Source organism: Paenibacillus camelliae, assembly GCF_023715345.1.
In the GTDB taxonomy this organism is placed as follows: Bacteria; Bacillota; Bacilli; order Paenibacillales; family Paenibacillaceae; genus Pristimantibacillus; species Pristimantibacillus camelliae.
This window is the reverse complement of the sequence record NZ_JAMBNY010000005.1, coordinates 173,015-230,685: the sequence shown is the minus strand read 5'-3', so window position 1 is coordinate 230,685 and position 57,671 is coordinate 173,015. Positions and strand designations below refer to the sequence as shown.

Below are 57,671 nucleotides of genomic sequence, written 5' to 3'. Positions count from 1 at the left end.
GGAAGGTGCAAAAGCACAATGAAGCTACCTCAGTATCCGCAATCCTATTGGCTTAATTCAACCAAGCTCCCTCAGTTTCCATCTTTAAAGGAGGATCTAAAAACCGATGTTGTCATTGTCGGTGGAGGAATAAGCGGTGTTACTTTAGCTTATCTGCTGTCGAAAAAGGGTAAATCAGTCGTCCTGCTCGAAGCTGGGGAAGTATTAAGCGGAACGACTGGACATACGACAGCGAAAATCACCTGCCAGCATGATGTAATCTATGATGAGTTTTTGTCTCATTTTGGAGAGAAGTATGCGAAGCAATATTATCAGGCTAATAATGAAGCTCTCTCTTGGATTAAGCAGACTGTAACCGAGCAGTCCATCGATTGTGACTTTAAGGAGCAGGATGCTTGGCTTTATACAACGAGTGTAGATCTCGTCCCTGATCTTAAGAAGGAGCTGCAAGCCTATCAGGCATTAGGAATTGAGGGTGAACTAACGGATTCTACCCCACTACCATTTAAGACTCGTGCTGGTCTTCGGATGCCTAAGCAGGCTCAATTTAATCCAGTCAAGTACTTAAACAAGCTATTGGAACTAGCCGTGCAGCAAGGAGTGCAGGTTTTCGAGCATACGACGGCTACCGCTGTCGACAAGCCTTCCTATGTCATTACGAAGGAAGGGCACAAAATCGAAAGCAAGCAAATCGTAAGCTGCTCCCACTTTCCATTCTACGATGACCAACAGTTTTTCTTCGCGAGAATGTATGCTGAACGCTCCTACGCGCTATGCTTTAAGCCAAAGCAGGAGTATCCAGAAGGGATGTTTCTTAGCATCGACCAGTCGAAGCGATCACTACGCTCCGTAATGATCGATGGAGAACAGCATATTATTGTAGGTGGTGAGAATCATCCTACGGGGCAAGGCATATGCACGATTAGGCATTATGAGACTTTGGAGCAATTTGCTGAGGAAACCTTCGGCATAGAAAAGCTGCTGTATCGTTGGTCCGCGCAGGATTTAACGACGCTGGACAAGCTCCCGTTCATCGGGGCGACTGATAATAAGCCAGAGCTATATGTTGCCGCTGGCTATAAAAAGTGGGGGATGACGACAGGAACAGCTGCAGCGCTTCTATTAGAAAAGGTCATTACTGGTGAACGCTCCCCTTATGTCGATCTGTTCGCACCTAAACGCTTCTATGCTGATCCGACGATCAAAACCTTCCTAACCTATGCAGGCAATATGGCTAAGCATATGGTGAAGGGTAAGCTGTTTGCAAGCAATCGACATGCTGAGGATCTCGAAAACGGGGAGGGCTCTGTCGTCTCGCTGCATGGCAAACGAGCAGGTGCATATCGTGATCAAGAAGGAAAGCTATTTATTGTCGATACGACATGTACTCATATGGGCTGTGAGGTAGAATGGAATAGCGGAGATCTATCATGGGATTGCCCGTGCCATGGCTCCCGCTTCTCCTATCAAGGCGAGGTGCTCGATGGTCCGGCAGATAAGCCGCTGCATCGCATCCAATAGCGCTTAGCTGTCCCATCTCATTAACATACGTCTTCGTGAACAAAAATAGCAGCAGCGATGGATTGAGTTTGCTCGATCCGTCGCTGCTGCTTTTTGATACAACTGTCTATTGTACTATTGCTCTATCGTTACTGTAGCCCAATAGTTACTGTTGCTCTAGCGTTATAACTACTGTTTAGTTGACGCTGTTTAGTTGAACGCTGTTTAGCTGAACGCTGTTTAGTTGAACGCTCTTAGCTGAACGCTCTTTAGCCGAACACTCTTTAACCGAACGCTGTTTAGCCGGACGATCTTTCGCTGAAGCTCTTTAACCGAACGTCTTTAGCTAGATGCTCATTCAGAAGATTAATTAGTAGATTAAAAAGAAGGCAATCCCTCGGTAAGTTTATACTTGTTCTTCCTTCTATTCTTCCTTCTATTGCACCAGCTTCAAGCCCACAGGTTCTTCAAGCTATCAGACTATCAGAGCACATCTATTGTGCAACAGCTTCAAGCTATAGATCACATCTATTGTGCAACAGCCCTTTCTTTACTTCTCAGCCGCAGACGTTTCTAGTGACGACTGATCCTGTTCCTGTTCAGGGTTTTCAAAGATTAGCGGCTTATTCGGTAAGTAATGTGAAGTTTTGATGTAGCGAATTGTTTTGGTCTTTGCACGCATCACAATGGAATCTGTCTCAGCGCGTTGATCGCTCAAGTAGCGAACCCCGCCTAAAAACTCCCCAGGTGTTACACCCGTTGCTGCAAAGATGACATCCTTCGTTCCAACCATGTCATCCATCGTTAGTACACGATAAGGATCGGATATACCCATTGCAATACAGCGCGTATATTCTGTCGCATCTGCTGGCATTAAACGTCCTTGAATTTCGCCGCCTAGACATTTGAGAGCGGCCGCTGCAAGCACGCCCTCTGGAGCACCGCCCGAGCCGACATAAAGGTCTATCCCTGTTTCCGGGAAGGCTGGTGCCATCGCGCCAACAACGTCACCATCCGGTAGAAACTTAATACGCACGCCTGTTTTACGAAGAATTTTATTCAAGGATTCATGTCGCGCACGATCGAGAATCATGACCGTAAGATCTGACACCTTTTTGTTCAAAGCTGCCGCTGCTTTGTGCAGCGTTACCTCCATTGGATCTGTAATGCTAACCTTACCAACGAGCTGCGGTCCATAGGCTAGCTTCTCCATGTACATATCAGGTGCGTGAAGCAGCTGACCACGATCGGCTACCGCAATAACCGATAAGGCGTTGTTCAGCCCTTTGGCAACAATCTCAGTACCTTCAAGCGGATCTACCGCAACATCAACTTCAGGACCTTGGAAGCTTCCGACCTCCTCGCCAATGAACAGCATAGGTGCCTCATCCATTTCCCCTTCACCTATTACGACTGTACCGTGTATTGATACTGAGTCGAACATTTTCCGCATCGCAGAAGTTGCAGCACCATCCGCGTTGTTTTTATCACCGCGCCCCATCCATGGAGCAGAAGCCAGTGCAGCCATTTCTGTTACACGAACAATTTCCAAAGCGAGTTCTCTTTCCATCCATAGCCCCCCGATCATTTCAGTAGATTTCTATCTCCTACATATGTACCATAGATTGGAAATGAACCGCAATATACAAGGGGCTATAAACACCATAAAGATATTAGATGTTAGTACTAAAAACATTTTATAAATCATATATTTTGTCATTTTCGGCTTGACAACTCATAAATTTTGCGTTTTTTCAATGATTTCTAGCCAGCTACTTGCGATATGGCTCCATTGTATAGGCATGAAGCAAAGCAGCGGTACCAACAATTGCTTGGACATGTGTCCGCTCCATGCCATGGGAAGCATGTACGCCTGGACCGATAAGCGCAGCTCGAATGTTGCTGCCCCCTCGCAGTGCTGCAGATGCGTCTGAGCCATAATGCGGATAAATATCTACCGCATAAGGAATTTTCAAGCGCTTAGCTAGCTCGATCAGCGTCGAGGTCATCTCATAATCGTACGGCCCAGAGGAGTCTTTAGCACAGATCGATACATCCTTCTCCGTTGCCGATAGGTCATCACCGATGGCGCCCATATCAACAGCAATCATTTCAACGATATCTGACGGAATATATGCTGTTCCATGTCCTACCTCTTCATAGGTAGAGATGATCATCTTAGTTGTCCGTTTTGGCTGAATCCCTTTATCCTTCCATGCTTTCAGCAGTCCCATCAATGCTGCTACACTAGCCTTGTCATCCAAATGTCTAGATTTCACCCAGCCATTAGATAAGATGCGCGTGCGTGCATCCCACGAGATAAAGTCGCCAACCGCAATACCCAGCGCTTCCGTTTCCTGTTTACTGCTCGCAATGTCATCGATGCGGATTTCCATATTCGCCTCTTCACGCTTCCACTCTTTGGCATCACTATATACGTGGACAGATGGCTTGGTCGACAACACGGTCCCCTCAAACTCCCGTCCATCTCTCGTATGAATGAGACAATATTCACCCTCGACTGTATGCATCGCATATCCGCCAATTGGTGTAAAACGTATCATACCATTAGCTTTAATGGAGCGTACCATTGCGCCTAATGTATCCACATGCGCCGACAAAGCAAGCACATGCTCCGTATCCTCGCCCGGAACAGTAATGATCGCGTTGCCCTTTGGTGTCAGCTCAACAGCATAGCCTAATCGCTCAACCTCTTCCTGCAGCATCGCCATGATTTGCCTGCAATAGCCGCTTGGACTCGGCGTCTTCAACAGTTTCTCAAGCCACTGTACAACGTACGACTCATCTAACTCTAGTATTGAATCATGATTCATCTTTGTATCCACGCTCGTCTACCTTCTTTCATGCTTACTTTTTGGCCTCTTTGCTAGCTTCATTTTCAGCGTATTTTCTTGCCTTCATTCTTGACTCTTTATCTTTCCTGCTTTGAGGCCTTCTCTTCTGGCCTTTTGATTTGTCCCCTCTATACATGAACAAATCACTCTATTACATTATTCAACGGTTAGCCCGCTTATATGCTTATATGCTTATATGCTGCACAGAATAGCAATCACAATCCATATGATAAGAGCAGGTATCGATAGTATATTCTGCGACAGCTTATAGCCGGCAAGCTGCTCCTTAATATAAAGTGATAAATAGTCTCTTTTTACCCATTCATCCCATTGCAGCTTGAGCGCGAAACGCTGCAAGTAGTATATACCTACAACGACTGCCCATCCCCCGGAGCCTCCAACAAGAAAGATGGCATAGCTGCCGACTGCGATGAGAATAATCCAGGCTTGAAGCAGCTGCTTAGAACGGAGCATTGCCTTTATCCGAAGCTCAGTCACGACGAAACGCTGATCCGTTGATTTGAACAATCGCTGTGAGGAGCGGAAGATCCACGGCTTTTTTAGTCGCTTCGTTGATTGAGTTTGTTCCTCCACTTGACTTAACAGCATCCCAGTAAATCTTGCACGTTTTTCTTGCTCCTGCTCTAGCTGCTGACCATAGTTAAAGGACTTTGTCATAAAGTGATATATTAGCACGATGAGTACAAAGAACAGTACACCAGTGGCAACAAGCATATAAGGCAAGGTTAAAAATCCAAGCATATATAAAGCAGCTGGGAGTACATAGATAATACCTACGATAAACGTGCGCTGCATCGTCCTTAACATCTTGCGCCACCATGCTCCAGATTTATTGAAATAATGATTGATTGTTAGCATCGTCATTCCAGCTATAACACTGTAGCCGAGCAGCAGCAACAGCTGCTCGTTCGATAGATCTGTCGTACCTTTAATAAATGGGAGCAGCAGCCCCATCACCAGCAGTAAACGCACGAGCAGCAGGATGACACTATAAGCATAACCATACCGCTTGAGCTTCATATGCCAATCTCGATGCTGAAGCAAGACAAGGCGGTCGGCTTCTTCTACCCCGATATGAACCTGAAAGTACAGCATCATACTGGATACTGCTACGATAATTAGCTCCCAGCGCATGACGTACGACCATTCTGGTAGCTTCGTCCATAGCTCAATATATAAGCCTGAGAATATAAACAGCGCAGGTACGATGATATATAGCCACACGGTCCAGTCTGCAATCGTATGTAATGACTTCCCCATATACCGATAATGCTGCTTCAATCGAATCCAAAAAAGCTTTGCAGGAGTCAGCATTCTATCACATCCGTAGCATCGCTCGTGAATGCATGGAAGCAATCGAATAATGTATGCTCATTCGTTAAGCCTGCCTGAGCTCGAAGCTGTTCCATATCCCCTTTAGCGACAATCTCGCCATGATGCAGACAGATGAAGGTATCACATAAACGCTCTGCACTATCCAGTACGTGCGTGCTCATCAACACAGCCGCCCCCTGCTGCCTTGCATCATTCAACAACGAGATAAAATCAAGCGTTGCCTGAGGATCAAGCCCAATGAATGGTTCATCAACAATATAAAGATCCGGCTCTAGCATAAATGCGATCATAAGCATCAGCTTTTGCTGCATTCCTTTCGAGAAGCTGCCCGGATAATGGTGCTTCTGCTCTGTAAGCTTAAACTTCTCCAGTAGTCGTTCTGCTCGCTGCTCGAATAGCTGCTTATCAATATTATTCACCGAGGCTGCGAGCCACAGATGCTCCCATAATGTAAAGTAATCATAATAGATCGGCTGCTCGGGCACATACGCATACGTTCCGCTGTTGCCATCACCAAGCTGAACATTTCCTTTGCGATATGGCGTAAGCGACATAATTGACTTAATCGTTGTACTTTTCCCTGCACCATTGGGCCCTATCAATCCTACTAGCTTTCCTTTTTCTACACTGAAAAATATGTTTCGTATGGAAGCTTCATTCTCTTTATAGCCCGCTTCCTCTATATGTACGTCAAGCTGCTTCCTTTGCTCCAGTTCCATTCCGTTCGCCTCCACTCTCTAGCTTTTTACAGTTTCTACGTAGCGTAAGGAAAAATGTTACATTCAAAAAGCAAAAACACGCCATGAGTTCATAGCGTGTTTTCATTATACTAAACTTTAGAGCTTATCCATTACTGGTGAAAATGGGAGTCGCTTAGCGGCGGTTTGTATGGTTTTTCATACAAACTGCGGATTTAGGCGCCGAGTGGCAGGGATTTGTATGGTTTTTCACACAAACTGCGCATTTGCTCGCCTATTGGCGTGCTTTTGTATGGTTTTTCACACAAATTGCCGATTTGCTCGCCGATTGGCAGGGATTTGTATGGTTTTTCACACAAATTGCGGATTTGCGCACCGATTGGCGACGTTTTGTATGGTTTTTCACACAAACTGCGTACTTATGCGCCGAATGGCTGGCACTGTTCGCGAATTAGGCGCTGCCAAGCTAATTCTAGCTCCGCAGCAAAGTCCCCCATTCCTGTATTATTAAAATGTTTTACCTCACACTTGCATAATGAACTAGGCTATGCTATTATTATGATAATGATTCTCAATATCATAGTTGAAGCCTTGAAGTGAAGCTATTCTAGCATATCAATTCTAGCTTATCATCAGCAATCATACGCTTACCGCTACCCACTTAGCGTTGTTGACAATAATGAGATGGTGCGCTGCTACTCTTATTGACTACAAATCATAGTAAGCCTATGAGACAAAAACACCTCTTGCAGTAGAGTTTTGCAGTAGCAAAGCTCACTCAAGAGGTGTTTTTGCATCCATTAGCTCATTAAGCACTTACTGGCGAGAACGCTCGATCATGTTGCATTATCTTGAGGCGTTCGTTAGACGTGCGCCCTCACTATCGAGGTCGCTTAATCATGTTGCATTCCCTTAACTCGTTTGCTCGTCGCAGAGTCTCTATCGAGTTGCTCTACCATGATGCGTTCCCTTAACTCGTTTGCTCGTCGCAGAGTCTCTATCGAGTTCGCTAGACCATGTAGCGTTCCCTTAACGTTCGCTCGTCGCACGGTCACTGTCGAGGTTGCATGACCATGATACATTCCCTTGTTACGTTCGTTCGTCATGCACTCAATACCGAGGTCGCTTACCTATTATATCGACGACCATGCAGCATGCCCATGAGTTGATCCATCACTAGTCCTCTTACAATCTAGCAACGCCAATAGCAACATCTACACTAAACCCGTGCTACTTTTCTGCCTCGATACCAACGCACTACACCATACACACTATATTGAATGACCCAGATCAGCATCGTAACGAGTACTAGTCCCCATATATAACCGTGCTTACCGAACGTATCATAAATGAGCATTAATGGTGAATTGGCTATCGGGCGATTGAGGAACATATAATTCGTCCCAACTGCTGCATTAAACTGATAAATGAGCGGGATAACAATGATGAGAAATATTCCAACCTTCCATAGCTGCTTCGCTTGCGGCTTTAGCTCACCCGAAGCTAGCAGCATGATCGGATACGCAGTGATGATGGCATGAAAGACAAAGGAATGAATATGCAGGAAGCCCATCGTTGTTTCATCAGTCCAGCCTGGAAACAAAAGCGCTATGATCGCGCCAGATAGCGTTAAGCTGAATAGTATCTCGTTAACGACCGCAAATGGACGATATACATGCAGCATAAGCAGCACAATCGCCATACCGCATAGATGAATCGGTATATAGAACAGCAACGGCTTGCCTAGCTGCCATACAACAATCAGCTTAACGAGCTCGCCAATTAATAACGAATATGCCAGCACACGCTTTATGACGGTTCTCCTATGTTCAGGGGAACGCACATATAGCCACGTAAGCATAATAATAGCTACGGCTATACCAGCAAGCCAGCTCCAATGCACTTGGTCAAAAGCAACAAAGCCCTGCTCCATCCCTCATCACCTCAATTTCATTATTATGCAGCTTAAGGTAGGCTACATGCACATGATGCGATACATGCGATCTGTTGTAGTACTTTCTGTCTTTCCGTATAGTTACTTCTGCCATAGTTACCTATAACAACACTTTATCTAACAATAGCTAATATTAGTCCTGTTCCATCGTTCTCGCCTTCATTGAGCATTCATTGAGTATTCATTGAGTATTCATTGAGCATTCATTGAGCATTGCGACCTCATCAGTCCCTCGATCATTGTGATCTCTGACAATTTTACTTTCAATATGTGCCCCACCATTATTTTCGCCGTCACTTAAACCTCAGTCTTAGTTTATCTATCATCAGTACCTCGAACTTCGTTTTCATCCTTGATGTCACATTGTTCCTAGATCATCATTTTCATCTTCTTTGCGACCTCATCAATAGTCCATTGACCATCGATTCCGCCCTCAATGTCACTTCATCATTGTCCCTCGACCATCGATTCCGCCCCCAATGTCACTTCATCATTGTCCCTCGACCATCGATTCCGCCCCCGGTGGCATTTCATCATAGTCCCTCGACCATCGATTTCTCCTCGATGTCACTTCATCCTTGTCCCTTGACCACTATTATTCATCAGTCATTGTGTTCACCGAAACTTTCGCTTTCAATGTGCCTCAAGCCAAGCTGCTTCATGCTTTGCTTTTATCACCGTCATTGCTTACCCTGCCAGTATTTGATCGCAAGCTGCGTCCGATCGCGCAGCTCTAATTTATCTAGAATAATGCTTAGCGTATTTCGCACCGTTCCATCGCCGATAAATAGCTGTTCTCCGATTTCTTTGTTAGACAAGCCCTGAGCAACGAGCTCAACAATATCCATCTCCCGCTTCGTCAGCCCTTGGTTGGACAGACTCGTCATCACATCATTAACCTGACTCGCCAGACCCTCATTAGCCCGACTCGTCATCACGTCATTCGTCCGACTCGCCAACTCTTCATTAGACTGACCTGCCAGACCTTCGTTAGTCTGACTCGTCATCACATCGTTACCCCGACTCGCCAGACCCACGTTACTTCGACTCACCATCCCTTTATCGGGCTCATTGGTTGGCTCGATGATGATTCTTAGAACATCTGGATCTAGAACAGTCGTGCCGGCTACTAGGGCTCTAATTTGCGCGGCCATTTTATCAATCGGGGAGGATTTTAGCAGATATCCCTCTGCCCCCGCCGTCAATGCTAGTCTAATGTTCTTCTCATCCTTAAAGGTCGTTAGCATCATAATATGAATCGAAGGGGCTTCTTGCTTAATGATCTTCGTACTCTCAATGCCATCCATGACAGGCATTTGAATATCCATCAGTATAACGTCCGGCTGCTCGCTTCTACTAAGCGCTACAGCCTCTTGTCCATTGGATGCTGTGCCGATTATTTGAAATCCCTCTTCCTTCCCGAGCAATAGCTGCAGGCTTTGGCATACAAGCGGATCATCATCGACGATTAGTAGCTTCATCTGCTCCTCCTACCTTCTCCAGCGGGATCACACATACAACGAGAAACCCATCCTGCCGATTAACGGATAGGCTGCCTCCTATTGAGCGCGCTCTTAGCTTAAGACCTCTTAGTCCGCTCCCCTCATGGCTGCCTGCTGTAACAGAGCCATTATCATGTATCGAAAGTCGTACAATGGATTCCGTTACCTGAAGATCTACCTTTACCTTCGTCGCATCGCTATGTCTAGCTACATTAGTCAATGCTTCCTTCAGACAGGCCTCCAGCAGCCCCCACATATAGGCGGACACGAGCAGCATATCGCCTGATTTGTAGAAGGCGATGTCTTTGTGCTGAAAGCTGCTGATGATATAGTCTAGTCTTTCTACTCCAATCATTGCTGTTGGTGTCACATTATGCACAGCCTCTCTCAAGCTTACGGTGCTGCGTTCCAAGCGCTGCCTTACTTCCGCAAGCAGCTTGTCACCTTCCTCTGAATCCTTCACATACTCATATGCTTGTGTCGCGAGCAATGCACCGGTCAGATCATGTCCCAAATGATCATGAAGCTGCCTAGATATCCGGTATCGTTCCATCAGCTCCGCATGATGAATAGCAGAATGATTCGCTTCGAGCAAATCCATTTTAATCCGTTCAAGCTCAGCTCGAGCTTTGCGCTGCTCATCTGCTTCTCGTTTATAGCTTTGCTGAGACTTGATCGTCAGCCATGAGAAGCACCCAAACAAGAAAGCATGAAGATGATACCAGAATATCAGATCTATCGTTGAGTCAATCACATGTAATGCATGCAGCAGCGAGAATCCAGCAACGAGCAGCAAGGACAGCATCCATTTCCCCCTTAACGCAAGCTCGAACATCGGAATCGCTAAAGCAACATAGTGAATGTCTGTATAAGGAAATAACAATAAACAAAGCAGTACATCTAGCAGCACCGACCAGACCGGCAGACGAAAACGCCATCGCAGGCTGGTCAAGATAAGCAAGAGCAGAATAAGGATAAAAGCACGAAAGCCTAGATCACCAACGATCCATACATGCATAAGCAGTCCTATTTGCAGAAATCGCCATCCATGGATATATAACGTTGGTTCCTTGATTGCCTTCATCCTTCCTCCTCCCCGCTTCGAGCTTAATGAATTTTCCGAGTACTACCTAATATCATAAATATGATCGTATACAGCCACAAGACCCCATTAATGAGTATAAAATCACCAACTGACCCCTCAGAGGCAATCCAGCTCATCCCTTGATTCAGCCAGTAGGTTGGAAACAGTACAGCAATTCGAATAAGAGCCTCCGGGAATATCTGCAGCGGCATAAGCAGCCCGCCTAATATCGCCAACAGCGTAACGAGCGACATATAGATGAGAAATGCAGACTCCTTGCTCCGAAATATCGAGATCCATGCGAGCGCAATAGCTAAGGAAGTAAAGCTGAAAGACACATATAACAGCATAAGCCAATGGGGCTGATACAGCTCAACGCCTAGCAGGACACCTCCATACACTACGATCGCACATTGCATAACAAGTATAACAGAAAATGCCAATAAATTTTGACATAGATACGACCCGTAGCTAATCGGTGCAACGGCCAAGCGCTTCACAACGCCTTTTGCTCGATCAACGAGGATGATGGTGGTGAGCCGGATACTGATAAACAGCAGCACAATTCCGAAATACTGATAGCCGTAAGGAAGGACAGGCCAGTATTCACCCTCCGGGAAAAATATAAATGCGATGGGGAATAAGGTGAGAAGAAGAAGGTTCGTTTTGTTGCTGAAGCTTCTCTTAAGTGAAAACTTAAACACGGTCACGCATGAATCTCCTCCTTCCCACAACCATCATAACGAGAAATAAGATGATCGTTGCTGCCAAGAGAATATTTGCCGCGAACCATGCTTTCGAAGTGTTATTCATGCTCATCTCGTGTATGGCGATGGTCGATAGCGTTAGCGGATTTCCGTAAGAACCCATGAATCTAAAAAATGCGTGATCCGGCATCGGGAAAAATAAGCCCGCCAATAAAATAAAGCCAATCCCGTATACTTCGCTTAAACGTTCAGCAGTTTTGTAGACTTTGACTGCAAACATGAAGACGAGATAAACGACGCTCGATAATATAGCCATTAGGGTGATGAGGTAGATCGTCCATAGCCAATGCTCCCAGATCAAGCCAAGAACAAATTGAGTGAAGGTCATCAAGATCACACCTAGCATCACCGAATACACTACTCCGCACAGCATAATGGAGAAAGCATACATCGTCAGGCTAATAGGCAGCATCTGCATTCTCGCTCGATGCTCGGTAAACAATTCAGAATGGATCATATACATCACGGTTGAACCGCCAAAAAGCTGAAAGCATAAAACTAGACTAACGGCAGGTTGCTTCAGATAAGGCTCCCCTGTATCCGTAACTGCCCCAGACAGTATGAGCGAAAACAAAGAGATTAAAACGATGGGGACGATAAGCAGCAGCAGTAAAACAATAAAGTTTCTTAGCATTCTTAGTAAAGTAAATTTTACCGTAGAAAGTACTCTCACTGCTCTTCCCCCTTATCTCTCAATTGTCTCCCCGTTAGCGTAAAGAACACATCCTCCAAATTAGGTCGCTCAGTCTGAATGCCGAGCACACCGGTATGCTCCTTTATAATAGAAAGCATTCGATCTAAATTACCAGACCCGGCATCGGAGATAACCGTAATATCGTTACCTGCTGTAAGGACTCTTCTAACGCCAGCGATTTTCTCCAGGCTGCCTTCAGGAATACGCTCTGGATCTGTCACCTCAAAGCTCACTTTTTCCTCGTGCTGGATCGTTTGAATGAGATCTGCTGGCGTGCCTTCCTTTATAATCTGACCCTGGTCCATAATGATCACGCGCGAGGCAATCGCTTCAATCTCTTCTATATAATGTGTCGTATACAAAATCGTCGTGCCGCGGTCCCTTAATCGCTTAACGCCCTCTAATATATAATTTCTTGATTGTGGATCAATCCCAACCGTTGGCTCATCCATAATAAGAAACGAAGGACTATGCGTCAGCGCACATGCGATGTTAAGCCTTCGCTTCATGCCACCTGAAAATTTAGTTGGCAGCTTGTTAGCCTGATCCGATAGACCGACAAATTCCAGCACCTCGCGTACTTTTTGCTTTCTCACTTCTCCCTTTAGACCATAAACCCCCGCGAAAAATTGTAGGTTTTCTTTAGCCGTCAGCTCTTCAAATATCGTAATCTCCTGAGTGACAAGCCCGATTTTCTCCTTGTTCTCATGGGAGAAAGGATGTTTGGACTGACCGAAAAGCTCTACGGTTCCATGATCAAAGGGCCTCATCCCCGTTAGCGTTCCAATAAGCGTTGTTTTCCCTGCTCCATTCGGACCAAGCAGACCGATGATCTCACCTGCATGGATGTCTAGATCAATGCTATCAAGCGCTACATATGAGCCGTAACGCTTAACGACACCTCGCATCGAAGCAATCGTCATGACATGCACCTCTCTCTTTTTTTGCTTTCATTATGGCAAGATCACTAATCTAATAGTAGTTACATTTGTCATTTTATATAGACCAGCAGTAGGCGTATAAAGAAAATAGCCTGGGATGAGGAGGCTTTACCCTCTCTAATCCCAGGCTATATGGCTGCTTGAACAGCTGTATGAAGACAGAGATGTACCACGTATGTAATACATGCACATAGCTTACTTGCTAACGGCTTACTTAGAGTACTTAATTAGGTGCTTACTTAGACTGCTTACTTAGACTGCTTACTTAGAATGCTCACTTAGGTGCTTACTTACGTGCTTAATTAAGTGCTTACTTAGATTGCTTACTTAGACTGCTCACTTACGTGCTTACTTAAGTGCTTACCTAGACTGCTTACTTAGACTGCTCACTTAGGTGCTTACTTACGTGCTTAATTAAGTGCTTACTTAGATTGCTTACTTAGACTGCTCACTTACGTGCTTACTTAAGTGCTTACCTAGACTACTTACTTAGACTGCTTACTTAGACTACTTACTTAGACTACTTACTTAGACTACTTACTTAGACTACTTACTTAAAGTGTTTGTTTGATCGCTTTGCGTCGCGTATGGATCAGGATCATCATTGAAGCTTCCTTGCTTGCTTCCAATATTACGTGCATACTGCGCATACTGCGTATTCTGATCACGCAGCAACTCGCTCATTTACTCATTACAGCTTCTTACGCATCAACACATGCTCGATACCTGCATCCATAAACAGATCAGAGCAAGTCTCATAGCCTAGCTTTTCATAAAAGCCTTTAGCTTGAAGCTGTGCTCCTAGCTTCGTCTCATGTAATCCTTGCTCACTTGCGATTGACTCAAGAGCCTGCATGATTACCGCTCCAGCGCCCTTTCCTCGAACCTCATGCAGCACGCAAATTCTTTCCAGCTTGCCGACTTCCTCATTTACCTTGCGAATTCTACCTGTACCAACCGCTTCATTGCCTTCATATAGTAGTATATGTGTACACTGCTCTGAGAGCTTATCATATTCATCATGCTCAAGCTCTTCACTCACGCCCTGCTCCATTACAAATACGCGATGACGAATCGCTTTAGCTTGCTGCAGCTGAGCTTCCGTTGTCACAATCTCCCATTTCATAATACTGCTCGTCCTCCTACAATCAATTCGTATCACTGCTCACCATAAAATTTGTTAAAAAGTACTAGGTTTATTATAGATCGAGCATATTAAAAGTGGTAATTATCTATTATTTTGCTTATTCCCTTATTATTATTCGATAATCCTCGACATTTTCCTCCATAGTTTGATATCATTTATCTGGTTGATTACAAAAAGTAAGTGGGTGATTTCTTGAGTATTAAACGAAAGCCGAGCACCATTGAGCGGAAAATGATTATATCGCCGTTAAAGGCATATCTTACGCGGAAATTTCGAATCGAGATCATTCGTAACGATACGATAGATTTGAAGCCTCCCTACATTATATTGTCGAACCATACAAATAATTGGGACCCTCTCATTATTAACTGCTTTGTTGAGGAGCCAATTTGCTTTGTTGCAGCAGCTCCTTTATTTCGACATCCGCTGCTTAAGAAAGTGTTGGACTACACCGGTGCGATTCCAAAAACGAAGGCAAGATTCGACACAAGCACCATTCGCAATATGCTTGCTGCCAAGAAGCATAACCGCGTCATCGGCATCTTCCCAGAGGGGAACCGCTGCTGGGATGGGCAAACGGAATCGATCGTACAATCTACAGCTAAGCTCGTGAAGCTGCTGAACATACCGGTTGTTATTGGAACGATACAAGGTGGATATCTCACCCATCCACGCTGGGCTGATTCTGATCGTACCGGAAAAATCTCACTATCATTAGAGAAAAAATGGGATGTTGATGAATTTAAGGATGCGGATATTGAGACGATCCATAACAAGCTAACCGAGGCGCTAAGCTTTGACGAGCTCGCATGGCAGCAGGAGCAAGGGATTGCCTATAAGGGTGAGCGTCTTGCAAACTATTTAGAACGTTTGCTATATGTATGTCCGTCCTGTAACACGATTGGCAGCCTTCATTCTGAGGATGACCTTTTCAGCTGCCGCTCCTGTGACTATAGCGTTAGATACAATGAATATGGCAGCTTTGAGCCGAAAAACAAGCCGCTTTTCTATCGCTATGTACACGAATGGAACGATTGGCAGCTGCAATATACGAAGAAGCATCTGTTCGCAGCGGGCCATGAGAGCGCTTGGCGAGATGTGCTGAAAACGGAGGTGAAGCTGTTCGTTTCAGAGCATGAACGTCCGCTTATGCTTCTATCGACTGGAAACCTAACTTGGCATAAGGACCACATCCTCTTTACACCGAGCAATAACAGCGACCCGATCCGTTTCTCCATCGACAAGCTCGATGGTGTTAATGTTCATATGAATAGCAAGCTGGATTTTCACTATGACGAGCGAATGATTCGTATGGACTTCTTTCATCCACGAACGTCTGCCTACATGTGGTATCAGATATTGAAGCTCTCCAGCGCGCAGGAGGAGGGATAGCATATGAATGACTCTTGGCAATATATGCTCGATTTTGTATTCATCTCTTTACTTATATTTGTCGCTGCCGTACTGAAATCACGGCTGTCATTTTTACGTAAATGGATCGTGCCGACAGCGATGCTGGCAGGCTTTCTCGGTATTCTGCTTGGTCCAGATCTGCTTGGCTTCCTGCCCTTCGATTATGATCGACTTGGCAACATCGTATACCATCTGATGGGCATAGGCTTTATCGCCTTGTCCTTGAAATCACGAGAGGTTACAAACAGCCCTGGCATTGTGAATTCCGGCCTAATTATCGTGTCGACCTATCTCATCCAAGGGATTGTCGGTCTTGGCCTCTTTATCGTATTAGTTGCCCTGTTCTATCCCGATATGTTTCAAGGGCTTGGACTATTGCTTCCACTTGGCTTTGGTCAAGGACCAGGACAAGCGTACTCGATTGGCTCTTCTTGGGAGGCGCTAGGTGTTAAGGAAGGCGGCAATCTTGGACTTGCTGTAGCTGGCATCGGCTTCTTATGGGCAACGATCATCGGTGTCGTGCTCATGAACGTACTAAGCCGCCGCAGGTCATACCAGCAGCGCAGCTATAACGAGCAAGACGAGGAGGAACAACGCAGTGCAGCTATTGCTCAGCATAAGGAAGCTCCGCTCGCAGACGCCATTGATCGGCTAACCTATCAGGTTGTGCTAATTGGCATCGTCTACCTCATGACGTACTTAACGCTCGTTGCAGCGGAAAGGCTGCTCACACCGCTCGGCTCGTTCGGTGAGACCTTTGCGCAGCTGCTTATTGGCTTTCACTTTATTATTGGCAGCCTGTATGCCATGCTTGTGCGCAGCATTCTTACGAAGCTGGAAAAACGCGGCTTTCGTACGGAGCATACGATTGATCATTACATGATGCAGCGAGTGTCAGGCTTCGCATTTGATTATATGATCACTGCATCTATTGCTGCGATATCGATCCATGCACTAAAGGAATACGCCATCCCGATCCTCCTGCTTACAACGCTGGGAGGAGCAGTGACCATCTGGTATATGCTCTGGATCGTACCACGGGCATTTCCGAAGGAAAAGCTGCCAAATGTGCTCGGATTCTATGGCATGCTGACTGGAACGATATCGACAGGGCTCGCGCTTGTGAAGGGTGTCGATCCGAAATTCCGTTCCAATACCGCAGATAATCTCGTCGTCGGAAGCGCGAGTGCGATACTGTTTGGCTTCCCGATGCTGCTCGTGCTCAACATTCCGGTAATCGGCTACCGTGAGAACAAGCCTGAGATGTATGTGTATACGCTGCTCATCCTGATCGCATACTTCGCGCTATTGTTCGGAGCACTGCTCCACCGCACGCGAAAGCAAGAGAAATAGTAACGACCGACCGCTAGAAAGAGTAAGGAGCGTGACAAATAGCAAGGAGTGAGAGCGCAGCCCAGCTGCTGCTATCCACCCCTTGCTATTTTTTGATTTATTATGGTTTTTAACGCTGCGAGGTCATCCATTTTATCGCCTATACCACCCTTAAGGCAAGTATCATACGCTTTACCTTGAAGCTAGAGACGCTATAAGACGATTTAAGGGGCTTATCTCCCAATTTACGAATCTCTCTCACATTCCCCTATAATAAACCGCCAGATTGGCGTATAACGTCTCTGGCCTTTTTCAATTAAAAAAGCAGCACCGCGCACTTTACAATACGCGATACTGCTAACTATAATCGACATCAATTATTTCGCAAAACGATGATTTCCAATCGTTGCAACAACGCTAAGACTGTCCCAGAACGACCCTTTGGAATATCTCGGATTGAAGAAGTACAATGCACCTTCAACATTGTTTTTGCCATTAAGCGCATCCTTCGTCGCTTTCAATACACTTGCATTCGGCTTACTGCGATCAAGCAAGCCATTGTGAGCAGGCGGGAATTGCTTACCCGAATAGATCACATCTTTAATCGTGCTAGGGAAGCTTGGATGCTCCACACGATTGAGAATAACATTGGCCACAGCAAGCTGGCCCTCATAGGATTCATAGCCCGATTCGACCTGAACGAGCTTTGCAAGCAGCTGATATTCCGATTCTGTAAAAGGCTTAGCCTTGTTCTCGAGCACGGATGGAATAATTACAGCTAGCTTCATCCCATTTTTAATGGATTCCTTCGATGAGAACCCGTTGCGTTTAACAACCTGCGCTTGGGACAATCCATGTCTTGCGCTAATGTCTGCTAACGTATTGTCATCACTTACTGTTTCTAGCGGTACGCTTGTAATCATCAGCGTCTGCTCTTCATCGTTCCAATGAATGTCTGCATGAAGAAACTCAGCGACATAGCGTACTGGAACATACAATCTACCATCAATCAGATAAGGTACAGCATCTAATACATATCGTTGATCGTTGAAATAAACGGTAGGCACTCCGTCCCCTAAAATTACTTCATCGTCGCTCTTTGTAATAAAAATCGCTTCTTGTGCATCTGCATCCCAAGTTACAGAAGCACTCAATGCTTTGGCCACTAAACCTGCAGGCATAAACATTCTGCCATTCACCATATGTAGGGGAGAGCCTAGCTCAATAGGGCTGCCATCTAAGATTACTCGCGTGTTCTCAACCTCTCGCGAGTCTTTTACTGCAGCAGATGCTGAAAATGGAACTACAGTAAGAAGAGAGATCACTAGCATCGCTAGCACACAAATTCTACTTACTTTCATTGTCAGTTTTAACATAAATCCTCCCGATTCTCTGTTTAGAATTGCTCGAGGTCCTGGTCTGTTAAGCATTATAGCATAGCAAAATCTCAATATTTCATTAGGTTTATCTCATAGATGAAGTTTTCATGAATTTTGCAATAGCGTTTCCAATTCATTTTCTGTCAATGGAAATTTGTTGAAGTTGCTCAAAATCCCTTGATAAATCTAGTCTTTTTAATCTTGTAATCTATAAAGTCCCCCCTCCCGACCAACTTGTCTCTCATCACGAAAAAAAGATGAAAAAAATCTGCATTTTCATAAAAAATCGACCAGCTAACATGCAATTATGAGAAAAAATGAGAAGTTTTCTGGATAATGCTGGGTGAGATGGACTTATTTTTTTTCCGTGGTAAGATAAAGAGAGACCCAGTCATTTGGCTTGGGTCTATTACCGTAAGGAGGTTTTTCGATGAAACTTAGCACTGAACACTTGATCTTACATGGATGGATCGGGGGTGATATCTACTATGAGCCATAGTGAATCTTGGAATGTGCAGAAGAATGTCATGCATGAGCAGCTGCTTCAGCTTGAGGAAATTCGCAGCCACCAGATGGAGCAATATGTATTGCAGCACAATGTGGAACACAAACGTCTCGAACAGCTGCTTGATCAATATATACAATACATTAAAAATCTATTGACACTTTCCGAGCCTCCCGCGCAGCAGCTCGTCCTGCTGCATCATGACATTGAGATAGAATATTTAGAGGACGGCTTTATTGATAAATATTGCATCGTACTTCCGCACGAAACGAATCCTGAGGAAGGGAAGATCTCTCTGCTATCACCTGTTGGACGCCAGCTTCTGCTCGCGCCAATACACAGCGAGCTAGAGCTAGAGACACCTGCAGGCATAATGAAAATCCGCATCGTTACGATCGAGCAAGCCGCAGCTTAAATTGTAGCCATACTAACGCCGGCACGGCAGCATTTTAGATGATTTTTCATACAAAATGCACGTTTGGACGCAACAGTGACGGCATTTTAGATGATTTTTCATACAAAACGCACGTTTGGACGCGACAGTGACGGCATTTTAGATGATTTTTCAAACAAAACACACGTTTGGACGCAACAGTAACGGCATTTAGATGATTTTTCACACAAAATGCACGTCCAATGTCCCTCCAATCACCTAGTAACGGCGTTGGGCGTTACAGGCATAGTAACATTACGACGGTAGCGTCATTACAGAGGTAGTCTTAATATGACCGCAGCGTCATTGCGACGGTAGCGACCTATTCGTCCTTGCGTACACTTGATCGAATCGCTTCTCGCAAGCGCTTACGAACCGTATAGAACAACAAAGCAGGTGGAGAAAATGTACGTCACATTTCTCCACCTGCTTTTTATGTTACTGCTTCATCAGGTCACAAGCCTGTCATCCTCTACTCGTCTACAGACTAGCGTTCCCCGCTCTACATCTGATTGATGCCTTTCCATTCCTGCTAAGCGATTATTCTTCCACCTTCAAGCGATATGCACAGCTTTGGAAATCACCATAGAATGGAGGAATGGTAAGTCCTGCATACATCAGGTGATCGCCACTATATACGCCTGAGTCTGGACTATCGAACACACGGTAGGTTTTGTTCGGGTCAAGTCCTTGAAGACGGAAGCGACCAATCGCAGCATTCGGCTCCTGAAGCACCTTCACATATACGACAAATGCTTCTGTTTTATCTTTAGACACAAACATCCAAGCCGTATCATTGCCTTCGAACGGACTACGCAAACGATAGAAATCACCGAATTGAACGATATGACGGATCTCCTTGTACAGCTCGATCTGATAGCGTACAAGCTCCTTCTCTTCCTCGGTGAACTTAGACAGATCAAGCTCGTAGCCAAAATTACCTGACAAAGCGACATACCCACGCGTAAGCAGTGAGGTCATACGATTCACTTGATGGTTGGGAACAGCAGACACATGCGCACCCATCGAGCTGATCGGATATACAATGCTTGTTCCGTATTGAATTTTAAGGCGAGAGATCGCATCGCTGTTATCGCTCGTCCATGTCTGCGGCATATAATACAGCATCCCAGCATCGAAGCGACCGCCGCCTCCAGAGCATGATTCGAATAGAATGTGCGGGAAGCTCGTCGTAATCTTCTCTAGTACATGATATAGCCCGAGCATATAGCGATGCGCCGTTTCACGCTGGCGATCAGCTGGCAGCAGAGCAGAGCCGATCTCCGTCATGTTGCGGTTCATATCCCATTTGACATACGTAATTGGTGCACTCGACAGCACATCTGAAATTGTCGAAATAATGTACTGCTGCACATCTTCGCGAGAAAGGTCGAGAATTAGCTGCTGTCTCGCTTGCGTGCGGCGACGTCCTTCGACATGCAGGCACCAATCTGGATGCTGGCGATATAGCTCACTGTCAGGAGAGATCATCTCCGGCTCGAACCATAGCCCGAACTGCATGCCTTGCTCACGTACCTTATCCACGAGTGCTTCAAGTCCATTAGGCAGCTTGTTGCGATCGACAAACCAATCGCCAAGTGATGTTGTGTCGTCATTACGCTTGCCGAACCAGCCATCATCTAGCACGAACAGCTCAATGCCAAGCTCCTTGCCTGCTTGGGCAATGCTCGTAATTTTCTCTTCATTAAAGTCAAAGTATGTTGCTTCCCAGTTGTTCACTAGAATCGGGCGCACCTTATTGCGGAACTGACCACGCGTTAGTCGATTGCGATATAGATCATGATAACGACGAGACATGCCGCCGATCCCTTCATAGGAATGGACAAGCACAACCTCTGGCGCTTGGAACACCTCTCCCGCTTCAAGCTTCCAGCTAAAGTCGAAAGGGTTAATACCGATAAACAAACGAGCATGCAGGTAAGGGTCTACCTCAACACCAGCGACAAAGTTTCCGCTGTACACTAGGTTAATGCCGTATACATCTCCATGCTGCTCCGTAGCACCTTCACTGATTAAAGCGAGGAATGGATTCTGTGCATGACTGCTCGCCCCGCGGCGGCTTTCAATGGACTGCATACCAGGCTCAAGCTTGCGGCGATGAACATAACGCTCACGCGCCCAGCTACCAGACAAATGCAGCATCTCATAATCATAGCCAGGCATATCTACACTCATGCTAAGCGCACGGTTCAGTGTAAGCACATCCGTACCTTCATTGCGATATTGCACCGAACGAGTAATGGCAGCATAATCACGGAATACACTATAGGACAGAACAATCGCAGCATTCGTCAGCTCATCACGCAACGTAATAAGCAGCGTCTCCGCTTCCGCATCCTCCTCGGCATATACCGCTGGCAGACCATCAAGCTGCGGCTTACCCGCTACAATCTCGTGAGATTCATAGAGGAAATTCGTCACTGTGCTACCATTAGGCAGCTGAAATTGATAAGCAGGTGAACGGAAATCCGAATCTCCATAGGCAGGAAGCTCCTGCTGCAGCGTATCTAAGGAATACTCCAAATGATCTAGATCCGTGCTCGGTGTAAACGACGGACGAACATAGTGCTGATGCAGCTTTCCTAAATTCACTCCTTGAATCGCACGTCCCCAATATAAATGCTCAAGATGGCCCTGCTCCGTAACCTTCAAAACATAGCTTGTATCGACGGATTTCAAATGAAAAATTCGTGTTTCTTCATTATAAGTAATCATTGCAATTCCTCCCGAATGATAAATTAATTTACTCCTTGCTTATAGCGTGACAGCTTTCTCTCTCAACGAAGGTTGTCCCGATCTTCACCTGCTTCGGTGCCTCTCGACCTTCGAGTCTCTCCACCAGCATGTCGACGGCGGTTTTGCCAAGCAGCTCGGTGTACGCGTGAATGGTCGTAAGCGGCGGCATAACGAAGGCAGCCAGCTCGATATCGTTAAAGCCAATGATCGACATCTGTGCAGGCACAGAGATGTCAGCTTCATGAAGCGCGCGTAATGCACCAACCGCCATATGATCGCTAGCAACGATGCAGGCTGTAGGCTGAATCGACCTTGCAAGCAAACGCTTCATTGCCTCATAGCCCCCTTGTGAGGACCAATCGTCGACCCACTCTACTCCCTCGAAGCTGTGACCGTGTTTACTTCGCATGCGTTCATAAGCGCGATAGCGATACTCCTCAATTTGACGCAGCTGCTGTGGCTGACGCAAGGAACGAATCCGATCAATACCGCCAATAAACGCAATTCTCTCATGTCCCAGCTGTACGAGATGCTCATAAGCAGACTGAATCGCACCTTCAAAATTCAAATGAACAGTGTCATAGTCATGCATATCCTCGCCGTTGTTAACAAAAACCACTCGATCGGGATGAGGGTACGCCTCTAACACATCAGATGCCTCAATCGAGCCAACGACAAGCAAACCATCCAGAGAAGCTGCCTCAGCAATCGCAGCAAAATGATCACCGCGAATGACTTTGCCAATCGTAAGTCCAAGTGCTTCACATTGCACTTCAATTCCTCGACGTACCGCCTTAAAGTAAGGATCATTGTTCTCTTCATCCGCTGTGGCCCAGAACAAAAGCCCGATATCAGCAGCTGCCCGCTGCATCTCCTGCTTCTGCCTTCTTAATCGTTGCGGCTTATAGCCTAGCTGCTCCGCAATGGCAAAAACTCGTTCCTTCGTCTCAGCACTTGTGCTTAAGGTTGGATCATTATTAAGCACTCGAGACACCGTTGCAGTAGATACTTGAGCCAGCTCAGCTATTTCACGAATCGTTGCCAACAGACATCCCTCCTTATCTTTAGTTGAACACGACATATGATCAGTCATGATGTTTGGTTACGTTTAGTTAACATTCGTCACTTATCATTGAATATTTAGTTAATAAATTTACTTAACAAGTACATCATACATTAGATTACACCATCTATGCAAGTGTCATGGCTACAAAAAAAAGAATGGAAGCTCAGGGTGCGGTGCACTCTGCTTCCATTCTTCCTATTCCTAAGCCTATAAGATTACATTTCGATTTCTTGTGCGTTAAGCGCCTCTTCTGGCAGCTCAATTGCTTCAATTCCGTTATGGTTTGAATAATCCGTTGTAACCGTAGATACGATTGCTAGATTTTGACCTTCAGCCTGGAATTTCATATCTGTGAACACATCCATGCTGATTAGCTTATTGCTGCTTTTTTCAACGACGATAACATATTCAGCCGCATTAACCTCGAAGTCTCCAAGCATTGCAGCCTGATCACCAAGCTGTTCAGCAAGCAAATTATTGAACTCCTCGCCCTTTGCATTCAGCGTGAAGATGTAATTACCATCCTTCTCTTCTACAGCAAAGCTTTCAGAGTAGTCTACAAGCTGTGCAAGCTGTGCAGAAGGATCAAGCGATTCTTGATTTACCCCTTGCAGTACTTGGTCCATCATCTCTGCAGGAAGCTTCATCCATACGCCAGCAGTTGGTTCTTTAACGAAGAAACCATCCTCTGTAAAGTATGAATCGATGACTTGCGTTTCACCTGCAGCTTCAACCGTAGTTAACTGTTTGAACGCTAACGCTGGCTTCATTGTTACGTCCATATCGCTAACTGTCTTTGTTTCCATAACCTCGCCATCCATATCGATCGTTTGGTCAGCAGTCATCTTAACCGTAAAGCTGTTCAGATTGTTAGCTTCACCTACGACAGCAACGAATAGTTCCTTATCTGCATCTGAATTAGCTTCCTCATTTACTTCAGCATCTGGAGTTTCCTCTGCAACTGGATCAGTTTCTTCTTCAGTAATTTGCTCAACTTGTGAACCTGTTGTTTGCGAATTACTGTTCGCTGGCTCCTTATTCCCCTCACCACATGCTGCAAGCAGCGTTAGTGCCATAACAAGCAGCATTGCTAATAACGTTTTTTTCATTTCGTGTTTCTCCCCTCACCTAGTCTCTATCTGCAAGCGTATATAAGTGTCATGATCATTGAGACGCTCACAGTGTTGCACTAGCTCAGTAAATAACTGGGCATTTTACAACAATACGGGAAATTATACCATATCTCACCCTCAGGTCAACACCCTCTTAGGTCCTAGTTCAAAAGTACATATCAGTGGAGAAGCTAGTGTTGGTGGGGGGAGGGGGGGAGAAGGAGATGGAAATAAAAAAGCCACAATCCTCTTTGGAATTGTGACCATAGAATTCTAACTCACTTATGACTTAATAATTGATCCGTTTTAACAAATCTTTAGCGTACCAATTGATCCCTTTGTGAGCAAGGGCTGAATTTGTAAAATCGACATTTTCTACTGCAAGGGTAGCTACTTTATTAGCTAAAACGGGAGAAAGCTTTTCTTGAGAAAATTTAATTAACGCATTACTCAACTCTTTTACTAGCAATGTCTGATTTTCTTTTGTTAAAGTAGTCATCAACTCTCAACTCCTCTCCGGTTTCAATAATATATGCATTTGTTGGTTCTATGATATCACAAAGAGACTGATTATGTATAGATAATTGTTTTCTACTTGTGCTAACCTTAAAACTCTCTTTAAGTTCACTTTCTCCAATATCATTATTTTTATACCTTGCAACATCGATGATTGGATTACTATCGCTCATCACGCCAAATATAAAGTCATAATTATGTTGATTTTCACCGTTAGCATTATTAATTCTATTGTGAAAAACAAATTCAGCGAAGTTATCATCATAATTGTTTAGGATTAAATACTTGTACCTGTCTGACATCATCCATTCCATTGGTGAGAATGTGAACTCAATGACAATTGCAATTCTACTCAATCTTTCATATGTAGTATCAGTAATTATTCCATCCAACTCAGACAAAAAACTCTCTTGCTTACGATACTCCAACATTGTACTTATAAAGTGCTCAGCTTGTTCTTTTATAGGTGTTAGATAAAATCCATAACCAAAATCAAGCTCATTTCCTTTATTATAATTAGATACTATACCTTGTTTGCATATATCATGCCATGCAGCTAAAGTAGTTCCGTGAAACCATTTGTTTTTTCTAAGATGTTTAAGATATGAATTTGACATATATTAACTCCTCCTATAGCGCTCTATTTCGACACCATAAGAGGAACTTCCTGCAATAACATCTTTTTATTTTCGACAAGTTATTACGAACTAGGTTTATCGTAATCTTCCCTTATAGAAAAAGCATTACGAGTATTCCCGTAATGCTCTTTCACACCGCTATATTTAAGAATGATCGTGGCGTTCTTCTAGCTCGTGCAGTTCATCGTGCAGCTGCTCCATCGTCTTGCCTTCCACATCAATTCCTTTTTGCTTTGCATACTCGCGGATTTTCTCGAGCTTCTTAGCGCGGAACTCCTGCTTGAACGCTTCCCACTTTTCAGGCTGATCACGCTTCGCTTGATCGACTTCCTTTTTTAGCTGTTCGAGGGATTTACCTTCTGTATCGATCTCAAAGTAAGTCGCAAGACGCTGAAGCTTTTTCATGCGCATCTTTTGAATCTCTTCGCTCGTCATCTTCTTGCCAGGGTGTGCGTGCGAGTGCTTATGCTTACCATGTTGCTCTTGCTCGGCCTGCTGTTCCTGCTTGGCAGCTGAGCTTTCCTCTTCTTGCTGCGCAGTAGCTCCGAACGCTACCGGTACGTAGAGACTATATGCGAGCATTGCGCTTGTTAGCCATAATCCAATCTTTTTCATCTTATTCCTCCACTATGCATGTACTTGTTGCTACACGTCTAGTATTACCCATGCAATGGGAGCGTATTCCAGTTATTGCTGTTCAAGCTTCTCTAGCTCTTGCTTTAGCCACTGCGCATCAAAATGCTCACCGATAAATACAGCTACATTATGAACCTCGCCTTGCGGCTCAATGCGCATGAAATCTGACTCTCGATAGGCATATTGGAAGAGGAATCTACTCGGAACATCGCGAAATGTGACAATGCCCTTCGCCCGATAAATGTTTTCTGGAAGCTGCTTCAGCCATGCCTCAAACTGCTCGCTATGTGGAGACTGCTTCCAATAATGTGTATAGGCCATAACGTGAGCATGATGCTCATGTGAAGCATGATCAGAATGAGCGTGAGTATGCTTAGCTACATCCGCTCCTCCGTGAGAGCCGTGCTTGTCTATATGTTCATCTGCATGCGCGATATCATCGTATGCCTCATTAACTGCATGAGCAAAGTCCTCCTGAGCATCGCTAGTGGCATGATCCACTTCGTAAGCTTCCTCATCAGTTGCATCATTAACGGCGTGGGCAAAGTCCTCTTGAGCATCTTCTACTACGTTAACAAGATGATCTGGCACGTTGCTCGTTGATGTCGGCTGCAGCATCCAGCTCCAATCATTCAGCTGACAATGTGCTGCAGTTACAAGCTTAGCATGCGCATTCCATTCCCGAACAAGCTGCTCAAGCTCGACAATCTGCTCTGGGAATAGTCGATCGCTTTTATTCAATATAAGCAGGGATGCACACCGGATCTGCTCCTGCATTAGACGAAACGTCTTATCTTTAGCGGACTTGGCACGAGCAAGCAGATGCTCACTATCAACAACCGTAACAACCTCCTGCAGCGTCGCATGCTTGTACATTGAGGTTTCCGTAATTGCATCAATGCTTTCCATCGGGTGTGCCGCGCCTGTTGATTCCACAATGACGAGATCAGGCTTGTACTTCTGCAGCAGCTGATTCAGCTCAAGAGATAGATCTCCTCGCATGCTGCAGCATATGCAGCCTCCCAGCACCTCTGCCATCGCAACCTCTCGGCTGACGAGCTGGCCATCCAAATTCACCTCGCCCAGCTCATTCATCAGTACCGCGGGTGTTAGCCCTGCAGCCTGAGCTTGTGCGATCATATGCTGAAGCAATGTTGTTTTACCGCTTCCTAAAAATCCTGATAACAAATAGATAGGTACCATCTTAAGTGACTAGCCTTCCTTCTTCTATGTATTGCTTCCATTATAACGTAGTCAAACAACGAAGAGAAAGTCCTTGGGCGCTCCTTCGCCCAAGGACTTCGTAAGTTCCCCTACTTACAGTACACAAGCAATGATAATAACTAACAAGATGAACAATACTAGAAACCAAGCAGCAGTTGTTCCGCCGTAGCCACCATTAAATTTTCCGTATGCTTGATTTCCAGCTCCAGATACTTTAGCTGCGTAATTCATACTGTCAACTCCTTTTCGATAAGGTACACCATATCATATGTTTTTTTGGACGAATGGTTTGGGCAACGGCCTAAATCAATAGGCATTATCCAACAATTCCACGCTTGCCTATCTTCATTAGCGCATAGACATCCGTCCATTCCACGAATGCCAGTGAGCATATACTATTGGTGTAGTCGCTTATTTGAGGAGGTGCATGTTGCTATGAAAGGTTTCGCTGGAGGTTACGGAAATCACTCTAACGCAGCTTTTATTCTGGTGTTGTTTGTTCTCTTAGTTATTTTGATTAGTTGCTTCAACTATTAATAAAATCCCAAAATACCAACAGAACGTAGACAACACGCAAAAAAAGGAAAGCGGTACTCAGACCGCTTTCCTTCTTGGTGTTTGTAAGACTATTATTCATCTTTAACTTCAGAATAAGATTTACCCTGGCTTAGCCCATGCTTTGCAGCAATAGAAATCAGCTCATTATATTGATCCTCAGATAACTTCTCAAGCATGATATCACGCGCTTGCTTTTTCTCTTCTTGACTCATACCGCCGCTTGCTAGCTTTTGAAGTGTAGAGATATCTGAAGCAGACAAGCTGCTCATTAGCGTTGTAACAACTTTCGCTTTCTCACTTACAGTAATATTCTCTTCTACTTCCTTGGCTTTGTCTGTAGAAATTTCTGCGCTATAGCCTGTATCAGACTTATCGCCTTCTGGCTTTTTAGTTGCCTCTGGTGATTTTGATGCTTCTGGTTTTGTAGTGGCATTTGGCTTCTCATTGCTATCAGAGGAAATAGGATCAGTATCCTGCTCACCCTCAATTGAGCTTCCTTGCGGCTCTGTACCATCCGGTTGATCTGTGGCACTACTATTTCCTTCAGACTGAACTACATTATCATCTGGTAATGTAGTCTCTACTTCATCAGGAGTCGTTGACACTTCAGTGTCCTCTTCAATCAAGTCATCTACACTCATTCCTACCATGGAATCAAGCACTTTATCAACTGCATAATTGGCTGCGAATAAGCCACCCGCGACAAGCACAATTAAAATACTTGCTACCCAGATCGTTACCTTTTGCCACTTTTTCATTATAACCATCTCCGTCCAACTAAATATACTGCGACAATTCCTAGCATTGCACCTGCACTATCAATCGCCACATCTCTAACACTAGCACCTCTTCCATCTACAAACCATTGATGGGTTTCGTCGATAATGGCATAGCTCATTGAAATAAAGAGAGAAACGAATAAAGATTTTCTCCAGCTCCAGCCATGAACGCGAGATAGTACCATGATGATAGAAGCGAGAAAGAAATATAGTGAGAAATGTGCAAGCTTACGCAATGTATGATTCCACTGAGTTATAGTCATCTCTTGGCCTGTCCACTTTTCAACATAGGGTAAGGAATGCGTCGCAATTGTCAAACTTAGCGCACCAGATTTACTAGCAGGCTGATTCGACAGAAGGAATATCCCTATGATGACAAGTAGTGTAATCACTACTAGCATTAGACGCAGTAATCTAGGCTTTTGTTGCATTAATTGTTGAATTCCTTTGTTATGTTGTTCAAATACTCTAGAAAAGGCCCGCGCAATTCATCGCGACGAAGGGCATACTCCACAGTAGCTTCTAGAAATCCAAGCTTGTCCCCTACATCATAGCGACGCCCACTAAACTCGTAGGCGTAGATCGCTTCTGAGCGAGATAGCTGATTCAATGCATCCGTCAATTGAATTTCTCCATTAGCGCCAGGGGGGGTGCTCTCGAGAATATTAAAGATCTCAGGTGTAATAATATAGCGTCCAAGAATCGCTATATTAGATGGAGCTTCCTCTGTAAGCGGCTTTTCCACTAGCTGATTGACACGAGATACAGTTGGTTCTACCTTTTGCCCATCAACAATTCCGTACTTGTGTACATCTTTTATTTCTACCTGCTGAACACCAAGTACAGAGCTATTATAATATTCATATACATCGATTAGTTGTTTTAAGCAAGGTTTGTCAGAGTGCACAATGTCGTCACCAAGTAATACCGCGAACGGTTCATTGCCGATAAAGCTTTTTGCGCAATAAATCGCATGTCCAAGACCTTTCGGCTCTTTCTGTCGAATATAATGAATATTAACCATATTTGAAATCATACGAACCTCTTTAAGAAGGTCGAATTTCCCTTTCGCTTCAAGTTCCAACTCTAACTCCACTGACTTATCAAAATGATCCTCAATAGACTTTTTATTACGACCCGTAATGATTAATATCTCTTCAATGCCCGATTCCACTGCTTCTTCGATAATGTGTTGTAGCGTAGGTTTATCAACGATCGGCAACATTTCCTTAGGTTGCGCTTTCGTTGCAGGCAAGAAACGCGTACCTAATCCAGCTGCTGGTATTATTGCTTTTCTTATAGACAACCTTACACCTCCCAAAAATCAATACCACAGTTATCTTTTGTAGAATATAAACACAACTAATTACAGTTTGTATACATGTTCATAATTACAAATATTTTTGGTATCCAGTATTAATTTATTTCTGATAGTCTCCATATTCTCTTTAATATGATTATGAGCTGTCATTATAACTACAATATCAATATCATCAATAAAGTTATAAAAATCAAAGTATTGATTTTCAACGATGTTTTCATTTATTAAAGGATCAAAAATCTTCACACCAAATGCCAAATGATCGGACATTTTTTTTAATAATTGCAGGGTTGGACTTTCTCTAGTATCATCAACATTTTCTTTATAGGCAAGTCCATAAAGACCGATTCTTGATATATCTTTTATATTATGTTCTTTCATAATATCTCTTATTCTAGTTAAAACATGTGATGGCATAGAATCATTTATTTTACGTGCTGTAAGTATGAGATTAGTTAAGTCAGGGTAATCTCCCACTAAAAACCATGGATCAACCGAAATACAATGCCCACCAACTCCAGGTCCTGGTTGTAATATGTTTACTCTAGGATGTTTATTAGCGATACGAATAATCTCATATACATCCATATTATCTTCTCTACATATCTTAGCAAGTTCATTTGCAAAAGCAATATTAATATCTCTGTACGTGTTTTCTACAACTTTAGACATTTCTGCTGATCGTATATCAGTAATAACAATTTCAGATTTACAAAATTCAGAATATAACTTTTTTATTTCTTCACCTATAGTAAAATCGTCAACCCCAATTGTTCTTGAATTATTCTCTAATTCAAATACCATATTACCAGGAATTATGCGTTCAGGGGCATGGGCAAGATGTATATCTTCTCCAATTTTCATTCCCCTCTTTTCAATTTCTGGTCTAACATATTTATCAATTGTCCCTGGTGAAATAGTTGACTCTATTATAATAATTGTTCCCTTTTTACACACATTTAAAACAGTATTTACTGCAGATAAAACATAAGTTGGATCTAATTTTTTATTAATATTTACATACGGGGTAGGCACTGCAATAATATATTTATCTGTCACCTGATATTCAGTAGAGAATGTTATTCCATTTTTTAATCCAATATTAAATAATTCACTAATCCCTTCCTCTTCAAAAGGTAACTTTCCATTAGATAAGGACTCTATTAAATCCTTATTATAGTCAGTACCTACAACTTCAACACCATTTTTTGCAAACATTAAAGCAGTTGGAAGACCAATGTAACCTAGTCCAATAACATTAATCATAAAATACACCTCTGTATAAAATATTATTTACTTAATCGATATATAATAACTAAAAATGATAAGTACACTAAAGAGTAAGTTGTAGAGATACAAATTAAAAAAAACTCAAAATTAAAATCTAACTGTTTGGTTATAAAGTAAGATAGTAATGAGAATAAAACAAATAGGCTTTGAAGTATTAATTCCAACTTTTGTTTGCCTGAAACAACCAATGCTGGTGATAATGCGGTAACAATAAATCTAATTCCAAACATCGGTGCTAGAATCCGAACGTACTCCCCAGAAACTTCCCAACCATCACCGAATATTATTCTAAAAACGTTAGGCGCGAATAATATAAACAATAGAACCATTGGAATAGCCATTATTGTTAATAGTATTATCATTTGATTGAATGATTTAGTGTAATTATCATATTTATTTTTTTCTTCTGATGCTTTTTGAAGGAATACTTTCGATATATTCATACTTACTAAACTAAGTGGTAATCCAAGAATTCTATATGCTATTGAGTAGTAACCAAAAACCGCTAAACCGTATAAACCACTAATAAATATATTCATTAGTGAGTAAGATGCTGAATTCAAGAAGTTTGCTGGCATAGAATACAGAAATTGATTTTTGTATTTAATTAATGTTGTTTTTATCCTCTTTAATTCAATATTACCAGTAAAGATATTTTCTTTCAAAAGATGCGTTCCTTGCTTTCTTATACCAAAAATCAGACTAATGAGTTGTGATATTAGTAGTCCTACTGCACCTAGTTTTAGAAAACCAAATATGACTAATCCAATATTTTGAATTACTGTTCTCAAGACATATAACTGAGAGATTAAACTGTATTGCTTCTTACGGTTATTATAACTTGTTAAAGTATTTACAAAACCTTGCAATATAAGTATTGGTATTAAAATATACGCCCATCCGCCAACTTCTTTAATTATTTCTGGTTGTTCTCTGAGATAAATTGAATATCCAAATGTAATCAAAATAGTAAATGCAATAGTAATTGCTATACTTCCAATTATCAAATCTACTGTTTCTTTTGAATCTTTAGCAGACACAATAGCCACATCATACTTTCCAGTAATAACAGGACCAAACATTGCAGAAAAAGTTAGAATTAATGTATATACTCCTAACTCTTCAGGTGTATAAAGTCGTGTAGAGAGTGGAGAAACGATAATTATTATTGCCTGTGCAAGAATAGATCCAGTCGTCAATTTCAAAATTGATCTAATATATTGTGTGGATAATATTTTTTTAATCATTGGGATACTCTTTTCAACTTAGTTTATGTTTCTATAGATTTTTGATCTTTTGAGCAGGCACACCTGCAATTACACAATTTCCATCAGGGAAACTTTTTGTTACTACTGCGCCTGCTCCAACAATAGTGTTATCCCCTAGTGTAGTGCCAGGCAATATAACTGAATTCATACCAATCCAACAGTTTTTTCCTACAATAATATCCTCTGATTTTTCATGTTTATTTAAATCATACATATTATGATTTTGTGTAATAAATCCAACATTAGGAGCAATATATGATCCATCGCCAATAATTATTTGCCCCTCACCCCATGTTTGAAAATAACATCCAAAATGTTGAAAGTTATTTAAATCATCCATATTGAAACTAATACGATTTGCTTTTCCAAAAACGCTTTGGTGAGAAACAGGGAAAGGTATATGGCGATTAGAGCCAAGTATTTTTTGATATAATAAGCTACGCCAACACCACTTCCACCCGGTCACGTTATTAGCAAACCATCTTCCTTGCAAGTATTTTTTCTCAAAGAACATGGGCATTATGAACCTAGAAAAATTTATAAATAAATTTCGTAGCATTTTAGTATCACACCTACTTTTTTATTAATATCTTTTTTCGTTTGTTAACTTGTTTGCTTATAATTATTGCAAATATTAGTACAAGGATCATATCATATCTATTTCTTATAAAGGAATCCAAATCAGCATAAGGCACAATAATGAACATTATGCTACTAATCCGTAAAGTCATAAAATAATATTCTTTTGAATGAATTTTTTCTATTACTTTGTCAAAGTATTTACATAGAATTCCTAATATAGCACTTTGAAGAACTAGACTCAATACACCAAACTGCCTTAGACCAAGTGTTAAAATATCAGTCGGTATTCCACCAGACGCACTATTACCTATAAAATAATCGGTGATAAAATGGTATCCAGTAGTTACTTTACTTAACCCAAATAAGCTTAAAATACTTGTTGGTACAATATTTATAATCCATGTAAAGTAATCAGTTCCCCATCTTAACCCATATATATCATTAATACTTTGAACATTAAGTAAGTTAACATATGGAAAAGCAAACTCGTTTACGATGGAGTAGATACTCGTTGAACTTTCTTTAACATAACCGTAGCTTAAATAAAAAAATAAATCATCTAACGTTCCCAATAAGAGAACAAATAATACCATACTAAAAAAAATAATGATAAATGGTCGTTTAAACTTTCTGAATGAAAAATCTATAAAAAATGTCATTAGGAATAATAAAATCCCCAGTCTCCCAGCATTAATAAATAAATAGAAAGTACTAGCTAATATTGAGATAATCAACAAGATACTTACAATAAAACCTTTTTTCAATCTGTAAGAATAAACAAAGAAATAAGTTGAAGCTAGGGAACTGACCATTAGAACAACGGAGAACAATCTGTTTTGAGGAATGTATGTACCCATATCAATTCCATAAGCCCTTAACTTCTCTCCCATTGCAATTGCACTGAATATTCCACCTAGACTAATACTAACTAATATCTCTGCAAACAATCCAAAAGATAGCGTTATTATTCCCCATTTTAGTGATTTTTTATATTTACTAATTTTATAGTATTCGTTTTCAACATCACCATTCTTTTCTGTTTTTTCACAATTATTCGTTTTATCATATAATGTATTTTTATTTACTTTTGATGATGTAATCTTGTAGAACAATGCAAAAGCAAAGTAAGAAATATATGTGTACAGACAAGCATAATAATATGAGATAGATTCAACTTGCGATGCCCTTAGTAAACTCCGATTTAAATTATCTGGCGTAAAACTAATGATTAAAATTGTAATTATGGGTATAATTACATAATACACAAGAAATGCTGATTGAAAGAAAACAAATGAATTTAAAATACCACTCTTCTTGTATGTTTTTATTAAACTTACAACAGCAACACACAACAATATAGAATATGCAATAAGCGTTATTGACTGTGTCATTATATTATTCCTTTCTTTCTGAAATAAGCAGGCAATCGAAGATGCGCTTATCTCTTCATCTGATCTTTCTATTTCTATTAGATCAGTATATTCTCCTTTACCTCCATAATATAGATTTATATATATATCTAACTATCTTTCTATTGATTTTCAATAATTTGTTTTGCAACGTTCTCTGCATTAAATTCACTTACTATATGATTGTAATCTTTATATACATCTTTATTTATCAATTGTATCGTATCAATAATAGACTCTTTATTATTATCGGAAAAAATATATCTTTTATATTTTTCAAATGTATCTTTAAGTAATTCTTTTTCACCATCTAGTAAAAATAATATTGGTTTATTAGTTCCAGAGTAATGATATATTTTGCCGGGTATTTGGGTTCCACTAATATTACTAAGATGTACAAGTACATCGCATTCCTTTTCAAACTGTTTTACTTTTTCATAGCTAACTCTAGGATGAACTTCTATGTTTTCATTCCCTTCTATCTTCAAGTCGCTGTTTCCACAAATGACTAATTTATGTTCAGTACCTTTAATAGCCTCATATAGTGGAATTATATTTCTTATTTTTGTTGAATAATCTCCACAATATAAAAATTTTAATGACTTTTTTTCTAGACTAATTTTTGGATACATTATTCTTTCAAAATAAGGTATAGGCACGTAAACCATTTTATTAGAGAATTCTGGATAAGTTTTTTTTTGTTCGAGTAAAGTCAACGGGGAGACATACACTACCTTAGTCGAATGTTCTATCAATTTATATTCTTCACTCTTTATCTTAGAATTCAAAACTTTACTAGAACGAGCAATATCAGACAAAAAAGGATCTCCCCATATTTGAATCCAAGGTATCTCATCTATTTGTTTTCTTTCGCGCAGTTTTTTTACAAATAAATGAGAAGATTTTGGATCAGATGATGAGATAATTAAATCATAGGCCTTTTCATCTATTTTAATTTTATCAACATGGTTAACAATATTCTTGAGATTGTCGTATATTTCAAACTTCGACAATAATGTATAAACTATTTTTTTAACTGGTTTTAAAAAACCATATTTCCTACCTATCCTTGCGACATTCTGTATCCCATTTAATTTTAGATATGTAGTTTTTAAGTTCTTGTTAGCTAAGCTCACATCATGATTGGAGTGTCTAGTATCAGGCTCAGTCGTTAATAACTCTACAATGTGCCCCTGCTCTAACAACCCCTCGATAGTTGCTCTGTTTCTTATTGAAGCTGACGTATTAATTTCTAATGGTCTCGAGACTACAAATAATATTCTCATTGATAATAACCTTCTTTGCTTAGATCTCATCGTAAATACTTATTAATCTGTTTTCCATTTCAGACCAACTATATTCACGATCATATAATTCATTCATTCTATTCCCTATATTTACCCACTCATTGGATTTTCTGACTAGATTCGCAATTCCTTTTTCAAAGCTTTGGATGTTATATTCTATAACTTCTCCGATATCATTTACCACAACAATATCATCCATACCTGTGTTTTTAGCCATTATTAATGGCTTTCCTAACATTAGAGCTTCATAAAATTTATTCGGTGCAGCATAATAATGATTAGGTACTTCAGGATTATATATTGCTGTAATAATATCACAGCTATTCTCCAATGTTAGAGTTTCATCATATCGAAGTTTACCGTAATAATATATATTCTCATAGTCTTCACTAAGTAATTTGAAATGCTCCTCTAATTGTCCAAAACCACCAATATGAAATTCATATTCTGAATTTCTTTTTACGAAGTCTGCAATTTCTCTCACAAATCTTCCATCTGCAAGGATACCTACATAAACTATTTTAATTTTTGATTTATTCAAATTTAACTTTACTTTCTTATCGATAATACACTTCGGAGTATTATGAATAACAATAAGTCTTTTAGGGTTAGATCCAGCTATTTGTTCTTTACGTTTCTCAGAACAAATAAGAGTGGCATCTGAATTATTTATTACTCTATGATCTAAAAATTCAATAAAGTTCTTGATTAACTTAGGGACTTTAAAAGAATGAACATAATAATCAAAAATATCATATACAAACTTCTTCTTATACTTTTTTGCAAGCATTTGAGCAGTAAAGGCTGTATCAAAATCACATGCATGTATGATATCGAATCTATGAATATTCTTTAAAAGCCAATTGTAAATGCAATATTGAAAATAAAGTAGTGGACGAAAGTTTTTTTTCATTCCGCCACCATAAGTTGCTGGAATCCCAAATCTATATATTTTTGCATTTCCATCCTCTAATTCAATAACTGACTCACTAATTTTATATTTATCATTTCTATCCCAAGCTAAAATTTCTACATGGTAGCCATATTTAATTAGTGAATTTGCTTCTTTTTCCAGCCTTGAATCTGGGTCTACTGGATTTGAACGAATAAACAGAACTTTCTTCACACTACACCAACTTTCTTAAACATCTACCGCAAATTATAAGAATATATTGATATAAATTTAGAGATTATTTATATAAACTAATAGTTTATTAATGACTGATTTTTCTCAAATCGCCAAGCATCACGACACATAGTTGTTAGATCGCATTTTGCAGTCCATCCAAGCTCAACTTGTGCTTTTGTAACATCAGCGTAGCATAATGCAATATCACCTGGTCTACGCCCTACAATTTCATATGGTATTTTTATTTTATTAGTTTCTTCAAAAGTTTTTACTAGTTCTAATACCGAGGTCCCTATCCCTGTACCTAAATTATAAATGTGATATCCTACTGGTGTATTATTTAGAGATGCAACATGTCCTTCCGCTAGGTCCATTACATGAATGTAATCTCTTATTCCTGTTCCATCTTTTGTAGGATAATCATTTCCAAAGATGTAGAGCTTCTCTCTTAATCTTTTTGCAACTTGCGTTATAAATGGCATAATATTATTTGGAATTGTATTTGGTGATTCCCCTATTAGACCACTCTCATGAGCTCCAATAGGATTGAAATAACGTAATATAGATACTGAAAGTCTTGGGTTTATCTTTACAACATCCAACAATATTCTTTCACATATGACCTTGGTCTCACCATATGGATTGGTTGTAGGTAACAACTTCATTGACTCTGTGAATGGCGAACTGTTATTGCCATAAACTGTTGCGGATGAACTAAAAACAATACGATTAACGTTATACATTTGACACATTTTAGCTATTAATATAGTACTTACAATGTTATTAAAGTAATAGCTTATTGGTTTTTCAATTGATTCACCTACTGCCTTTAATCCAGCGAAATGTATCACACCATCGATTTTATTCTCCCTAAATATATTATTGATTAATGTTTCATTTGTTACATCAACATTGTAAAATTTAATAGGTTTTTTTGTGATTTTAGTAATATTATTAATAACACTTTGATTACTGTTTACAAAATTATCAGCTATTATTACGGAGTGTCCTTCATTCAACAGTGCAACACAAGTATGAGAACCAATATACCCTGCTCCACCTGTAACTAATATATTCATAATGTTAACACCTCATTTCATATTGAATATTGGTGAATAATAAATAAAAATCAATTAACTCAACATAATGTAGGTAACTATATTAATTGCATCGTCTTAATATGGATTATCCGAATGCTACTTGTTTAGTGATAAATAAATTTTTTTTATTTCCTTCCTTATATTTTCAAAATCATACTTTTCGACCTCAAATAAATTATAGTTCCCCATATCACTTCTTAAAGTTGAATTATTACACAATTTCTCTATTGCAACTTTAAAATCTTGAACATTGTTAGGGTCACATAAAAATCCACCTTTACCGTCTCTTATTAAATCAACATTTCCCCTAATGTTAGATACAATACATGGTAATCCTGCACTCATAGCCTCCATAATTGCTCTAGATAAACCTTCTCTATAAGAAGGCATAACAAATATGTCACATGATTTCAATAGTTTTGCTATATCATCTCTGTATCCTAGAAAGTGCACATTTTTTTCTATATTATAATTTTTAGATAAATCAATAAGATGTTCTTTTTTATCACCAACTCCACATAAAATATAATGGATTTTTTGATTTTTAATTTCCCCAAGAGCACGTACAATGATTTCATTATTTTTATTTTTATTTAATTCTCCAACAGACATTAAGACGATGGAATCATCATCTGCTTTGATGGAATTCAATAAAGTATCCCTTTTTGTTATTTCATTTTTAATAGCTGAGGTATTGATTCCCACTCCGGGGACATGGTAAACTTCCCCTCCATCTTTTAACTTAAATTTACTAGCTGCCTTATAATCTTCTGTGTTTATTGTAATAAGGATATTTGTATATCTAGCCATAGCCATTTCAGCCCACTTGAACAAGGTAGAATTCAACAATGATGATCCCTTATAAAAATGAAAACCATGAGCTGTGTATATTATTTTCGGTGTTTTTGACAATCTTCCACAAATTCTCCCTAACATTCCACCTATAGGTGTATTACAATGTATAATATCAAATTTTTCTTTTTTGATAAGTTTCAAAAGTTGCTTGAAAGCGATTATATTTTGTTTTCTAAATGGATTTCTTTCAAGATCTAAATGATGAAGCTTTATATTATATTTCTGTACATCATCTTTAAACTCGCTTAAATTTGAAGCTAAGTGAAACTCATAACCTAATTCCTTGCAAGCTTCGATTGAAGGTAGTGTAAAGTTTGTTATTCTTTTTGTGATGTTACTTATAAACAACATTTTTTTCATGATTTTCCTCACACTTTATTTATTTATACCCTTTCTGGAGACATTAGTACTATTATCATTATTCGTATAAATTCCTTTTCTATTAAAAACAGTTCCAATTGTTTTAAGTATTATCCTGATATCTAACTTAAAACTAAGATTTTCAGAATAATATACATCATATTTTTTTTTCTCTTGGGAATCTATTGAATTCCTGTAGTATGCCTGTGAAAAACCAGTAATCCCTGGTTTAACATTAAATTTTAATTTATATTCATCATCATACGTGTGCTCATTACCTAATGGACTTGGTCTAGGACCTACTAATGACATATCACCTTTTATTACGTTAATTATTTGTGGGACTTCATCTAAACTTGTTTTCCGTAAAATTCTTCCTATCTTTGTTTGTCTAGGATCTTGAATACTATTAAAGGTACTACCATCTGTATTTCGAATATCTGGTGCATCGACAATCATTGATCTGAACTTATACATTTTGTATTCTTTTTGGTATTGTCCTAATCGCGTTCCTTTATAAAAAACTGGTCCTCTATCCTCAAGTTTAATTAAGATCCCCACAACTACCACTAATAAAAGTAATAAAGGAAATAATATCAAACTTATTATAATGTCAATTAACCTCTTAATATATTTTGCATACATTTTTCATCTCTCCATATATTTCATACATAGCTTTTTTCATGCTATATTGGGGGGTATATCCCAGTTCACTTTCTGCTTTTTCACAATTAAAATATGCTGAATATGATTTGGTATCTGCTCTTTTTTTACTAATAAATAAATTATTTGAATTGTTAAACACTTCATTTATCAGTTCTGCGATTTGTTTATTTGTAAATAGTTCATTACTCCCTATATTAAAAGCACCTTTTTTTTCATCGTGATTCAATGCAGTAACTATTGCATTTACAGCATCCTTAATGTATAAGAAATCTCTGTAATTATTCGTATCGGTGTTTAATATTAATTTTTCCTTTTTATAAGCTTGTTGAATGAATATATTTATCATTCTTCCTTTTAATTGATCAGTATCAGAAACAACACCATAGATAGGAGGGAATCTCAAGTTTTTAATTGACATATTATATTGTTTGTTATAAAAATCTCCAATATGTTCACAACATAATTTGCTAACACCATAAGCACTTATTGGAGATTTTTCATTTTCTTCGTCCCAAGGTAATTGTTTCTCATTCGAATATACAGCAATTGATGAACTATATATCACATTAAATATGTTATTCTCATAACATGCTTTATAAATGTTTTCAGTGATTCTTAAATTTTCAATATAATCAATTACGCTTTTGGAATTACCTCTTACTGAGGCTAAGTGGACAAATGCTTCCACATCAGATATACTTTTTATCAAATTATCTAGCGAATAATCTGTTTTTCTAGTTTCATATTCAATGGTATCTGATTCAATTCTACTGAGTATTATTGGAGTGAATTTCTTATTTTCCAAAAACTTTTTAACTAGTTCTTTTCCAAGAGACCCATTACCGCCGGAAATTGCTACTTTTATTTGAATCAACTCTTTTCAGTAATTTTATAGCCTACTTTTTCGAATTTCCCATTAATACTACGAATAATTTCGTTGTTATTGTAATAAAAGAAATACTCTTTACAGTTGCTTATATCAAAAGTATTTTTTATAAAACGGCTATCTGGCTTTTCACAAAAAAACTCCAATTCAACAGGAGTGGTAACATCTAATAATTTATCAAGTTCTTTAGTATCTTGATAAATTAAATGCTCAAAAGTTAATTTCAGAATATTTATACCAACATGGTGCTCAATTAACTTCCACATATGACAACCATCTAGTCTCGGAGTTATCTCTATTATACTTGGACTATTGTTTTCTATTTTAATTTGTAAATATACTGGACCATCCGATATCCCCAATCGTTCGCATGAACTAATAACCAGTCTATGAATATTATCTAATAGCTGTTTGTTTAAATATTGTGATGGCGCTATATGTTTATGTATTAGTCCAGTGTAACCTTCCCAAGTAATTCTGTCCGATGCTAAAAGAAACTTAACCTCACCATTAACTAGGTAAGCATTAACTGACAATTCTGGTCCATCAACAAACTTCTCAACAATTACTTCTTTTCTGCGAGAGTGACTAATTGCTTCATCAAATTTTTCTTGATATTCTTCGAGAGTTTCAATTAAAAATACTCCTCTTTGTCCTTGAGAATCAGATGGTTTTAATATAAATGGCAATGGAATGCTAGGCATTTGTGAAGAGTTATTTCTCACTTCAAAAGGCAGATTCCCGTAACATTCAGCACCTAATTTTTCTCTCATTAATGTTTTTGTATTACAGGTAATTGCACTCTCCGAAGGTATAAAATGTGGCAGTTTTAGTTTTTCACATATCCTCATAACAACAGGCATAGCAATGTCAGATCCTACAGAATAAACGTAATCGATAGAGTTATTTAGTATATACTTAATAATCTCTGTTTCATTTAGTATATTTATCTCCACAAAGTAATCAGCCACTTTAGCCCCTGGTCCATCTGCTGCCATTGCACAAGCGTGAACTTCTAGATCCATTTCTTTCAATAATAATATTGCATCCATCTGTACTGCAGATACACCTAAAATCAGTACTTTCTTTCTCATGATTTGTTCCTCCTATTATTCTTTAAATTTCAACTCTTCAAGTTGATTTAATGTCTCGCTTGTCGGCCTTTCAGCGAATAAATTACAATTTTCTTTGATGATAGAGTCATCCATTAACCACCACTGTAAATTCAATAGTCTTGATATTGTTTCTTCATCGAATCTATACTTAATGATTTTACCTGGATTGCCCACGACTACTGCATAGGGTGGTACATCTTTTGTAACTATAGTATTAGCACCTATTACTGCACCATCCCCAATAGTTACACCTCGTAATACAGTAGAATTACAACCTATCCAAACATCATTCCCTATTTTAGTCTCCTCTAAAAATCTATCGTAATATACTTTATCGTTGTTCAATCCGTCGTAAGTATTGTATAAAAAAGTATGTGAAGTAACTCTTGTAAAATCATGTTCTGCTGCTCCAACCGATACCCCCCAAGATATTGATGTAAACGATCCAATTTGAGTGTGCATAATAACAGTGTTTTGTCCTGTGTATGTGTGTTTGCCTAATTTCGCAAAATAAATATGGTTACTTTTTCCCACACGGGAATATATGTCTAGGAAAGAATTATCAACTTTACTATCATCACCACTAAAATTATAACCATTAAATTTAGAATCTTTAATAATATTTGACTTGTATACAGTTGACATTTTTCCTATTGAAGAATTCTCGATATTACTAAAAAAACCAATTTGGGATGATTCATGAATGAATGAATTATAAATATTAGCTTCCATTTGTGACACCTACTGTAAGATTGGAATTTTTCAACGCATTTATATACTCCTCACATATATAACTTACATCTTCAGATGTAAGAAATGTATGCAAAGGTAATGTTAATTCATTTTTAAATACAGAATAAGAGTTAGGAAAATTATTGATGTTGAACCCTAAATTTTTATATGCAGTTAACATTGGCAATGGCTTATAATGAACATTTGAAGAAATCCCCTTACTTGCCAATTTAGTAATAATCTCATTACGTCTTATCTCATCAATCATATTAATTCTTGTTAACAGTAAGTGACCGCTAGACTCATATTCATTAGTGTAATGTTTTAGCACGTCAATACCTGTACCTTCCAACATTGTTACGTATTGGTTTATAAGTTTTTTCCTTGCTCTCAGCAATTCTTCATATCTACTTAGCTGTATTATTCCTATAGATGCCATAATATCTGTCATATTGCACTTATAGTTAGGTGAAACGATATCGTATTCCCAAGCTCCCATTTGAGTTTTTGCAAGTGCATCTTTTGTTTGACCATGTAAAGTTAATAACATATATTGTTTATATATCTCTTCGTCTGAGATCCCTGAAATTTCTCTCCAAGTTACAGCACCACCTTCAGCGGTAGTCAGGTTTTTAACGGCATGAAAAGAAAATGAAGTGAAATCAGCAACTTCACCACTTTTTCTTCCTTTATAAGAAGCCCCAAACGAATGTGCGGCATCTGCCATAATAACGATTCTTCCAAATGCTTCTTGTAATTTATTCTTTCCCTTAAATAAATGTTTCTTACTTTCAACAATATCTAATATTTTGTCATAATCACACATTACTCCGGCTATATCTACTGGTATAATTACTTTAGTCTTATCAGTTATCGCTTTTTCAAGTTCTTCTAAACTCAGATGATAACTATCTGGTTCAGTGTCAACCAGCACAATAGTTGCCCCAACATGATGGATTACACTTGCAGAAGCAGTGTACGTATATGCAGATGTAATAACTTCATCACCAGGCCCAACACCAAGCATTCTTAGTGTCATTTCCATACAAGCAGTTGCTGAGTTTAAAGCTACTGCTTTATTCGTACCACAATAGTTTGCTATTTGTTGTTCGAACTTCTTTGTTTTTGGTCCAGTCGTAATCCATCCAGATCTTAATGTATCAATTACTTCAGCAATTTCTTCTTCTGTAATATCTGGTGGTGAAAAAGCAATTTGTTTCAAGTTGTATTCCCTCCAAAAATAAGAATAGGAGAAGCAGAGACTCGCTCCACTCCTCCTTAAGATAATTAGCTACTTGGTACAAGCACTTTATTCGTGTCGCGCTTTCCTCCACTATATGTAGGCACGATTCGAGACAATAGCTCTTGTATCATTTCCTTGTCTTGACCAAGTATACGTTCTAATCGGCGAAGCTCCAGCTCTATATTCTCTCGATCAAAATTCACAGGTCTCCCAATAAATATTCGATCATGCTTAGTATCTGTCATGCCTTCCTCATTAAGCAGAAGCTCTTCATACAGCTTCTCACCTGTACGGATACCCGTATATTCGATCATAATATCTACATTAGGCTCAAGGCCAGATAGTTTAATTAGATCACGAGCGAGATCAGCGATTTTCACTGGTTCACCCATATCCAGAATGAAAATCTCCCCGCCCATTGCATACGCTCCTGCTTGCAGAACGAGACGAGATGCTTCAGGTATTGTCATAAAGTAACGTATCATCTCAGGATGGGTTACCGTTACAGGCCCACCCTTCGCGATCTGCTCCTTGAACAATGGGATAACACTGCCGCGACTTCCGAGTACGTTACCGAAGCGTACTGCACTAAAGCTTGTCTTCGATTGCTTCGCAAGACACTGAATATACATCTCTGCGATGCGTTTTGTTGTTCCCATAATACTTGTCGGATTAACCGCTTTATCCGTAGAGACAAGTACAAACTTATGTGAACCGTATTGATCGGCAAGATCCGCTACATTACGTGTACCGAATACATTGTTTTTTATGGCTTCTGAGGGGTTTTCTTCCATTAGAGGGACGTGTTTATGCGCCGCAGCATGGAATACAACCTGTGGACGATGCTTACGGAACACATCCTCCATTCTTGCCCGATCCTGTACATCTGCGATGATTGGTATAAGCTTTATTCCTTTATATGATAGCTCGCGGTGAATCTGATAGATGCTATTCTCACCATGACCGAGCAGCAGCAGCTGACCTGGGTTGAAGCTTATGATCTGGCGACAAAGCTCTGAACCAATAGAACCTCCGGCTCCAGTCACGAGTACTACCTTCCCTTCGATATAATCCTTAATACCATCACTTTCAAGAATGACCGGATCACGTCCTAGCAGGTCCTCTACCTCGACATTGCGCAATGACTTCATCGATATCTTACCTTCTAGCAAGTCATTAATTCGAGGAATGATTTTCATATTGGCATTCGTCTGCTTACAGGTCGATATAACGTCTGAAATTTCTTTGCGTGTTGCTGAAGGCAGCGCAATAATAATTTCTGTTATCTCATGCTTTGCTACAACATCCTGTATATGCTCGCGATTCCCAAGTACAGGTAGTCCTACAACAGATTGATGCAGCTTGACCGGATCATCATCGATAAAGCCAACAGCTAATAAATTAGAGTTTACATTCGACATTAACTCCCGTGCGACAACAACACCACAGCTCCCAGCCCCAATAATTAGTGTTTTCTTAAATCCGCTAAGATCCTGCTTCACGTAACGATCCTTCAGCAAGCGAATAGCAAAGCGTGATGCACCGACACCAAGCATAACGAGCAGATAACTATTTATCGCTACAGACAACGGAACATATAAAACTTCTTTCATAATAAGCGTAACAACATACGCTAAGCCCATCCCGACAGTTGCTGATCTGAAGATAAGCATCATTTCCCCAATACTTGCGAACTGCCATACTCGCTTATACATCGATCCAAAGTAGAAGGAGATTACACTTAGTGCAATACTGAACAGGCCGAATAATATTGCGCTTGATGTTCCAATCTTACTAAGATCGCCGTTGGCATACAGCACGAACGACAACGCTGTACATGCAGCTATAATTATGCAGTCTACGACCATGAGCAATACCATATTTTTCCTTACTTTACTCATGCTAGTCCCCCACTATTGATAACTATTTTTCATCATGTCCGTAATAATAGTAATAGTAGTCATCCTTTATTTTGCGTTTTGCGTTGTTAAGAACGACGCCGACAATTTTAGCCTTAACTATTTGCAGACGTTCCTTCGCATCAAGCAGTGCACTCCGTTTCACCTTACCAGCCTCTGCAACAAGCACCACACCATCACAATGGGTAGATATAAGCTGTGCATCCGTAAGAGCAAGTACTGGCGGTGTATCAATAATAATCTGATCGAACTGCTCCTTCAGCTGCTCTAGTATAGAGCCAAGTGCCTTAGAGCCAACAAGCTCTGAAGGATTAGGCGGTATCAAGCCAGCTGTAATCGCACTTAGATTAGGAATTTTCGTATCTTGAATCACTTCTTCAAGTGATGCCTGCTTCGTTAATACATGACTAATGCCAAGTCGATTCGATAGCGTGAACGTCTTGTGCACAGTAGGCTTGCGCAGATCAAGCTCAATCAGCACCGTGCGCTTATCGCTTTGTGCATACGTTGCTGCTAGGTTAGCGACTGTTGTTGATTTTCCCTCTCCCGGTCCTGCAGAGGTTACCATAATAACTCTAAGATCTTCATCAACCGCAGAGAAGCTAATGTTCGTACGCAGTGTACGGTAGGCTTCACTAATCGGAGACTTCGGATTCGTTACGGAGATGAGATGTCTAGCTTGACTGTTACTTTGAGATTGTGACATTCGAACCCACCTCCGCTCTTACATTACTGGACTTTTGTTTACCGATCTCTAAATCCTCTTGTGTAACACGAGGAATACTCATCAGTACAGGAAGTTCTACGTATTGGAGTACATCATGTTCATCCTTAATGGAATCATCAAAGTATTCAAGCAGTAGAGCAAGTCCTACGCCTAGTAATAATGCTACGATAATACTTAATGCTATATTCAAAATTGGATTCGGCGCTACCGGCGATGGGTTGTCAACCAGCTTCGCCTCATTCAATATGCTTACATTGTTAACGGTCATGATCGTTGGAATTTGCTCCACGAACACATTTGCTACTTCATTCACTACGGTTACTGTTGTTGAATAATCATTGTGCTGTGCAGATATCGTCAGCACCTGTGTACCACTTACAGATGATACGGAGATCATCGCATTAATTTGCTCCCCAGTTAGGCCAAGCTCTGGATTACGTTCCGCTACTTTATCGGTAATTGCTGCTGTTTTAATAATTTGTTTATACGTATCTACTAATCTTAAATCTAGGTTTACACTATTAATGTCAATTACTCCTGACATGTCTTGAGAGTTATTTACGATTAGCTTTGTAGAAGATTGATACACTGGTTTCATAAATCCATAGCTGAATACAGCTGCTATTATTGCTAATACAACAACTAATCCTATTATTAGTTTAATTCTTTTTAATATGATCCTGACGTAGTCTCTTAATTCTAGCTCCATGGACTATAAGTACCCCCATATACATGATCTTCGGTCTCTTCAAGAAGTAAGAGTCTTTACCCCAACTGCTCACGGGGTAAAAACTCTCACACTTTACTCTAGCATGTTATGCATATTTAATTATCTACGGTCAAGGATTTTCGCAAGAATTACAGATGCTTCAGCTCTTGTTGCATCGCCTTTTGGATCGTAATTGTCTTTACCTTTACCTTGAATGATGCCTTCGTTCTTAACCAAAGCAACGTTTGCACGGTGAACAGCTACAACTTTATCACCATCTACGAATTGATCAAGAATTTCATCTTCTTTCGCAGCTGGTTGGTAGCCTAGAACTGCCTTCAATGCGTTAGCTGCAATTGAAGCCATTTCTTCACGTGAAATTTTAGCGTTTGGATCGAACGTAGATGCACTACGACCGTTAATGATGCCATATGCTCTAGCAGCAGATACTGCATCATAGTACCATGCATTTTCACTTACATCAGAGAATGTGATGTCAGCTGATGCATTCAGGTTGAATGCACGAACTAGCATTGCAGTGAACTCTGCACGAGTTACATCACCGTTTGGATCGAATTTGCCATTACCTTTACCAAGTAGAAGACCTTTGTTCGCAAGCTCTTGGATTTGATCCTTAGCCCATGCGATGTTCGCTGTATCGTTGAAGGAAGCATTGTTCTCAACAACAACGAAGTCACCTAGTTGGTTAGTATAGAATGTAATTGTTTTCGTTGCTGGATCGTATTGACCGCCTACTAGCGTTTGGCTGCCGCCAGTTACATGTGCAACTGTTACATTCGAACCGTTACCGTTCACTGGAAGTGTCACACGGTATTGTTTTTCGAAGGCTGTTAAAGCTTTGCCATCTGCATCTTTTACAGCAATGCTGTATAGATCAGATTTCGCGCCTGCAACTTTTGATTCCGATTTCTTGATGCTTACTGTGCTGGAAGATTCCAGTTGATCAAGTGCGATCTCAACAGCTGCATCACCAGTTTTAACACCTACAGTATCGATGCCTTTAGATGCTAGGGAATCTTTAAGCTCTTTGCTCACACTTACTAGTGCGTTAGAGGAGATACCGATATTGTAAGTCAACACTGTATTGATATCTAGCTTGATGCCTTTAGCTTCAAGAGCGGCTGTAACAGCGTCTAGAACAGTTTTAAGTTGTGTATTGTAGATGTTTTCCATAGAAGCAGGAGATACACCTAGTGTAGAAACACCGTTTTGTACAGTTACTGCACCAGCAGCTTGTACTAGCAATGCTTCACGAACAAACTTTTCAATTTGACGCTTCAAGTCAAATGTAAGCGTGTTGTTGTAAAGCTCAGGATTTTCAGCTAGGAATGCATCAACTGCACCAGCAATTGCTTTTGCTTTTGCTTCGTAGTCAGCAACTAGCTCTAGGTTACCTGAGAAGATTGGACCAGTAATACCACCGCCAATTGGGCTTACGTTAACTGTTTGGCTGAATAGTACAGTACCAACAAACTCCTGAGGCAATTTTGGATTAGCTTTTAGTTTTGCTGTTACAGTCGTTGCACCATAGTTCAATACGCTAAGCACTAGATCGCCTTCGTCGTTAACAGCAATTGTAGCATTATCGCTTGTTTCCCACGCTAGAGCAGACAATGGCAATGCACTAACACCGAATAGATCTGGGTTTAGTACGATGCTGCTGCCTGTGTAGTTAGGAAGCAACGGTTGTTGAACCTCTGATAGATAGTAGTTAGCATAGCTAATCGCTACTGCAGCCGCACCTTTTTTGTATACACTTGCATTGCCTTCTGCTTCAACATATTGTTTGAAGCTTTCTTTAGCAGCTTCAACGTCGCTTTCGAAGTCAGCGAAGTTAGCTGCGCCGTATACATCTTTCAGTACTGCAACAATATTGTTGTTGTCAGCTTTGTTCCACTCTGCTTCAACAGCAGCTTGAACGCTGTTGTACACTAGATCAGCATAATCAAGACCTGCTGTGTACTCGAATCCAGCGATTTCAGCTAGAGCTGCAGTTTGAATGCTTTCAAGAAGCTTAGCTAGGTCGTCGCGTGTAACTTCATCAGCAATCGGACCAAGAGCTGCTTTTAGTGCATCAAGTTTACCTTCAACTGTAGCAGATAGATCACCAAACTGAGCATTGTCAGTATTGTATTCTACTGCTAGTGTTGCTACTAGATCTACGAGCGCTGTTTGAACATCAGAGAATACAATTCCTTTGTCATTCAAACCAGCTTCAAGCTTAGTTCCATTAAGGTTAGCTAGTTGCGCTGCATCTGCTTCTACTTCAGCAAGCATTGCATCATATGCAGCTGCTAGTGCAGTGTTATCTTCGCTGTTCAATACAGCAAAGATTTTCGCTAGCTTGTTAGCTGCTTTTTCTACATCAGCTGTAGCTGCAGAAGCCTTATCAATCACCTTATACGATACCGGCGCGAAAGTCATTGCGCTTGCAGTTACTAGAGCAACTGCACTTGCTAATAATGCTTTTTTCTTCATTCTACTCTCTCCCTTTTAATTAAAGAATTTAAGAAAAAACTAATGCTAGAGCTACTTCTTTTTTAGCCTCATAAGCAGCTCTGAAATCAGCAGAGTCACTGCCAACCTCATAGTTGTATGTAGTCAAGTCCTTGTCTAATTGACTAAGGATTGCTTGAACTTCACCATCAGTTTTAGCTATTAATGCATAAAACTCATCCTTAATACTTTGTATCTCCTCTGGCGTTGTCGCATTAGAGTATTTCTCATACATCGTGTAGCCTATTGTAGTAACTCTTTGTTCCATGCGTCTCAGCTGAGAATCTACTGCACTTACCAGCTCTTCACGAGTTGGTGGTACAACTTCACCTGCGCCACTACCTGGGTTCTCGATATCTCCTGTACCAGGATCAGTAACTGTACCGCCTGTGTTGCCATTACCATTACCATTACCAGTGCCATTACCACCGTCGCCATTCTGGCTGCGTGTGTTCATCGTAATGGTATGTGTTGCAGAGCTATATGAGATATCATGTTGAATCAATTCTGCAAAGTAACGAAGTGGAACATATAGTGTTCCTTTATGCAAGAATGTCGTAACATCCTTCGGAATGGATTGCTCTTTCCCGAAGAAGTTGTAACCTGCAGCATCAACCAAAGTGTAGATGGTTTCTTTTTTCAAAGAAGAAGCTGGCTTTTTCACATCGACATTGGGCACCAAATATTGTTTCTTGTAGTTTTGCAACTGTTTCAGTTGACTCTCACTAGGTTGTTTCACAGAAACCGTCGATGTCATCTGATTCCACTCAACCGACTTTTCTAGCAAGTAACTAGCGAAGCGAATCGGCACATATGTACGATTGTTATACAGAAAGCCTTGCGTGTCTTTTGGCGCGTGATAAACTTGACCATTCACAACAAAGTGGAAATTTGCCTTGTACACAACGACATTCTTCTGCTTCGTCACGGCATTGACTGGTGTCGTTCCAATCGAGACCATAAGCACACATGCAATAGCTAAGAGAATCGCCCTGATGCCTAATTTGTTTGCTTTCACTGTACTCCTCCTTTTCTTGTATTCTACCAGAATATTAATCTCCGCTTTGCGGCAGGAGTTTCTCTACTAATCGATCCACTCCGTACAAGCCGCTGAGCATTGAGCTGATAGTAATCTACGAACGCTTGTCCCAATTGCTTGCCAACAGCATCATAGCCTTGAGCAAGATCAAATGGTCGTTTCACTGCATGATGGGCATCCGATGCAATAAAATGCACGAGTCCCTTCTTGCACATCTCAAGCGATAGCTTCTGCAGCTTGCGTCCCATATTCCCGGAAACCGAAGAACTGGTTAGCTGCGCTAATGCCCCCGCTTCAACTAGCTCTGAAAGCAGACGAAGATTGCCCGCCAGCTCGCGATTGCGTTCTGGATGAGCAATGATCGGGGTTATATCAAGCAGTCTGAGCTCATGAAACAGCTCATCTGCCCCTTTCGGCACATTTGAAGATGGGAATTCTATCAACATATATTGAGTAGATGCTAGTGTTGTAAGCAATCCACCCTCCAGATCTTGCAGCAGCTCATCATAGACGCGAACCTCTTGACCAACGAGAACCTCTAGTGCTATTCCTCGCTTGTCTAGCTCATCGTTCAGCTTTGCCGCTTCAAGCTCGATCTGTTCATAGCTTGTATAATATCCTCTAGCATGATGATGCGGTGTAGCAATAACGGTGTGAATACCGTTTTGTACTGCTTGTTCTGCCAAAGCAATCGACTCATCAAGTGAGCCAGCACCATCATCTAATCCAGGTAGTATATGCGTATGTATGTCGATCACTGGTCTTCCCTCTCATTTCCAAATATCTACAGCTTTTCAGGAGTCTGCCTAAATTATTCTACCATACTCAATAATAGATTTGTAGACAGTGGCTAAAAATTACAATTCCTAAAAAATAATTGTTACAATACTGTGTCAATTATTAAGTTATTTATTGCTAAAATTTATTATCATCTAATTTAACGCAAATTGATATAGTAAAGTTGCGCCATTTTTGTAAATAAAAAATCAATGGCATACAGAAGGGTTTCTGGGTATATTTTCCTCTTTCCAAATATACCTTGCAAACCCCATTCTTGTCTACCATCGATTCACAATTACATTATATCGTTCATTACATCATTACTTCTGCTCGGATCGCCTTCACACGCTCAGCAACTTCCTCTGCACTAACACCGTGACGCGCAACATACATATTGCGTGGGTGCTCGCTGCACTCCGGTGTACATCCGCCAAGATGCTTATGCTCGTTCTCCTCTGAGCTTAGAATTTGCTTATTGCATTCTGGGTTCGCACAGTTAATATATCGTTCACAAGGCTCACCTGTAAAATGATCCTTACCAACAACGGTTGGGCTCACTTGATTAATCGGCACGACAAGACGCTCGTCAAAAACATAGCATTGTCCGTTCCATAGCTGCCCCTTAGCCACAGGGTCCTTGCCATAGGTTACGATACCGCCATGCAGCTGACCTACATCCTCAAAGCCTTCACGAACTAACCAGCCAGAAAACTTCTCACAGCGAATTCCACCTGTGCAGTACGTCAAGATTCGTTTACCCTCAAGCATGTCGCGGTTTTCACGAATCCAATCTGGCAGCTCACGGAATGATTCAACATCAGGACGGATCGCACCTTCAAAATGACCAACATCATACTCGTACGTATTACGAGCATCAATGACAATCGTATCGTCCTGCTGCATCTGCTCATAAAACTCCGCAGGCTCAACATAGCGTCCTGTAATCTCAAGCGGGTTAATATCGTCCTCAAGACTCAAGTTAACAAGCTCCGGTCTAGGGCGCACATGCATTTTCTTAAATGCGTGGGACTCTGACTCATCGATTTTGAACACCATGCCTTCAAAACGCGGATCAGCCTTCATCGCTTCCATATAGGCGTTTGTTTGCTCGACTGTACCAGAAACTGTACCGTTGATGCCTTCATTAGCAACAAGTATACGTCCTTTTAGCTCAAGTGATTTGCAGAATGCTAGATGCTCCTTAGCAAATTCTGCGGGATCCTCAATGCTTGTGTAATGATAATACAATAAAATTCGATAATCCATTTCTTTACCACCTATCATGTATTTTTCCAGGAAATAACCTGATAGAGTGATTCTCATTAGGGCAAATGCACTATATGTTGCTGTTCAACTACCTCTAATTGTAGAATCTCATTCCATGATTATATCGAACTTTGTTCATAAATTGCAATGAGCAGTAATTGTTAATACAAGCAGCGGATGGTTTTTTGTTAGAAAAGGAGGAAAGATGTTCTAGTTATTGACATGAATATGACAGCGTCTCACACACATTAGGTTCATAGTCCTGAATAATGATGTACACATTAGGAACAGCACCCATAAAATTTTGGTCGGTAAGCCACATAGATATCATTTGGATATTTCTGTATACTAGTAGTAAATATATGGAAGGGCCGCCTAGAGGTAATAAGTTACGCTGTAACTGTCCTGCTTAACGAAGGCTAAATTTATCTCTTTAAGATACTTATACAAAGGGAGGCTATAATTAATATGTTAGGGAATATAAGAAGTTTTAAGTATTGGCTAGATTGCAAGCTTTTCAAAAAGCATCGTTACACCTACTATTCAAGTGAGTGTATTGGTTGTGGAAAAAAAATAAATCGTAATGTCATGATTTACAAGTAACGCTGTATATTATGAATGCCAATGACATAAGTTAATCATACTTTCTAAGATAAAATGAGCAAGATTGGGGATGAATGCATCATCCTTTCAATCTTGCTCATTTGTATAATCTATAGCACAACGGTCTAGTACTTATTGTTGTTTATCATGCTGACTTTGGCTAGCCGTTGATTCAAGTTAGGGCAATATTACTTTGCAGCAACAAGAGAAAGCTTTTCAGCAGCTGCTTTAACTTTTTCGATACCTTCAGCAATAATTGTCTCAGCTTGCGCTGGGTTAGCTGCATGGCCTTCGATTACAACTTCATCGATGATTTCCATACCGTAAACACCACCGATTACGTTACGCATGTAGTTCAGAGACATTTCCATTGGTGCAGCTTCTGGGCTAGAGTAGATTCCGCCACGTGCATTTAGGAAAATAGCTTTTTTATCAGTTAGAAGTGAAACCATTTGACCTTGCTCATTATATTTGAAGGAATATCCTGCTTGGTACGTGTAGTCAATGAATGTTTGTAGTGCTGCAGGAATCGTTAGGTTCCACAGTGGGAATGCAAATACAACAACATCAGCTGCACTTAGTGCATCCATAGCTTTTTGCTTAGCAGCAAGAAGACGTTGATCATTGTCTGTCAATGTGCCAGCTTGCGCTCTGCCGAATGCATCAAAGAAATCTTGACCGAAATAAGGCATGTCCTCTGCAAATACGTCGAAAGTTGAAACTTCAGCACCTTTCAGGTTTGCTTGGAATGCTTCAAACATTTTGGAAGATACCGCATCAGAAGCTGGGCGGTTATTAGCTTTAACTAAAAGTACTTTCATTTCTCTATCTCCTTTATGACTGACTACATTTATTTATCTTAATTTTAAGATGTGAGTCTATTATAACCTGTACGAATCAAAAAATAAATAGCAACTTAAAAAAATATAGTTACAAATTTTTGAACTGAGTGTTTGTGCATTGAATTTCTGAGCAGTTAAAGCCAATATTATATAGAAGGAATTCGAATAAAGGAGGAAGCTGCTGTTTACATAACATACCCGCAGCAGTAATTTACGATGCTAGGTAAGATTACGAAGAACGATCAACATTTTACTGTAACGATGGAAAGAATGTACCCGCATGCAGTAGAAAAGGTATGGGCATACTTAACGGAGAATGATAAGCTCCAGCAATGGTTCCCCGAGCTTGCAGTGGAGAGCTTACAGGTGGATGGCCGCATTACCTTCGATATGGGTGATGGCAGCTTCGAAGACATGAAGATCCTCGCACTGGAGCCGCAGCGCTTGCTTGAGTTTACATGGGATCGTGACGTTGTAGCATTTGAACTGGAGCAAACAGCGGAAGGCTGCCGAGTTGTATTTGTTGAAAAGCTTTCAACCATTACGGATCACACTCCGCGTGATCTGGCAGGCTGGCATATTTGCCTTGATGCGATCTCGACTTTACTTAATGGCAAGGAGCTCGTCGATCATAAAAGCGAATGGAAAGGCTTGTACGAGCAATATAGAGAGGCTTTACGCCCATTTTCATAATTGCGTAAGTGAGTGAATGATAGGCACTAATGAGCTGCCAACCTAGGTAATTAGAAATTAGGAAATATAATCGCCCAGCCATTGCAGAAGCAACGACTGGGCGATTCTTTGTTTTGTTGTTTAATTCATTATAATTATTCAGCTGCTAAGTACGTAATATGCTCCGCACTCAACGCATCGTCATAAATACGCAGCTCATCAAACAGACCTTTGTATGGTATATCCCAATAGTTTACACCAAGCGTAAATACGCCACTCGCATCGGTGAATACGTTATTGAAGCTTCCTTCATACTTGTTAACACCGTCAATGTAGATCGTCACGTTGTTCTGAGCGACGGTAAAAGCAATATGCACCCATTGACCAGCTGCGATTCTAGAGCCAACATGAGCATCGATCCAGCTCGCTCCATCCTCTAGCTTCAACGTCGACCACAGCATCGTATTGCCGGCTACACCATCATGTCCCTGAGGCACAAAGCTGATCCAATCATCTCCCGTACGTGCCCCAAAAAATGTTGTGGTGAATGGTGTGAACTGCTCCGGCTTTAACCAGAATGCTACTGTGTATGTGTCATCGGCAATTAAGCCGTCTGGCAGTCGCACGCCGGATTGACCATCAAAGCTTGCCGCTTGGCCAGTAACACCTTCTCCGTATGTGATGCTGCCTCCAGTCTCATGAACCTTGCCGCCTATAACTGCCCCAGAAGCGAAGGCCGTACCCGCTCCGTTATTAAGATTGTCCTCGAAGGCATAGTGTGCAAGGAGCCCTTCATTGCTAACCACTAATGTATACGATGCACTTACGCCACTTCCATCTACTGCAGTTGCTGTAACCGTAGTGCTTCCCTCAGACTTGGCAATGACTTTTCCAGTGTGCGGATGAATGTCCGCGATAGCAGCATCGTCGATCGACCAGCTTAGCTCTTTTATCGATGCATGGTCTGGCAATATGACAATATTGCTCGGAATATATGCACCTCCGCGAAGCACGACTTCTTCACGCTCCAGATCTATCGCTTCAACTGCAATCATTTGCTCTGTTACCGTTACACGTGCTTCGGCACGCTTGCTCGAATCATTCACAGAGCTAACGGTAATGACTGCTTCACCCGCCGCAACTGCTGTCACCACACCGTTAGCAACCGTTGCTACCGCCTCATCTGAGCTGTGCCACTGCAATGGTTGATCGCTTGCAGATGCTGGAGTGATAGCTGCTGACAATGAAGCCGTTCCGCCAGCTACAAGATTAAGCTGCGAAGCACTTAGCTTTAACGCCCACACATTGGAGCGATCCTGCTCGTATTGCGCAGCAACCTGCTCAGCAGGAATAGCAACGTCATAGATGCGCAGCTCATCCATTTTCCCTTTGTATGGCAGATCCCAATAGTTTACACCAAGTGCAAACTGACCATTATCTGAGCCGAACAAATTAGGGAAGCCAGTACCCGTAAATTTCAAGCTGCCGTTCACATACACATTAACAGCATTGCTTTCTACGGTAACAACAACTTGCGTCCACTCATTCAGCGGCAGCACCGTGTGGGAATGAGCATCATAATGCGCACCGTTTTGATAGCCCCAAGCCACCATGTTGTTCCAGAAGCCATGCTTCGGCACAATGCTGATATATTCGTAGCCGCCATCTACTGGAACAGCCCCGAAAAATGTTGTTGTGAAATCTGTCAGCTGCTCTGGCTTCAGCCACAGCGATACCGAATAAGTCGATGTATTGTTAATTAATCCTTCTGGAAGACGAATGCCGGATTCGCCGTTAAACACTGCGGCTTGACCATCTACACCATCGCTATAGGTGATGGTTCCTGCACCGTTATCGATGCGATTTCCTGTCATCTCTCCCGCTCGACTATTATCGATCCGATCAACAAGAGCTCCTTCGAACCCATAATGCGCAATCATACCATCATAGAGTGGTTGCTCAGGCTGCTCTTTTACGATTAGCTCAAATACTCTCTCGGTGCTAGCATCTCCACGTGTAATCTTCGCTGTTAGCGTCACCTCGGCATCACCGCTGCCGTATGCAGGACGATGAATCGTTCCGTCGACTTGCACGATGTTCTCATCGGAAGACTCCCATTCTATAGCACTACCTAACGCTCCTACAGTTATTAGCGGCAAGTTTTTATATACTCGCGTTGCATCTCCAATATGAAGTGACTCACTCACATTGTCCACGAGCTGCTGATCGCTAATCTCAGGCAGTTGACTTCCCCATACCGTTACACCAGCTTGAGACGATGCCGTGAAGGTCATCGTATATCGCTCGTTTGTTGCGTCCCACAGTCTTGCGAACACACCGCTATATTGTACCTCCTGCTCATTTTCCAGCAGGCTCAGCTTCACATCGTAGCTACGCTCTCCGCTTAGCTCCCATGTACCTGTAACGCTTCCCGTAATTTGACCATTCGGCAGCAATTCAATATAGCTAGTTTCGAAGATTTCACTCG

The 57,671-nt window shown here is 40.9% G+C and carries 51 protein-coding genes (1 of these 51 cut by a window edge); 5 read left to right on the top strand and 46 right to left on the bottom strand.

Annotated features, from left to right (window positions below; translation table 11 throughout):
- Positions 1 to 18: 18 nt before the first annotated feature.
- On the top strand, positions 19 to 1,521 hold the full coding sequence (locus M3180_RS11685; RefSeq protein ID WP_251667642.1) for an FAD-dependent oxidoreductase: 1,503 nt from the start codon (positions 19 to 21) through the stop codon (positions 1,519 to 1,521).
- 529 nt (positions 1,522 to 2,050) lie between these two features.
- Here M3180_RS11685 and glpX read toward each other — a convergent pair.
- The 12 genes from glpX to M3180_RS11625 form a co-directional block, all read right to left on the bottom strand.
- Complete coding sequence (gene glpX / locus M3180_RS11680; RefSeq protein ID WP_251667641.1) at positions 2,051 to 3,070, bottom strand: class II fructose-bisphosphatase; 1,020 nt, start codon at positions 3,068 to 3,070, stop codon at positions 2,051 to 2,053.
- 202 nt (positions 3,071 to 3,272) lie between these two features.
- Positions 3,273 to 4,334, bottom strand: a complete 1,062-nt coding sequence (locus M3180_RS11675; protein ID WP_251667682.1) for a M42 family metallopeptidase — start codon at positions 4,332 to 4,334, stop codon at positions 3,273 to 3,275.
- A gap of 213 nt (positions 4,335 to 4,547) precedes the next feature.
- Entirely contained in the window at positions 4,548 to 5,690 is a 1,143-nt protein-coding gene (locus tag M3180_RS11670) for an ABC transporter permease (protein ID WP_251667640.1), read from the bottom strand.
- On the bottom strand, positions 5,684 to 6,430 hold the full coding sequence (locus M3180_RS11665; protein WP_251667639.1) for an ABC transporter ATP-binding protein: 747 nt from the start codon (positions 6,428 to 6,430) through the stop codon (positions 5,684 to 5,686). The genes M3180_RS11670 and M3180_RS11665 overlap by 7 nt, the downstream gene beginning before the upstream one ends.
- A gap of 1,198 nt (positions 6,431 to 7,628) precedes the next feature.
- Positions 7,629 to 8,342: a YwaF family protein gene (locus tag M3180_RS11660; protein ID WP_251667638.1), complete on the bottom strand. Its 714-nt coding sequence runs from the start codon at positions 8,340 to 8,342 to the stop codon at positions 7,629 to 7,631.
- A 701-nt stretch (positions 8,343 to 9,043) separates the two neighbouring features.
- Complete coding sequence (locus M3180_RS11655; RefSeq protein WP_251667637.1) at positions 9,044 to 9,844, bottom strand: response regulator transcription factor; 801 nt, start codon at positions 9,842 to 9,844, stop codon at positions 9,044 to 9,046.
- Positions 9,822 to 10,949, bottom strand: coding sequence for a sensor histidine kinase (locus M3180_RS11650; RefSeq protein ID WP_251667636.1), 1,128 nt, complete (start codon positions 10,947 to 10,949; stop codon positions 9,822 to 9,824). Before M3180_RS11650 ends, M3180_RS11655 begins: the two co-directional genes overlap by 23 nt.
- 23 nt (positions 10,950 to 10,972) lie before the next feature.
- Positions 10,973 to 11,659 (bottom strand): ABC transporter permease, encoded by a 687-nt coding sequence (locus M3180_RS11645; protein ID WP_251667635.1) that lies wholly within the window; start codon positions 11,657 to 11,659, stop codon positions 10,973 to 10,975.
- Positions 11,646 to 12,389 carry an ABC transporter permease gene (locus tag M3180_RS11640; RefSeq protein ID WP_251667634.1) on the bottom strand — a complete coding sequence of 248 codons (744 nt, stop codon included), beginning with the start codon at positions 12,387 to 12,389 and terminating at the stop codon, positions 11,646 to 11,648. Before M3180_RS11640 ends, M3180_RS11645 begins: the two co-directional genes overlap by 14 nt.
- Positions 12,386 to 13,333, bottom strand: a complete 948-nt coding sequence (locus tag M3180_RS11635; protein WP_251667633.1) for an ABC transporter ATP-binding protein — start codon at positions 13,331 to 13,333, stop codon at positions 12,386 to 12,388. Before M3180_RS11635 ends, M3180_RS11640 begins: the two co-directional genes overlap by 4 nt.
- Positions 13,334 to 13,897: 564 nt before the next feature.
- Positions 13,898 to 14,035 (bottom strand): hypothetical protein, encoded by a 138-nt coding sequence (locus tag M3180_RS11630; RefSeq protein WP_251667632.1) that lies wholly within the window; start codon positions 14,033 to 14,035, stop codon positions 13,898 to 13,900.
- A 7-nt stretch (positions 14,036 to 14,042) separates the two neighbouring features.
- The gene (locus M3180_RS11625) at positions 14,043 to 14,477 is read right to left on the bottom strand and encodes a GNAT family N-acetyltransferase (RefSeq protein WP_251667631.1); all 435 of its coding nucleotides are present in this window, start codon (positions 14,475 to 14,477) and stop codon (positions 14,043 to 14,045) included.
- A gap of 213 nt (positions 14,478 to 14,690) precedes the next feature.
- Here M3180_RS11625 and M3180_RS11620 point away from each other — a divergent pair, with 213 nt between their 5' ends.
- Positions 14,691 to 15,890: a lysophospholipid acyltransferase family protein gene (locus M3180_RS11620; RefSeq protein ID WP_251667630.1), complete on the top strand. Its 1,200-nt coding sequence runs from the start codon at positions 14,691 to 14,693 to the stop codon at positions 15,888 to 15,890.
- 3 nt (positions 15,891 to 15,893) lie between these two features.
- Complete coding sequence (locus M3180_RS11615) at positions 15,894 to 17,264, top strand: sodium/glutamate symporter (RefSeq protein ID WP_251667629.1); 1,371 nt, start codon at positions 15,894 to 15,896, stop codon at positions 17,262 to 17,264.
- A gap of 356 nt (positions 17,265 to 17,620) precedes the next feature.
- Here M3180_RS11615 and M3180_RS11610 read toward each other — a convergent pair whose 3' ends face one another.
- Complete coding sequence (locus M3180_RS11610; RefSeq protein WP_251667628.1) at positions 17,621 to 18,619, bottom strand: cell wall hydrolase; 999 nt, start codon at positions 18,617 to 18,619, stop codon at positions 17,621 to 17,623.
- Between the two features lie 491 nt (positions 18,620 to 19,110).
- On the opposite strand from M3180_RS11610, the gene M3180_RS11605 reads away from it, so the two are divergent.
- Positions 19,111 to 19,542, top strand: a complete 432-nt coding sequence (locus M3180_RS11605) for a GreA/GreB family elongation factor (RefSeq protein WP_251667627.1) — start codon at positions 19,111 to 19,113, stop codon at positions 19,540 to 19,542.
- 558 nt (positions 19,543 to 20,100) lie between these two features.
- Here the strand turns inward: M3180_RS11605 and M3180_RS11600 are convergent.
- The 32 genes from M3180_RS11600 to M3180_RS11445 all read right to left on the bottom strand — a co-directional run bounded on the left by M3180_RS11600 (position 20,101) and on the right by M3180_RS11445 (position 54,490).
- Entirely contained in the window at positions 20,101 to 22,296 is a 2,196-nt protein-coding gene (locus M3180_RS11600) for an alpha-galactosidase (RefSeq protein ID WP_251667626.1), read from the bottom strand.
- Between the two features lie 28 nt (positions 22,297 to 22,324).
- A complete protein-coding gene (locus M3180_RS11595; protein ID WP_251667625.1) occupies positions 22,325 to 23,362 on the bottom strand; it encodes a LacI family DNA-binding transcriptional regulator in 1,038 nt (345 codons plus the stop codon).
- Positions 23,363 to 23,598: 236 nt separating this feature from the next.
- Complete coding sequence (locus M3180_RS11590) at positions 23,599 to 24,492, bottom strand: DUF6612 family protein (protein ID WP_251667624.1); 894 nt, start codon at positions 24,490 to 24,492, stop codon at positions 23,599 to 23,601.
- Positions 24,493 to 24,784: 292 nt separating this feature from the next.
- Positions 24,785 to 24,994: a hypothetical protein gene (locus M3180_RS11585; RefSeq protein WP_251667623.1), complete on the bottom strand. Its 210-nt coding sequence runs from the start codon at positions 24,992 to 24,994 to the stop codon at positions 24,785 to 24,787.
- Positions 24,942 to 25,628, bottom strand: a complete 687-nt coding sequence (locus tag M3180_RS11580) for a DUF3990 domain-containing protein (RefSeq protein WP_251667622.1) — start codon at positions 25,626 to 25,628, stop codon at positions 24,942 to 24,944. The genes M3180_RS11585 and M3180_RS11580 overlap by 53 nt, the downstream gene beginning before the upstream one ends.
- 165 nt (positions 25,629 to 25,793) lie before the next feature.
- Positions 25,794 to 26,264, bottom strand: coding sequence for a hypothetical protein (locus tag M3180_RS11575; protein WP_251667621.1), 471 nt, complete (start codon positions 26,262 to 26,264; stop codon positions 25,794 to 25,796).
- 72 nt (positions 26,265 to 26,336) lie between these two features.
- Entirely contained in the window at positions 26,337 to 27,488 is a 1,152-nt protein-coding gene (locus tag M3180_RS11570; RefSeq protein WP_251667620.1) for a CobW family GTP-binding protein, read from the bottom strand.
- A gap of 114 nt (positions 27,489 to 27,602) precedes the next feature.
- Positions 27,603 to 27,740, bottom strand: coding sequence for a sporulation protein YjcZ (locus tag M3180_RS11565; protein ID WP_251667619.1), 138 nt, complete (start codon positions 27,738 to 27,740; stop codon positions 27,603 to 27,605).
- A 398-nt stretch (positions 27,741 to 28,138) separates the two neighbouring features.
- A complete protein-coding gene (locus tag M3180_RS11560) occupies positions 28,139 to 28,825 on the bottom strand; it encodes a hypothetical protein (protein ID WP_251667618.1) in 687 nt (228 codons plus the stop codon).
- Positions 28,825 to 29,277, bottom strand: a complete 453-nt coding sequence (locus M3180_RS11555) for a VanZ family protein (RefSeq protein WP_251667617.1) — start codon at positions 29,275 to 29,277, stop codon at positions 28,825 to 28,827. The genes M3180_RS11560 and M3180_RS11555 overlap by 1 nt, the downstream gene beginning before the upstream one ends.
- A complete protein-coding gene (gene galU / locus M3180_RS11550) occupies positions 29,277 to 30,152 on the bottom strand; it encodes a UTP--glucose-1-phosphate uridylyltransferase GalU (RefSeq protein ID WP_251667616.1) in 876 nt (291 codons plus the stop codon). The genes M3180_RS11555 and galU overlap by 1 nt, the downstream gene beginning before the upstream one ends.
- A 60-nt stretch (positions 30,153 to 30,212) precedes the next feature.
- Positions 30,213 to 31,433 (bottom strand): nucleotide sugar dehydrogenase, encoded by a 1,221-nt coding sequence (locus tag M3180_RS11545; RefSeq protein ID WP_251667615.1) that lies wholly within the window; start codon positions 31,431 to 31,433, stop codon positions 30,213 to 30,215.
- 23 nt (positions 31,434 to 31,456) lie between these two features.
- Positions 31,457 to 32,704 (bottom strand): lipopolysaccharide biosynthesis protein, encoded by a 1,248-nt coding sequence (locus tag M3180_RS11540; protein ID WP_251667614.1) that lies wholly within the window; start codon positions 32,702 to 32,704, stop codon positions 31,457 to 31,459.
- A 31-nt stretch (positions 32,705 to 32,735) separates the two neighbouring features.
- On the bottom strand, positions 32,736 to 33,284 hold the full coding sequence (locus M3180_RS11535) for an acyltransferase (RefSeq protein WP_251667613.1): 549 nt from the start codon (positions 33,282 to 33,284) through the stop codon (positions 32,736 to 32,738).
- Between the two features lie 13 nt (positions 33,285 to 33,297).
- Positions 33,298 to 34,698, bottom strand: a complete 1,401-nt coding sequence (locus M3180_RS11530; RefSeq protein ID WP_251667612.1) for an O-antigen polymerase — start codon at positions 34,696 to 34,698, stop codon at positions 33,298 to 33,300.
- Positions 34,699 to 34,838: 140 nt separating this feature from the next.
- Positions 34,839 to 36,002 carry a glycosyltransferase family protein gene (locus M3180_RS11525; RefSeq protein ID WP_251667611.1) on the bottom strand — a complete coding sequence of 388 codons (1,164 nt, stop codon included), beginning with the start codon at positions 36,000 to 36,002 and terminating at the stop codon, positions 34,839 to 34,841.
- Positions 36,003 to 36,021: 19 nt separating this feature from the next.
- On the bottom strand, positions 36,022 to 37,149 hold the full coding sequence (locus M3180_RS11520) for a glycosyltransferase family 4 protein (RefSeq protein ID WP_251667610.1): 1,128 nt from the start codon (positions 37,147 to 37,149) through the stop codon (positions 36,022 to 36,024).
- A gap of 77 nt (positions 37,150 to 37,226) precedes the next feature.
- Positions 37,227 to 38,231: a UDP-glucose 4-epimerase GalE gene (galE, locus tag M3180_RS11515; protein WP_251667609.1), complete on the bottom strand. Its 1,005-nt coding sequence runs from the start codon at positions 38,229 to 38,231 to the stop codon at positions 37,227 to 37,229.
- Between the two features lie 117 nt (positions 38,232 to 38,348).
- Positions 38,349 to 39,467, bottom strand: coding sequence for a glycosyltransferase family 4 protein (locus M3180_RS11510; RefSeq protein ID WP_251667608.1), 1,119 nt, complete (start codon positions 39,465 to 39,467; stop codon positions 38,349 to 38,351).
- A gap of 15 nt (positions 39,468 to 39,482) precedes the next feature.
- Positions 39,483 to 40,112: a sugar transferase gene (locus M3180_RS11505; RefSeq protein WP_251667607.1), complete on the bottom strand. Its 630-nt coding sequence runs from the start codon at positions 40,110 to 40,112 to the stop codon at positions 39,483 to 39,485.
- Entirely contained in the window at positions 40,093 to 41,007 is a 915-nt protein-coding gene (locus M3180_RS11500) for an NAD-dependent epimerase/dehydratase family protein (protein WP_251667606.1), read from the bottom strand. The genes M3180_RS11505 and M3180_RS11500 overlap by 20 nt, the downstream gene beginning before the upstream one ends.
- Positions 41,004 to 42,113: an ATP-grasp domain-containing protein gene (locus M3180_RS11495; RefSeq protein WP_251667605.1), complete on the bottom strand. Its 1,110-nt coding sequence runs from the start codon at positions 42,111 to 42,113 to the stop codon at positions 41,004 to 41,006. The genes M3180_RS11500 and M3180_RS11495 overlap by 4 nt, the downstream gene beginning before the upstream one ends.
- A gap of 15 nt (positions 42,114 to 42,128) precedes the next feature.
- On the bottom strand, positions 42,129 to 42,866 hold the full coding sequence (locus tag M3180_RS22745) for a CatB-related O-acetyltransferase (RefSeq protein ID WP_285855697.1): 738 nt from the start codon (positions 42,864 to 42,866) through the stop codon (positions 42,129 to 42,131).
- Complete coding sequence (locus M3180_RS11485) at positions 42,856 to 44,088, bottom strand: DegT/DnrJ/EryC1/StrS family aminotransferase (protein WP_251667604.1); 1,233 nt, start codon at positions 44,086 to 44,088, stop codon at positions 42,856 to 42,858. The genes M3180_RS22745 and M3180_RS11485 overlap by 11 nt, the downstream gene beginning before the upstream one ends.
- Positions 44,089 to 44,153: 65 nt before the next feature.
- Entirely contained in the window at positions 44,154 to 46,010 is a 1,857-nt protein-coding gene (locus tag M3180_RS11480; RefSeq protein WP_251667603.1) for a polysaccharide biosynthesis protein, read from the bottom strand.
- Between the two features lie 22 nt (positions 46,011 to 46,032).
- Positions 46,033 to 46,734 carry a CpsD/CapB family tyrosine-protein kinase gene (locus M3180_RS11475; RefSeq protein WP_251667602.1) on the bottom strand — a complete coding sequence of 234 codons (702 nt, stop codon included), beginning with the start codon at positions 46,732 to 46,734 and terminating at the stop codon, positions 46,033 to 46,035.
- Positions 46,715 to 47,464: a YveK family protein gene (locus M3180_RS11470; protein WP_251667601.1), complete on the bottom strand. Its 750-nt coding sequence runs from the start codon at positions 47,462 to 47,464 to the stop codon at positions 46,715 to 46,717. The genes M3180_RS11475 and M3180_RS11470 overlap by 20 nt, the downstream gene beginning before the upstream one ends.
- Before the next feature lie 120 nt (positions 47,465 to 47,584).
- Positions 47,585 to 49,963, bottom strand: a complete 2,379-nt coding sequence (locus tag M3180_RS11465; protein WP_251667600.1) for an S-layer homology domain-containing protein — start codon at positions 49,961 to 49,963, stop codon at positions 47,585 to 47,587.
- A 28-nt stretch (positions 49,964 to 49,991) separates the two neighbouring features.
- Positions 49,992 to 50,999 (bottom strand): stalk domain-containing protein, encoded by a 1,008-nt coding sequence (locus tag M3180_RS11460; RefSeq protein ID WP_251667599.1) that lies wholly within the window; start codon positions 50,997 to 50,999, stop codon positions 49,992 to 49,994.
- Between the two features lie 23 nt (positions 51,000 to 51,022).
- On the bottom strand, positions 51,023 to 51,778 hold the full coding sequence (locus tag M3180_RS11455) for a tyrosine-protein phosphatase (RefSeq protein WP_251667598.1): 756 nt from the start codon (positions 51,776 to 51,778) through the stop codon (positions 51,023 to 51,025).
- A gap of 334 nt (positions 51,779 to 52,112) precedes the next feature.
- Positions 52,113 to 53,066 carry an oxygen-dependent tRNA uridine(34) hydroxylase TrhO gene (trhO, locus tag M3180_RS11450; RefSeq protein ID WP_251667597.1) on the bottom strand — a complete coding sequence of 318 codons (954 nt, stop codon included), beginning with the start codon at positions 53,064 to 53,066 and terminating at the stop codon, positions 52,113 to 52,115.
- Positions 53,067 to 53,857: 791 nt separating this feature from the next.
- Positions 53,858 to 54,490, bottom strand: a complete 633-nt coding sequence (locus M3180_RS11445) for an FMN-dependent NADH-azoreductase (protein ID WP_251667596.1) — start codon at positions 54,488 to 54,490, stop codon at positions 53,858 to 53,860.
- Between the two features lie 237 nt (positions 54,491 to 54,727).
- Between M3180_RS11445 and M3180_RS11440 the strand changes: the two genes are divergently transcribed.
- Positions 54,728 to 55,204, top strand: a complete 477-nt coding sequence (locus M3180_RS11440) for an SRPBCC family protein (protein ID WP_251667595.1) — start codon at positions 54,728 to 54,730, stop codon at positions 55,202 to 55,204.
- A 134-nt stretch (positions 55,205 to 55,338) separates the two neighbouring features.
- Here M3180_RS11440 and M3180_RS11435 read toward each other — a convergent pair whose 3' ends face one another.
- Positions 55,339 to 57,671: the final stretch of a LamG-like jellyroll fold domain-containing protein gene (locus M3180_RS11435; protein ID WP_251667594.1), read on the bottom strand. 2,392 nt of this gene lie beyond the right edge of the window; the window shows 2,333 of its 4,725 coding nt (coding positions 2,393–4,725); its start codon lies beyond the right edge, outside the window — the gene reads right to left on this strand; the stop codon is at positions 55,339 to 55,341.

Bases quoted from the DNA above. Each gene is read 5' to 3' on its own strand.
- M3180_RS11685 (WP_251667642.1), top strand. From the start codon at position 19: ATGAAGCTACCTCAGTATCCGCAATCCTATTGGCTTAATTCAACCAAG.
- glpX (WP_251667641.1), bottom strand. From the start codon at position 3,070: ATGGAAAGAGAACTCGCTTTGGAAATTGTTCGTGTAACAGAAATGGCT.
- M3180_RS11675 (WP_251667682.1), bottom strand. From the start codon at position 4,334: ATGAATCATGATTCAATACTAGAGTTAGATGAGTCGTACGTTGTACAG.
- M3180_RS11670 (WP_251667640.1), bottom strand. From the start codon at position 5,690: ATGCTGACTCCTGCAAAGCTTTTTTGGATTCGATTGAAGCAGCATTAT.
- M3180_RS11665 (WP_251667639.1), bottom strand. From the start codon at position 6,430: ATGGAACTGGAGCAAAGGAAGCAGCTTGACGTACATATAGAGGAAGCG.
- M3180_RS11660 (WP_251667638.1), bottom strand. From the start codon at position 8,342: ATGGAGCAGGGCTTTGTTGCTTTTGACCAAGTGCATTGGAGCTGGCTT.
- M3180_RS11655 (WP_251667637.1), bottom strand. From the start codon at position 9,844: ATGAAGCTACTAATCGTCGATGATGATCCGCTTGTATGCCAAAGCCTG.
- M3180_RS11650 (WP_251667636.1), bottom strand. From the start codon at position 10,949: ATGAAGGCAATCAAGGAACCAACGTTATATATCCATGGATGGCGATTT.
- M3180_RS11635 (WP_251667633.1), bottom strand. From the start codon at position 13,333: ATGACGATTGCTTCGATGCGAGGTGTCGTTAAGCGTTACGGCTCATAT.
- M3180_RS11630 (WP_251667632.1), bottom strand. From the start codon at position 14,035: ATGAGCGAGTTGCTGCGTGATCAGAATACGCAGTATGCGCAGTATGCA.
- M3180_RS11625 (WP_251667631.1), bottom strand. From the start codon at position 14,477: ATGAAATGGGAGATTGTGACAACGGAAGCTCAGCTGCAGCAAGCTAAA.
- M3180_RS11615 (WP_251667629.1), top strand. From the start codon at position 15,894: ATGAATGACTCTTGGCAATATATGCTCGATTTTGTATTCATCTCTTTA.
- M3180_RS11610 (WP_251667628.1), bottom strand. From the start codon at position 18,619: ATGTTAAAACTGACAATGAAAGTAAGTAGAATTTGTGTGCTAGCGATG.
- M3180_RS11605 (WP_251667627.1), top strand. From the start codon at position 19,111: ATGAGCCATAGTGAATCTTGGAATGTGCAGAAGAATGTCATGCATGAG.
- M3180_RS11600 (WP_251667626.1), bottom strand. From the start codon at position 22,296: ATGATTACTTATAATGAAGAAACACGAATTTTTCATTTGAAATCCGTC.
- M3180_RS11590 (WP_251667624.1), bottom strand. From the start codon at position 24,492: ATGAAAAAAACGTTATTAGCAATGCTGCTTGTTATGGCACTAACGCTG.
- M3180_RS11585 (WP_251667623.1), bottom strand. From the start codon at position 24,994: ATGACTACTTTAACAAAAGAAAATCAGACATTGCTAGTAAAAGAGTTG.
- M3180_RS11580 (WP_251667622.1), bottom strand. From the start codon at position 25,628: ATGTCAAATTCATATCTTAAACATCTTAGAAAAAACAAATGGTTTCAC.
- M3180_RS11575 (WP_251667621.1), bottom strand. From the start codon at position 26,264: ATGAAAAAGATTGGATTATGGCTAACAAGCGCAATGCTCGCATATAGT.
- M3180_RS11570 (WP_251667620.1), bottom strand. From the start codon at position 27,488: ATGGTACCTATCTATTTGTTATCAGGATTTTTAGGAAGCGGTAAAACA.
- M3180_RS11565 (WP_251667619.1), bottom strand. From the start codon at position 27,740: ATGAATTACGCAGCTAAAGTATCTGGAGCTGGAAATCAAGCATACGGA.
- M3180_RS11560 (WP_251667618.1), bottom strand. From the start codon at position 28,825: ATGAAAAAGTGGCAAAAGGTAACGATCTGGGTAGCAAGTATTTTAATT.
- M3180_RS11555 (WP_251667617.1), bottom strand. From the start codon at position 29,277: ATGCAACAAAAGCCTAGATTACTGCGTCTAATGCTAGTAGTGATTACA.
- M3180_RS11545 (WP_251667615.1), bottom strand. From the start codon at position 31,433: ATGATTAATGTTATTGGACTAGGTTACATTGGTCTTCCAACTGCTTTA.
- M3180_RS11540 (WP_251667614.1), bottom strand. From the start codon at position 32,704: ATGATTAAAAAAATATTATCCACACAATATATTAGATCAATTTTGAAA.
- M3180_RS11535 (WP_251667613.1), bottom strand. From the start codon at position 33,284: ATGCTACGAAATTTATTTATAAATTTTTCTAGGTTCATAATGCCCATG.
- M3180_RS11530 (WP_251667612.1), bottom strand. From the start codon at position 34,698: ATGACACAGTCAATAACGCTTATTGCATATTCTATATTGTTGTGTGTT.
- M3180_RS11525 (WP_251667611.1), bottom strand. From the start codon at position 36,002: ATGAGAATATTATTTGTAGTCTCGAGACCATTAGAAATTAATACGTCA.
- galE (WP_251667609.1), bottom strand. From the start codon at position 38,231: ATGAATATATTAGTTACAGGTGGAGCAGGGTATATTGGTTCTCATACT.
- M3180_RS11510 (WP_251667608.1), bottom strand. From the start codon at position 39,467: ATGAAAAAAATGTTGTTTATAAGTAACATCACAAAAAGAATAACAAAC.
- M3180_RS11505 (WP_251667607.1), bottom strand. From the start codon at position 40,112: ATGTATGCAAAATATATTAAGAGGTTAATTGACATTATAATAAGTTTG.
- M3180_RS11495 (WP_251667605.1), bottom strand. From the start codon at position 42,113: ATGAGAAAGAAAGTACTGATTTTAGGTGTATCTGCAGTACAGATGGAT.
- M3180_RS22745 (WP_285855697.1), bottom strand. From the start codon at position 42,866: ATGGAAGCTAATATTTATAATTCATTCATTCATGAATCATCCCAAATT.
- M3180_RS11480 (WP_251667603.1), bottom strand. From the start codon at position 46,010: ATGAGTAAAGTAAGGAAAAATATGGTATTGCTCATGGTCGTAGACTGC.
- M3180_RS11475 (WP_251667602.1), bottom strand. From the start codon at position 46,734: ATGTCACAATCTCAAAGTAACAGTCAAGCTAGACATCTCATCTCCGTA.
- M3180_RS11470 (WP_251667601.1), bottom strand. From the start codon at position 47,464: ATGGAGCTAGAATTAAGAGACTACGTCAGGATCATATTAAAAAGAATT.
- M3180_RS11465 (WP_251667600.1), bottom strand. From the start codon at position 49,963: ATGAAGAAAAAAGCATTATTAGCAAGTGCAGTTGCTCTAGTAACTGCA.
- trhO (WP_251667597.1), bottom strand. From the start codon at position 53,066: ATGGATTATCGAATTTTATTGTATTATCATTACACAAGCATTGAGGAT.
- M3180_RS11445 (WP_251667596.1), bottom strand. From the start codon at position 54,490: ATGAAAGTACTTTTAGTTAAAGCTAATAACCGCCCAGCTTCTGATGCG.
- M3180_RS11440 (WP_251667595.1), top strand. From the start codon at position 54,728: ATGCTAGGTAAGATTACGAAGAACGATCAACATTTTACTGTAACGATG.